This is a genomic window from Chitinophaga sp., from assembly GCF_035538455.1.
GTDB lineage: Bacteria > Bacteroidota > Bacteroidia > Chitinophagales > Chitinophagaceae > Chitinophaga.
The window spans coordinates 1-57,671 of sequence record NZ_DATLKJ010000037.1 but is presented as its reverse complement, the minus strand read 5'-3'; the positions used below and the strand labels follow the sequence as shown (position 1 = coordinate 57,671).

The 57,671-nt window shown below is 47.8% G+C and carries 48 protein-coding genes (1 of these 48 running past the window's edge); 32 read left to right on the top strand and 16 right to left on the bottom strand.

What is annotated here, in order from left to right; translation table 11 throughout:
* The 8 genes in view from VM802_RS03950 to VM802_RS03915 are tightly spaced (at most 47 nt apart) and all read right to left on the bottom strand, a layout consistent with a single transcriptional unit that may run on beyond the window.
* Positions 1-662 carry the beginning of a M15 family metallopeptidase gene (locus VM802_RS03950; RefSeq protein WP_325528197.1) on the bottom strand. 1,018 nt of this gene lie to the left of the window's left edge, so 662 of the gene's 1,680 nt are visible here — the first part of the coding sequence; its start codon is at positions 660-662; its stop codon lies beyond the left edge, outside the window.
* A gap of 14 nt (positions 663-676) precedes the next feature.
* On the bottom strand, positions 677-1,414 hold the full coding sequence (locus tag VM802_RS03945) for a hypothetical protein (RefSeq protein WP_325528195.1): 738 nt from the start codon (positions 1,412-1,414) through the stop codon (positions 677-679).
* Entirely contained in the window at positions 1,404-1,682 is a 279-nt protein-coding gene (locus VM802_RS03940; RefSeq protein WP_325528193.1) for a hypothetical protein, read from the bottom strand. The genes VM802_RS03945 and VM802_RS03940 overlap by 11 nt, the downstream gene beginning before the upstream one ends.
* Entirely contained in the window at positions 1,679-1,843 is a 165-nt protein-coding gene (locus VM802_RS03935; protein ID WP_325528191.1) for a hypothetical protein, read from the bottom strand. Before VM802_RS03935 ends, VM802_RS03940 begins: the two co-directional genes overlap by 4 nt.
* A gap of 4 nt (positions 1,844-1,847) precedes the next feature.
* A complete protein-coding gene (locus VM802_RS03930) occupies positions 1,848-3,911 on the bottom strand; it encodes a hypothetical protein (RefSeq protein ID WP_325528189.1) in 2,064 nt (687 codons plus the stop codon).
* 11 nt (positions 3,912-3,922) lie between these two features.
* Positions 3,923-4,969, bottom strand: coding sequence for a hypothetical protein (locus VM802_RS03925; RefSeq protein WP_325528187.1), 1,047 nt, complete (start codon positions 4,967-4,969; stop codon positions 3,923-3,925).
* A 47-nt stretch (positions 4,970-5,016) separates the two neighbouring features.
* Entirely contained in the window at positions 5,017-6,960 is a 1,944-nt protein-coding gene (locus VM802_RS03920) for a hypothetical protein (RefSeq protein WP_325528185.1), read from the bottom strand.
* A gap of 20 nt (positions 6,961-6,980) precedes the next feature.
* Positions 6,981-8,282, bottom strand: a complete 1,302-nt coding sequence (locus tag VM802_RS03915; protein ID WP_325528183.1) for a S8 family peptidase — start codon at positions 8,280-8,282, stop codon at positions 6,981-6,983.
* 523 nt (positions 8,283-8,805) lie between these two features.
* Between VM802_RS03915 and VM802_RS03910 the strand changes: the two genes are divergently transcribed.
* The 3 genes from VM802_RS03910 to VM802_RS03900 all read left to right on the top strand — a co-directional run bounded on the left by VM802_RS03910 (position 8,806) and on the right by VM802_RS03900 (position 12,977).
* The gene (locus tag VM802_RS03910; protein WP_325528181.1) at positions 8,806-10,800 is read left to right on the top strand and encodes an amidohydrolase family protein; all 1,995 of its coding nucleotides are present in this window, start codon (positions 8,806-8,808) and stop codon (positions 10,798-10,800) included.
* A gap of 238 nt (positions 10,801-11,038) precedes the next feature.
* A complete protein-coding gene (locus VM802_RS03905; protein WP_325528179.1) occupies positions 11,039-12,037 on the top strand; it encodes a c-type cytochrome in 999 nt (332 codons plus the stop codon).
* A gap of 31 nt (positions 12,038-12,068) precedes the next feature.
* Positions 12,069-12,977, top strand: coding sequence for a molybdate ABC transporter substrate-binding protein (locus tag VM802_RS03900; RefSeq protein ID WP_325528178.1), 909 nt, complete (start codon positions 12,069-12,071; stop codon positions 12,975-12,977).
* 9 nt (positions 12,978-12,986) lie between these two features.
* On the opposite strand, the gene VM802_RS03895 is transcribed toward VM802_RS03900, so the two are convergent.
* The 3 genes from VM802_RS03895 to VM802_RS03885 form a co-directional block, all read right to left on the bottom strand.
* The gene (locus VM802_RS03895; RefSeq protein WP_325528176.1) at positions 12,987-13,358 is read right to left on the bottom strand and encodes a hypothetical protein; all 372 of its coding nucleotides are present in this window, start codon (positions 13,356-13,358) and stop codon (positions 12,987-12,989) included.
* Positions 13,358-13,585: a hypothetical protein gene (locus VM802_RS03890; protein ID WP_325528174.1), complete on the bottom strand. Its 228-nt coding sequence runs from the start codon at positions 13,583-13,585 to the stop codon at positions 13,358-13,360. Before VM802_RS03890 ends, VM802_RS03895 begins: the two co-directional genes overlap by 1 nt.
* A gap of 87 nt (positions 13,586-13,672) precedes the next feature.
* Positions 13,673-14,410 (bottom strand): CPBP family glutamic-type intramembrane protease, encoded by a 738-nt coding sequence (locus tag VM802_RS03885; RefSeq protein ID WP_325528172.1) that lies wholly within the window; start codon positions 14,408-14,410, stop codon positions 13,673-13,675.
* Between the two features lie 97 nt (positions 14,411-14,507).
* On the opposite strand from VM802_RS03885, the gene VM802_RS03880 reads away from it, so the two are divergent.
* Positions 14,508-15,452, top strand: a complete 945-nt coding sequence (locus VM802_RS03880) for a hypothetical protein (protein WP_325528170.1) — start codon at positions 14,508-14,510, stop codon at positions 15,450-15,452.
* Between the two features lie 60 nt (positions 15,453-15,512).
* Here the strand turns inward: VM802_RS03880 and VM802_RS03875 are convergent, their stop codons facing one another.
* From VM802_RS03875 to VM802_RS03865, 3 genes are read right to left on the bottom strand one after another with little or no spacing between them, the layout of a single operon-like run.
* Positions 15,513-15,857: a DUF488 domain-containing protein gene (locus VM802_RS03875; RefSeq protein WP_325528168.1), complete on the bottom strand. Its 345-nt coding sequence runs from the start codon at positions 15,855-15,857 to the stop codon at positions 15,513-15,515.
* A 39-nt stretch (positions 15,858-15,896) separates the two neighbouring features.
* Complete coding sequence (locus VM802_RS03870) at positions 15,897-16,280, bottom strand: DUF3037 domain-containing protein (RefSeq protein WP_325528166.1); 384 nt, start codon at positions 16,278-16,280, stop codon at positions 15,897-15,899.
* Entirely contained in the window at positions 16,258-17,055 is a 798-nt protein-coding gene (locus VM802_RS03865; protein ID WP_325528164.1) for a HipA family kinase, read from the bottom strand. Before VM802_RS03865 ends, VM802_RS03870 begins: the two co-directional genes overlap by 23 nt.
* 461 nt (positions 17,056-17,516) lie before the next feature.
* Between VM802_RS03865 and VM802_RS03860 the strand changes: the two genes are divergently transcribed.
* From VM802_RS03860 to VM802_RS03810, 11 genes are all read left to right on the top strand, one after another.
* The gene (locus VM802_RS03860; protein ID WP_325528162.1) at positions 17,517-20,675 is read left to right on the top strand and encodes a SusC/RagA family TonB-linked outer membrane protein; all 3,159 of its coding nucleotides are present in this window, start codon (positions 17,517-17,519) and stop codon (positions 20,673-20,675) included.
* 26 nt (positions 20,676-20,701) lie between these two features.
* Positions 20,702-22,186 (top strand): RagB/SusD family nutrient uptake outer membrane protein, encoded by a 1,485-nt coding sequence (locus VM802_RS03855; RefSeq protein ID WP_325528160.1) that lies wholly within the window; start codon positions 20,702-20,704, stop codon positions 22,184-22,186.
* 25 nt (positions 22,187-22,211) lie between these two features.
* Positions 22,212-22,895 (top strand): hypothetical protein, encoded by a 684-nt coding sequence (locus VM802_RS03850; protein WP_325528158.1) that lies wholly within the window; start codon positions 22,212-22,214, stop codon positions 22,893-22,895.
* Positions 22,896-22,926: 31 nt separating this feature from the next.
* A complete protein-coding gene (locus VM802_RS03845) occupies positions 22,927-23,982 on the top strand; it encodes a DUF5007 domain-containing protein (protein WP_325528156.1) in 1,056 nt (351 codons plus the stop codon).
* A 95-nt stretch (positions 23,983-24,077) separates the two neighbouring features.
* On the top strand, positions 24,078-24,671 hold the full coding sequence (locus tag VM802_RS03840) for an RNA polymerase sigma factor (RefSeq protein WP_325528154.1): 594 nt from the start codon (positions 24,078-24,080) through the stop codon (positions 24,669-24,671).
* A 94-nt stretch (positions 24,672-24,765) separates the two neighbouring features.
* Positions 24,766-25,977, top strand: coding sequence for a FecR family protein (locus VM802_RS03835; protein ID WP_325528152.1), 1,212 nt, complete (start codon positions 24,766-24,768; stop codon positions 25,975-25,977).
* A gap of 291 nt (positions 25,978-26,268) precedes the next feature.
* Positions 26,269-29,565 carry a SusC/RagA family TonB-linked outer membrane protein gene (locus VM802_RS03830; protein ID WP_325528150.1) on the top strand — a complete coding sequence of 1,099 codons (3,297 nt, stop codon included), beginning with the start codon at positions 26,269-26,271 and terminating at the stop codon, positions 29,563-29,565.
* Between the two features lie 23 nt (positions 29,566-29,588).
* A complete protein-coding gene (locus VM802_RS03825) occupies positions 29,589-31,247 on the top strand; it encodes a RagB/SusD family nutrient uptake outer membrane protein (RefSeq protein WP_325528148.1) in 1,659 nt (552 codons plus the stop codon).
* 170 nt (positions 31,248-31,417) lie between these two features.
* On the top strand, positions 31,418-32,365 hold the full coding sequence (locus VM802_RS03820; protein WP_325528146.1) for an endo-beta-N-acetylglucosaminidase H: 948 nt from the start codon (positions 31,418-31,420) through the stop codon (positions 32,363-32,365).
* Between the two features lie 803 nt (positions 32,366-33,168).
* Positions 33,169-36,474 (top strand): SusC/RagA family TonB-linked outer membrane protein, encoded by a 3,306-nt coding sequence (locus VM802_RS03815; RefSeq protein WP_325528144.1) that lies wholly within the window; start codon positions 33,169-33,171, stop codon positions 36,472-36,474.
* Positions 36,475-36,499: 25 nt separating this feature from the next.
* Positions 36,500-38,110, top strand: coding sequence for a SusD/RagB family nutrient-binding outer membrane lipoprotein (locus VM802_RS03810; protein WP_325528142.1), 1,611 nt, complete (start codon positions 36,500-36,502; stop codon positions 38,108-38,110).
* 249 nt (positions 38,111-38,359) lie between these two features.
* Here VM802_RS03810 and VM802_RS03805 read toward each other — a convergent pair whose 3' ends face one another.
* Complete coding sequence (locus tag VM802_RS03805) at positions 38,360-39,427, bottom strand: pyridoxal phosphate-dependent aminotransferase (protein WP_325528140.1); 1,068 nt, start codon at positions 39,425-39,427, stop codon at positions 38,360-38,362.
* Between the two features lie 204 nt (positions 39,428-39,631).
* Here VM802_RS03805 and VM802_RS03800 point away from each other — a divergent pair, with 204 nt between their 5' ends.
* From VM802_RS03800 to VM802_RS03720, 17 genes are all read left to right on the top strand, one after another.
* Positions 39,632-40,018, top strand: coding sequence for a hypothetical protein (locus VM802_RS03800; protein ID WP_325528138.1), 387 nt, complete (start codon positions 39,632-39,634; stop codon positions 40,016-40,018).
* Positions 40,019-40,162: 144 nt separating this feature from the next.
* A complete protein-coding gene (locus tag VM802_RS03795; protein ID WP_325528136.1) occupies positions 40,163-40,978 on the top strand; it encodes an MbnP family protein in 816 nt (271 codons plus the stop codon).
* 5 nt (positions 40,979-40,983) lie between these two features.
* A complete protein-coding gene (locus VM802_RS03790) occupies positions 40,984-42,024 on the top strand; it encodes a cytochrome-c peroxidase (RefSeq protein WP_325528134.1) in 1,041 nt (346 codons plus the stop codon).
* A 14-nt stretch (positions 42,025-42,038) separates the two neighbouring features.
* A complete protein-coding gene (locus tag VM802_RS03785; RefSeq protein ID WP_325528132.1) occupies positions 42,039-42,968 on the top strand; it encodes a transporter family protein in 930 nt (309 codons plus the stop codon).
* Positions 42,969-42,977: 9 nt separating this feature from the next.
* Positions 42,978-43,283 (top strand): hypothetical protein, encoded by a 306-nt coding sequence (locus VM802_RS03780; RefSeq protein WP_325528130.1) that lies wholly within the window; start codon positions 42,978-42,980, stop codon positions 43,281-43,283.
* 4 nt (positions 43,284-43,287) lie between these two features.
* Complete coding sequence (locus VM802_RS03775) at positions 43,288-43,929, top strand: SCO family protein (RefSeq protein WP_325528128.1); 642 nt, start codon at positions 43,288-43,290, stop codon at positions 43,927-43,929.
* On the top strand, positions 43,926-44,300 hold the full coding sequence (locus VM802_RS03770; RefSeq protein ID WP_325528126.1) for a hypothetical protein: 375 nt from the start codon (positions 43,926-43,928) through the stop codon (positions 44,298-44,300). Before VM802_RS03775 ends, VM802_RS03770 begins: the two co-directional genes overlap by 4 nt.
* A gap of 49 nt (positions 44,301-44,349) precedes the next feature.
* The gene (locus tag VM802_RS03765) at positions 44,350-45,213 is read left to right on the top strand and encodes an AraC family transcriptional regulator (RefSeq protein ID WP_325528124.1); all 864 of its coding nucleotides are present in this window, start codon (positions 44,350-44,352) and stop codon (positions 45,211-45,213) included.
* A gap of 12 nt (positions 45,214-45,225) precedes the next feature.
* Complete coding sequence (locus VM802_RS03760) at positions 45,226-45,369, top strand: hypothetical protein (protein ID WP_325528122.1); 144 nt, start codon at positions 45,226-45,228, stop codon at positions 45,367-45,369.
* Positions 45,370-45,663: 294 nt separating this feature from the next.
* Positions 45,664-47,130, top strand: coding sequence for a c-type cytochrome (locus VM802_RS03755; RefSeq protein ID WP_325528120.1), 1,467 nt, complete (start codon positions 45,664-45,666; stop codon positions 47,128-47,130).
* Complete coding sequence (locus VM802_RS03750; RefSeq protein ID WP_325528118.1) at positions 47,127-48,467, top strand: c-type cytochrome; 1,341 nt, start codon at positions 47,127-47,129, stop codon at positions 48,465-48,467. The genes VM802_RS03755 and VM802_RS03750 overlap by 4 nt, the downstream gene beginning before the upstream one ends.
* A gap of 7 nt (positions 48,468-48,474) precedes the next feature.
* Entirely contained in the window at positions 48,475-48,618 is a 144-nt protein-coding gene (locus VM802_RS03745; protein WP_325528116.1) for a hypothetical protein, read from the top strand.
* 182 nt (positions 48,619-48,800) lie between these two features.
* Entirely contained in the window at positions 48,801-49,988 is a 1,188-nt protein-coding gene (locus VM802_RS03740; RefSeq protein ID WP_325528114.1) for an efflux RND transporter periplasmic adaptor subunit, read from the top strand.
* Between the two features lie 36 nt (positions 49,989-50,024).
* Positions 50,025-53,231, top strand: coding sequence for an efflux RND transporter permease subunit (locus VM802_RS03735; protein WP_325528112.1), 3,207 nt, complete (start codon positions 50,025-50,027; stop codon positions 53,229-53,231).
* A gap of 30 nt (positions 53,232-53,261) precedes the next feature.
* Positions 53,262-54,680 carry an efflux transporter outer membrane subunit gene (locus tag VM802_RS03730; protein WP_325528110.1) on the top strand — a complete coding sequence of 473 codons (1,419 nt, stop codon included), beginning with the start codon at positions 53,262-53,264 and terminating at the stop codon, positions 54,678-54,680.
* Positions 54,681-54,825: 145 nt separating this feature from the next.
* Positions 54,826-55,929 (top strand): sensor histidine kinase, encoded by a 1,104-nt coding sequence (locus VM802_RS03725; protein WP_325528108.1) that lies wholly within the window; start codon positions 54,826-54,828, stop codon positions 55,927-55,929.
* Between the two features lie 9 nt (positions 55,930-55,938).
* Positions 55,939-56,697 carry a LytR/AlgR family response regulator transcription factor gene (locus VM802_RS03720; RefSeq protein WP_325528106.1) on the top strand — a complete coding sequence of 253 codons (759 nt, stop codon included), beginning with the start codon at positions 55,939-55,941 and terminating at the stop codon, positions 56,695-56,697.
* Positions 56,698-56,700: 3 nt separating this feature from the next.
* Here the strand turns inward: VM802_RS03720 and VM802_RS03715 are convergent.
* Positions 56,701-57,671 (bottom strand): tetratricopeptide repeat protein (locus tag VM802_RS03715; RefSeq protein WP_325528104.1); only part of this gene is annotated, 971 nt, incomplete at its 5' end.

The following is a 57,671-nucleotide window of genomic DNA, read 5'->3' as shown; positions in this document are numbered from 1 at the left end:
CCGGAGAGTATAGCTTGCAGGTCGCTTACGATTTCTTCTTCTCTTGACGATAATGAACCGCTGCCGGCTTCCTGTGCGGTGGATGGAGGTTGCTGCATTTGTTTCAGGTCACTCAGCAGGGAGTCCGTATCCGGATGCGCAGCATCGGGTGCAGGCACGCCGGTATCTGCTGCGGGCGCTGCGGGTTTTGCAGGAGCCGGTGGCTTTCCGTATACAGGTGCAGGCGCAGGCGCTGATGTATCCGTTGTTGCCGCCGGATCAGCTTCGGCGGCGCCGGCAAATTGGTTCAGCACATCTGTCTGTAAATCCTGGTTGGCGCTTACGGTTGAAGCGGTGGCTATATAACCAGGGTCAGTTGATGCGGGATCATAATTGTCACCATTATACGAGAATGATGCTACCACATATTCTTCTTCACCAGTTTCGTCTGCCGTGGAAGAAGACATCACAATATATTCTTCAAAAACATCCCCATCTTTATCCATGGACGCTGCCACGATATATTCCTGGAAAGGCTCACTGTCTTTGCCCGGAATCACTTCACCGTTGTCAAAGCTCTGCGTCAGCGGACGATGCTTCTTTTTCTTTCTGGGCGGGCGGTGACAGCCGTAATAATCGCTCAGCATGTCGTCGTAGCAGGTGTAAGGAGTATGCTTCTTCATATGCTGTTACTTTTTTAAAGCCGGATATTCATTTTTACGAGGGTATAGGGGTCGAAGGTCATGATCAGTTCTGAGTCACCTTTGGCAATATGCTGCCTGTCCAGCAACACTTTTATCTCATTGGGGCTGAAGTCCATTACTTCTGCCAGGCTGTTGTTAATCACTGTCACCGGCGGATATTGCGGGTCCAGTGTAAAGTTTTCTCCTTTGATATGGAGATAGGGGCGTTTGTTGTCATCCAGGGAAAGACTTACTGCGCTTACCTTCGGCGGTGTCATGCTCCTCCTTGATTTTTGTATCTGGTTGGCCAGTGTCTTATAATCTATTTCGTTGTCGGATGCGCGCTGGATGTCTACTTGTTTCTTTTCTATTTCTTTGAGATCATCAACAGAACTTACGCCCATTTTGCGCAATGTTTTTTTGGTTTTCGGATCTACTTCTATCTCATCTATTTTGGTATCATTCTTCAGTCCTGATATTTTGGTGGTGGCTCTTACCTGCTGGTCTGTGATTGAGCCCAGCTGTATGTTCACCTTCGAAGCGCCCTGCTGGCCTGGTTGTGCGGTGATGAACCTGATCTGATCTCCATCGTAAGTAGGAAAGATGTTGAGATCAATAGCGAGGTCTTTCACTGTGTAGGTCAGCGGTTTGTTGATGGCTTTGATGGCCAGTGTTTCGCGGGTTTTGTCCAGCTCCACCACCAGCGAGTCTACAAAGTCTTCGAGGTTCCAGTATTTGTTATCATTCGCCATTTTCGGGAGGGGTATATTTTTCTGCCTTAACAGTAATACTGTGATAGGAAGGACGGAAGGAAGTGTTTACCCTGTACAAGGGGGGGACAGATCCTATTGTCACTTTGCCGTTATCGTCCACGCTGATGTCCAGTTCTACGGGCGTAGCTATTTCTATTTCATCGATATAGAAATGCATGCCACTGTTTTCATCCCTGATGCTGTTTCCGGGTATGTCCAGTAGTTTGTCGAGAATATTGCGGAAGGAGAGGAATGATTCGTCTATCATGATGCCTTGATTTTATTGACAGCGTTGAGTGTTACTTTTACATTGGTTTCTATTTCAAATCCTTCAAACTTGTATTCTTCCGCTTCATTATCCTGCTTGTTACTGTCTTCGCTTTCATCGTCAGACAGGCTGCGGACGTATGTATAATAAGGGTAGTCCATATGCTTACTGATTGTTTGATTTAATGCTTATGATCCTGGCGCTTACGGGCAGCGGGAACTTCACTTTGGAGCTGTTCAGCTGATCTACATAGCCTTCCTGTGTAAGGGATTCTACTTTGCCCAGCGTTATTTCGAACTGCCTGAACACCGGTACTATCCAGACCATTCCCTGTTCGTAGGTTCTGCCTCTCATTTTGATGTTGTAGATCATCTCAGATGCATTTGAACGTGCGAAGTCCGCTGTTTTGATTGCGGCAAGCTGTTCGTCATTGAGCGGGGCTGCGCCTTCCCAGCCTCCGAGCAGTTTGTTGAGTTCCGTGATGCTCAGCTCAATACCGGCTTTCATTTTTCCTGAGGTGGTATCGGTGAGGCTTTCCTTATCTTTTTCGTCGACAGATAATTTCGTAGGGGTGATACCGTTAGCGGTATGATCTGCAGATAATGTTACGGTGTATTTTGCGTCAACATTCAGTTCCCACAGCGATTTTGATTTGCCCAGGGAGGGGGATTGCCATACTTTGTTCCAGAAGCTGCGGTATACTTTCATGTCGGTCAGTTCTTTTTCGCCTGATACTGCGGCGCCCTGATCCTGTGCAAAGTACTGTTGTACAAATACGGCGGGCGTATTGCCAACGGCTTTGTATTCCTTACCACTGGCAGTTCTCCATCGCATCTCTGCGAATATTTCTATGTTTTTGTTCAGCGGGATACCGGAAATTTCATTCTTCATAAATTCGAAGTCCAGTACGCTGTTGGCCATAACGTCTTTACGGCGGAAAGTTTTTTCGAGCAACAGCTGCCTGGTGGCAGGATCTTTAATGTAGAACGTATAGATGGCTCTGGGTAAGGGTTTGGAAGGAGCTGTGCTAACGTTCAGTTTTATTTTGAAGACAATCTTATCTGTCTGTTGCAGCAGTAAAACTTTCTGGCCGTTGTAAGGCGATAGTTTCAGCGATTCGAATGTGAGCAATACTGTACTGCTGAGGGCATAGCTGCCATTGGATACTGACAGCGATTGTGCGGCGGCGGGAGCCGGTGCAGCTGCAGGTGGTGCGGCGGGCGCATTTTGCAGTTGTGCGATCAGCTGGGCCAGTACGGCGGGGTCCACGGCGGGTGCGCCTGCGGCGGGCTGGTGTTGTAACAGTTGCTGTAGCATTAATCTGCGTTGTACGTCACCGGCGAGTGTGGTCATCAGTTGGTTGTTGGCCTGCAACGTTTGCAGCTTGTGCTGGTTTGCAGCGTTGATGAGTTGAGGCAGCAGCTGCATGCCTTGTTGTATGATAGGCCCTGCAAGTGAAGCCAGCAGCGCATCATCGATACCGAAAACGAATGGTTTGGAGAACTGGTTGTTATCGGCGCCATTGACGTCGAAACGATTGTTATCGTTTACCATCGGTGTATCAACAGACTGGGGTGCGCTGAAGCCGGGAATGGAAGGCGCCACCACGCGGAGCACAGCTCCCAGCAGGTTGGCCAGCATACCGGTGGCACCACCGGCAGTACCGCTACCGGAAGATCCGCTACCACTGCCGGTTGCAGGGGGGCTCAGCACATTGATAGCTGCCGGCAGCACCGCTCTTACCAGGCTGCCGAGAATATCTTCGATAGAAGCCTGCTGTGCCAGCTGCTGCGCATCGTGTGAAATATTCCTGACAGGATTGAAATCTGTGGTATACATGTTGGTATTTGCTGATGATGAAAGGGATGATGATAGTGTGAAATGCGTTGTGTTGATCTGTTGCAGTCCGATGGGAACCCGTACTACCTTTGATACCGCGGGGGCCCTGCCACTGGGGTCTTTGGCACTGAGCAACTGAACATAGCAGTTCTCACGATCGAAATAATTTTTGGGCAGCGCTACTTCCTCTTCACTATCGCCCAGGAAGGTGAGCTTCTTTTTTTGCCGGAAGGGTGTCTGCCGTGATACGTCATCCACCCATCTGATGCCGGCCCTGTCTATGATGCGTTTGCCTATTTTGAAACGATAACAGGTATTGGTGCCGATATCTATCTTAAAGAGATAGTTACGGGCGTCCGCTGATTCCCAATGTAAAATAGCCAGGCTCATAGCTCAAGGAATTAACGTGGCGCTGCTGCTCCTGGCGCCGCGATAGCGGGAACGCCGCCTGCCTGACCAGCGGGCTTAAGTGCAGCGACGCCGCCGTCTGCGTACATATTGGCGAAGTTGTCCAGTTTGAAGTAGTCTGTTTTGAATTTGATGTTTACATGTCCTTTCAATGTGGCCGTGAGGTCGTCGGTGGCTTTTTTATCGGAGGTGTTTACCTGGATGTTGGTGTTGGTAATATCGGTGGTCATCGATGGTCCTCCGAAGATGGCGCCGAGGATACCACCATCCGCTTCCACGTGGGTGTTGACGGTATTGATATTCTGGTCGTCGTGGTGGGCGGTGCTGGCGCGGGTGGCTTTGATACTGAATTCCACGGCTGCGTCGATTTCACCTTTTTCCACTACGAGGCGGGTAACGCCCATCAGCAGTACTTCACGGAGTGCGGCGCGGTGTTCTTTCGCCATGTTGATCTTGGCTTCGAGGATATGTTTTTTCACCTCGGCGTCTTCAAGGTCATGTTTTTCTCCTTCGGGGTTGGTGAGCGCCAGTTTGCTGCTGCCGTCTGCCTGCTTTTCGGTGGTGACGTTGTATTTGTCGCTTCTTGATTCTGCCAGGCGTGCGAAGGTATCGTCGTCTTTTACTTTCTTGATGAAGTCGGCTGTAGACTTGGTGGCTTCTTTCATCAGTTTGATGTAGCTGTCAGTCTGTTGCTTCATCACCTTGAGGTTGGCGTCGAATACGGCTTTCAGGAGATCGGCCACAAACTTGGGGAAGTCTACGGAGTCTACCAGTTCCTTGAATGACTTGGTATCTCCCTGGAATCCCGGATCATAGCCTTTGTAGCCCATGTCCTTACCGCTATCGGTGGCCATGCTTTCAGCGATGCCATGCTTCTTCATCTCTTTGGAAGTATAGTCATCTATCAGCGAGAGGTAAATGCTCTTCTGGTCGTCCAGTGGCATGTTCCTGAACACGTCGCTGCTGCCGAGCACTTCCCTGGCCTGTGCCCTGGCAAATTCTTTTATCTGGCTTTTGGAAGGTATTACGTTGATATCCATAGCTGGTTATGCTTTTTGAATTGAATGATGGTTCAGCAGACATGCTATCAGAAATCCCATTCGTCTTTACCATTGGCAGACGGGGTTTTTGCCGGTGCTTTTTCTTCTTCGTCGTCGTCATGATCTTTGTGCTGCATTCTCATGCGTTTGCGATCTGCGTCTTCGGGGCTTTCGTCGTCATCATCTTTGCTTTGCAGTTGTGCCTGGCTGATGATAAAGGCATCCACATTGCTGATGAAGGTGGAGTACCTGGTATCATCTTCAAAGGTGGCAGGATTGTAATCTGCTATGGAGCTCAGGATTGCGTATCCGAGTTTGGCTTTGTTGTACAGGATGGTTGTTTTCGGACGCTGGTGTTTCATGCCTTCATACAGCATTTCCACTACTTTCCACCAGTTGCCGCCGGCGGGTACCAGTTGTTTCACAATTTCCGGATGGCTCAGTATGCGTTTGATTACGAAGTACAGTTCATCATATATGATGGGGGATATTACATTCGCCATGCCAGAGCAGTGTGTGGACAGATTGTATTGCAGATCTTCCACGGACTGCATTACGGTCTGACGGGATACATAGCTGTCGGGGTTGGGGCTTTCCTGCGCTTTCTGGATATACTTAGCCACTTCCATGATCAGTGTACGCCAGAACTTCGGGAATTCCTTATTTACCACTACATCATCAGTTACCGGAGAGTTGCCATAGTTGAACACCTGTTTGTAGAACATCTTCCTTTCGGAAGGACGGGTACGGTCAATGATCTTACCTGTTTTCGGATTCGTGAATTTATTGGAGAATACATACAGTTGCAGGTCTTCGCGGAGCGTTGTATCTGAGATCTGTACGTTGCCTCTTACCATATATTTGTGTGTGAAGAAATTCACTACGCTGAAAATATCGAGGTCTTCGCCCAGCGTCATAGAATAGAACATTTGTGCGGCGCAGCGGATATTGTCTGCCTGTACCTGTACAACAGCGCTGTCGTCGTCCAGGAAGGTTACGCTGAAATCGGGCGCGCTCTGGTCTGTTTCGGTTTCGGTATAATCCTCCCAGCCGGGTGTGTTTTCTGTTTCATTCATGAATATCGGCAGGCGGGAGTCGATGTTGGTTTTGGTCACCGGCAGGATAGAGGTCCGGATCATTTTTATCAGCCGGGGGATCATTGCGACAGGGATACTGTTGAAGTACTGGGAGCTTTTCAACAGCGCCAGTTCAGTATTGTTGTCGACGATATTATTGATGATCTTCTGGATGAAGACGTGAAATGACTGTGAGGAGAAAGAAGGGTTACCTTTCAAGACATCTTCCATGATGTGGTCGTTGTCATCGTTGTAATCCATATCCAGTTTTTCCGCATGTATATACTCGCGAGCGGCGCTCATCTGTGTATATACGACCACGTTACGGTTGCCATACCGGTTGCCGAATATGAAGTTGGTAAGACCATTTATTTCCTGGTAGCCTGAGTTGTAGCCCATTGCCAGCAGGTAATCCACGATGGCGGGATAGCTGAGTATGCTGCGGACATTGTAATCGAGGTTGTTCCAGTTGTTGGCAAGCCTGTCGGAGAAATCAAATTTGAGAAGCGACAGTTTATCTTCAGCATCGATATATTCTTCGAGGGAATAGAGATGTGGCGCGCCGCTGCCATTAAAAGTACCGGAAGCAGTGGTACTGTTGGTATTGATGTTGTTGATGGCGCTGTAGATCTTATATAGCAGGCTGTCTTCTTCCCACTGATGCTCTGCTCTGTGTTTGGAGCCATAGCGTCTGGATTTCAGCGGGGAGGTAATGAAGTCGGCTATGAGTGAATCATCCGGGCCTATCCACCCGCCTTGATCATCTCTTTGGTAAATAGATTTGGACAAGAGGTCATTGAGGTAGGTCAGCTGTTCTTTCACATTGGCGTCGATATCTGCAGTGACGCCATTGGTTGTGACATTTGTTCTGCGTATTCTAACGCCGTTTGTTGGAAAAAAGTTGAGCGTTGCCATTGACTTGTTGTTTAGAAAAATTATGATAAAATAGCGTTTAACAGTTTGAATGAATCTGCCAGGTTAAGTAAGCCATATCCGGCCCTCTGATCCCTTACCCTGCTGGTGAGCCTGTCGGATGTATTTCTCAGGATATAGTTAATGTCTGTATTGGAGAGTTTGCGACCTTTTTCGGCGGCATATGATTTCATCAGTGCAATAGCGCCGCTCACGAAGGGAGATGCCTGTGAGGTGCCGGAGGAAAGGGCATAGCCGTTGTTGAGATAGGAACTGTAGATGTTGGAGCCTGGCGCTACTACGGTGATATTTGCGCCATAGGAAGTAAAGCCGGTTACCTCGCCGCTGTTGTCCACGGCACCTACGGCAAATACGCCGTCGAGTGCGCCGGGATAGTATTTTTCATCAGTGCCGTCGTTGCCGCTGGCTGCTACGATGGTCACATTTTTGCTGAGTGCGTATTTCACGATGTCTTCGTGTGGAAGGCCCCCACCGGAGTGTTTGATACCGAGGCTCATGTTGATCACATCTGCACCATGATCTACTGCCCATTTAATACCGTTGTTGATATTGTCTACGATGCCGGCACCTACGACGCGGTTGCCGCTGCGCATGGCGGCTAGTACGCGTACCACCATGAGGCTGCAGGAAGGGCAAACGCCTTCATTCATCTTCAATCCTTTTGCGGCGATGATGCCTGAAACGTGTGTACCGTGGCCAACCTGATCTTCAGGCATGGCATTTATATTCAGTACGTCGCCGATGAATGAGGAAGTATCGAGGCCCTGAAGGTCGACGAAATTCTTCCTGAGCACAATTTTGTCTTCCAGTTCGGGATGGTTGAAATTGGCGCCGGTATCCAATACGGCCACACGTATATCGCGTGTGCCCTTTGTCCATTCTTTGGCATAGGGGAGATAGATCATCTCCCCTGGGTCACTTACAGCCATCGTCATTGCTCCGGATACTTCGCCCGGAAACTCGGTGGTGCCCAGCAACAGCATCCGCACTTCCGATATGAAAGGAAGGTGTTCTATCTGCTGTATGGCTGTATCGGGCAGCCTTCCGTCCTGCTGAAGGATAATACGGAAGGTGAGATGAAGGTTAGCATTCCTTTCATCTGCGCTCCATTCGCCTGCATGAGGTTTATATTCCCTGGTCACCCAAAACCGGAAGTTAACGGCGTCAAAGATGCGGTCTACATCCGGCAGGAACCGTTCCACCACCGTTGTTTTATCATTGATAAAATCAAGCCAGTAAGGGATACGGGCAGGCAGCTGACTTTGTACGTCAGGTACAACTTTAATGACGATGTGCTCTTTCATACGTATAACTGCAATCGAATAGGCAAATATTCAATTGTTGACAAGAAGTATATTCTATTGTATTGTTGGAGGCAACGGCAAGCCATACTGCATCTATGCAGCTTTTGGGGTGTATCATTAAATACTAATGTATTGCTTAATACTTGTGCAATATGACCTGATTTGCTATTTAGCTTTTTATAAGTTGGAAGTTTAAAGTGTAAACAGATTCAAGCAAAAAATGTGAACAGATTCTACACAATTCTGAAAAGTATACGCTGACAATTCACCGAAAGTTGAAAGTTTTAATTGAGGATATAGCCTGATAGTTGTAGCATTTGGGGCCATGAACGTATACTTCAGCGTTCGGACCATGAAGCTAGGAAATATTACGGAATATGACAAAAAAATTTCTCGCGAAGGAGTTTTTCCCACAAAGGTGCAAGGAGAGCAAAGATGGCAGCGGATATTTTTTGCGAGAAAACTTTTTGTAAATTCCTCTATCATTCATCAAGCGTATCCGCTAATTTTTAAACAATCACCTATGTCACTCCTGAAAACCTTATTCCAATTACTGATCTTTATATGTCTTCTGCCGGTATATGCTTTCTCCCTGGCAAAAGATACCGTGGCTTTTTCGGTACTGCTGTCAGGTAACAGTACGCCAAAAGGCTATCTGAAAGAACTGGTACAGCCAGACGGCAACCATGAGCAATGGTTCTGGTACAACGACCGGGGCAGGGGCGACAGCCTGCATACTATTTTCCGGGAAGATGAAAACGGTTTTCCTACCTATATCCATACCCGTGGGACAGATTATTTTAAGAAGCCGGTATATGAAGATTTTTCACTGACGGATGGTAATGCACAGTGGAAAAACGATGCGGAGAATGAAAGCCGCAAACTGAATGGCAAAGCCTTTTACATGGGATTGCATGCTACCAGCGGCGACTTTGTGAAAGCGCTGAAGTCTGGTGGTGAAAAGATGGAGCTACTGCCCTACGGTGAAGTTTCTATGGAAATATTAGAGCAGCACCAGGTGGGAAGGCTGCGGGTATCACTATGCAGCATCAAGGGATTGGGTATTGTACCCGATTATCGCTGGGTAGATGATCAGAACCACTTCTTTGCCAGTTTGTCTGACTGGTTTTCCATTATCCGGAAGGATTACGAATCCTACTGGCGGGAATTGCTCACCATTCAGAAGAGATACGAGCAGACGTTTCAGCGGGATCTGGCAAAGCGGCTGCCGGAGAAGGTGGCAGGAAACATTCTTATCCGCGATGTTACCCTCTTTGACGCAGAGGAGGCCATACTGCGCCAGCATGTGGATGTGCTGATAAAAGGCAACATGGTAAGCGAGGTGGCGCCTACACCACTGCATGTACCCGCTGCCAGGATCATCGATGGCCGGGGCAAAACACTTATACCAGGATTGTGGGATATGCATGTACATTTTGCCAGTGATGTGGACGGTATTCTTCATATGGCTGCCGGTGTTACACATGTACGTGATATGGGCATGGACTCCTCATTGCTGATGCGCATAGATCAGATCGGTAAAGGCGCCCTGATAGGGCCACGTGTAGAGATCAAAAGCGGCTTCATTGACGGGGCAGGACCATTTGCCGCACCCACAGGTGCATTGGTGAGCACACAGGAAGATGCCATCCGGTATATCAGGAAATACGCTGCACAGGGATATGAGCAGATTAAACTTTACAGCTCCATCAAACCGGAATGGGTGAAATCCCTGGCCGCAGAAGCCCACAAACTACATTTGCATGTATGCGGTCATATACCAGCCTTCATGACAGCTGCCAGGGCCATCGATGCTGGCTACGATGAGGTAACGCACATGAATATGCTCTTCCTGAATTTCTTCAGTGACACGGTCGATACACGCAGTCCGCAACGTTTTATCATCCCGGCAAGATATGCTGCCGGATTGGATCTCAACAGTGCTCCGGTACAACAGTTCCTGGACACCATGAAGGCACGGCATATTGCTTCAGATCCTACCCTGGGTGCATTTGAGCCGTTGTTTACAAGTCGTGACGGCGTTATGGAAGAAAAGAATGTGGGTATCGTCAACCACTTTCCCATGCAGCTGCAACGCCATATGCGTGCCGGCGGCGAAGGACTGCCTGTACCGCCGGGTATGGACAGCACCTATCGCGCTGCCTTTGATGCATTCCTGCGCCTCACAAAGATCATGTACGATAAAGGTATCCGCATCTTAGCAGGAACAGACGGGTGGCCCGGATTTGATCTGCACCATGAACTGGAGCTCTATGTAAAAGCCGGTATTCCCCCCGCTAAAGTATTACAACTGGCTACTTATACAGCCGCTGTTCACACAGGCAAGAACAAACAACTCGGCAGTATCCGTACTGGTAAAAAAGCAGACATGGTGCTCGTCAATGGTGACCCCACAAAAAATATCAGCGATATACGCCACCTCAGTATGGTTATCAAAGACGGCGTACTGTATGATCCTGCAAAACTGTACCAGGCAATAGCGATAAAACCGTTTTGAACTGTGATTTATTTGATTAATCTGATTTTTCTGATGTGCGAAGATTAAAGCGAATAATCAACATATTACGCTCGCTCTAATCTTCGCACATCAGAAAAATCAGATTAATCAAATAAATCATAGTTCAGACAATTACCGGCACTTATTAAAATAACTAAAAGTTATCGTCCATAATAATTACTCATTTCTCTTTATCAGCGCGGTTTTTAATTTTGTGCTTACTAACTGTAATGCACATATGAAAATTGATTGGTTACCCGTGTCATTATTCCTGGTATCAGGGGTAGTGGTGCTGAAGGAGTATGTATCATGGCGCTCAGAAAAGAAAAAGAACGATGAAACCTTTGCAGCTTATCTCGCAACAGAACCCAGCGACAGCCTATGGTATGGCTGCGGCAGTGTACAGATCCCTACTGCTGACGAAAAGGGAAAACTTATCTACTATGGTTATGAGCTTATTTCCAATACCGCACATTATCTGGGGCCCTCGGGCAAGGTGGCGCAGATCAGTAATGGTATGAATTGCCAGAACTGTCATTTGCAAGGTGGTACCATTCCTTTTGGGAATAACTTCGGGAAAGTGTTTGCTACTTATCCACAATTCAGGCCGCGCTGCAACCAGGTGCAGCAGATATGTGACCGTGTTACGGATTGCTTTGAACGCAGTTTAAATGGAAAGGCTCCTGCGCGTGACAGCCGTGAGATGAAGGCGATCTGCGCTTACATCAAATGGCTGGGAAATGACGTACCTGCTGGAACAAAGCCCAGAGGCACCAGCATTATGAAGTTGTCTTACCTTGACCGCGCGGCCCTCCCGGATGCAGGAAGAGAGGTGTATATGAACAAGTGTTCAAGTTGTCATGGGAATGACGGACGTGGGGTAGTAGCTGTTAACGGTAACGGTTATACGTATCCGCCACTGTGGGGGGAGCATAGTTATAACGATGGCGCCGGGTTACACCGGCTGTCGAACTTTGCCGGCTTTGTGATGAACAACATGCCGTTAGGTACCACCTGGCACAAACCTGTGCTCACTGTAGAAGAGGCATGGGATGTAGCGGCCTTCGTCAACACGCAGCCACGGCCGCATAGAGACCAGGGAAGCGACTGGAAGGATATTGCGAAAAAACCTGTAGATTTCCCTTACGGGCCATACGCAGATACATTCAGCGAACGGCAGCACAAATACGGACCTTTCACCGCTATCAAAGCAGCGCGGCAGCAACAAGTTAAATAATGGCTCCTTACTCTCTCAAAAACCAATCACGATGAAAAGAATACTTTTATCCGCATCGCTGATCATTTCAGCCATCGCCACGGCTTCCGCACAGGAACTGCGTTTTGATCCTCCCTGGAATAAGCCGCCTGAAAGCAGTGTGATGTTCACTGTTCCGGGGGTAGACAATGTACCGGATCTTTTCGGCGATATCAATGATCCGCAGCTGGTCGTGTTTTTTGCCGGCAACCAGTTCATGTGCATCGATGATTTGCTCACGGCATTCAAGCAGGCTTACCCCCAGTATACACGCATATTTGCGGAAACGTTGCCACCAGGGATTCTTGCGAAACAGATTGAAGGAGGTTCCATTACCATCGGTAATATGCGTATCACGTTGAAGCCGGATGTATATACCGCGGGTAAAAGCCGTATCGATCAGATGATGCCGCTCTTCAGCCGTACCGCTGTGTATGCCTATAACAAACTGGCTATTATGGTACCGAAGGGAAATCCAAAGCAGGTGCATGACCTGCGCGACCTGGGCTGTAATGGCCTGAGAGTAGCTATGCCCAACCCTGCATGGGAGGGGATAGGCCGCCGCATTGAAGAAGCTTACGTGAAAGCCGGTGGTGAACCGCTCCGCAGCAAGATCATGAACGATAAAGTAAAAGACAGCTCCACCTACCTCACTTACATCCATCACCGGCAGACGGCCATGCGTATCCTGTATGGTCAGAGTGATGCAGGGCCTGTGTGGTATTCCGAAGCATATTATCAGCAGATGATCGGACATCCTATTGAACTGGTGAGCATCCCGGATAAGGAGAATATCGCGGCTACTTATATTGCCGGGGAGCTAAAGGCGGCGCCGCATCCCCAGGCGGCAAAGGATTTCATGGATTTTCTTTCCAGCGATGCCGCGAAGAAGATCTATCGTAAGTATGGATTCAGTATATAATTGTTAGCATCAGAAGCTGGCGGCTGGCTGTGGCGCTTTGTTCATAAAGGCGTTGAAACAGCCGGCCCCGGCAATATAAGCCAGCACGTCGGCCCAGTCGCCGGTATACCTGGCTGAATATAACGGTAATGCATATTCGAAAACAACAGCGAGATAAAGCGCAATAAAGAGGGAATACCACATGGGGAATGAGTAGGAGGGGCCGAAAAAGAAGTTCCGGAATATCATCAGGCACATATAGCCTATAACCGGTACGGCCAGGAAGTCGGTGAGATGCCCGTTGACAAAGGACAACAGCGGATGGTGCAGTTCCCGGGACAACCGGACGACAAGCCATAACAGGCAACCCACCGCAAATAAAGGATGAACTCCCATTTTCATCACAATGCCATTGTAACCGCCGCCACCACTGCGAGGCTCACTAACCCGAATAATACGCAGAATCCAGCGAAACCAGTGTTTTTCATCCATCTGACAGCTGCCCCGTCATCCGGTTTTATCGGAAGTACACTGCTTCTCAGTCGCTGAATGAGCGGGACCCGGTCCTCCTCTTCTTCCATGACAGGATCTACGTTCCCGGTGGTGTCTGTAGTATTTACGTCACTCATAACCTTTGATTAAATGTGAGTAATTGATTTAGTGCAAATGTACTAAATCTTTTTGAAATTAGTACATTTGTACTAGATTAATGAAGGCTACAGGCTGGCGGCAATCAATATTCCTACATTGACCAGGTTATGCACTACCATAGGTATGATCAGCGAGCGGCTGCTGCGCAGCAAGGCCATATAAAAGCAGGCGCTGATAAAGGTGCTTGCAAAATACAGGGGATTGAAATGTACGGCTGACAGATCCGGAAAGGAGAGCGAATGCGATAGGGAGAAAAGCAGGGAGATGAACAGCATATCAGGTGTGAAGCTGAATGGCCTGGTTGGATCGGAGGGACAGAACTGAAGAATGAGAAACAGGTACACACCTCTGAAGGCCAGTTCTTCCACGATGCCGGGAAGGGTAGCCTGATAAAGATAATTTTCCAACGAGTTGTATTCACTTCCTTCTGTAAACAGATTAGGAACCACTTTTATCAGCAGTAACCCACCAATGAGTAGCAATACTGTTTTCAGCTGAGAGGGCTGCAACCGCGGCGGCACTATTTTCAGATCTGCCAGCTGCCGGTGGCGGAAGATGAGTATATATATCAATAGAAAGAGAAGACTGAGCAACTTTCCGCTCCAGTTCATATGCAATGTCGGGAAGAGCCACAGCTGTAGCTGGCTTCCAATTGATTGCAACAGCTCATTGATGAGATATACAATAATCAGCCCGGGGAGCGTCTTCGTGTGTTTCGGCGTTTTGTAAAGAAAGACAGGGAGGAGTGCCAGGAAAAATATAACAACGTTGGTACAGAGACTGGTTGATAACGATATGAACATAGTACAGGGATTAATACTGAAAGTTAATCAAATGATGGCTTCTTTGCAATCGCATATTTCCTCCTACATTTGCGTCTTCAAAAATTATTATCAAGTAATGAAACAGCTCCTCCTTTGTCTGTTAATGAGCGCCGGCTTTTCACTGGCCGCTTCCGCCCAGGACGCAGATCTTGAGAAAAAGAACGTCAGTGATACTATTCTGCAAAACCGTACCCTTACCCTTCCCGATCCCTTTGATGCGCAACTTGCCTTGCAGCAACTTTTCCCTGGCAAGGTTTATAACATGGCTAAAAAGAAGCCTGTTGATTTCCTGATCAACTGGGAATGCAAGACCTGCAAGCGACAGCCTTACCCGGATGCTAATGAAGATGCGAACGGAGATTTTCCTTTCAGTGACGGCGTGGCTACACGTCTGATTAATGTAATGGACTACACGGATTCAGCGGGTACAAAATACAAGGTGATAAGTTTTAACCACTCAACGTATGATCCGGATGGATTACAGGTATCCCGCTTCACCGGCGGATTGCTGGGACTGGCCAAATTTGTACTTACAGGCGGGAGCTGGAAGCTGCGGCATTTTCAGCCGGCCATTGGCGCCTATGGCGCTTTTTCGCAGTGTCCTGCACCTAAGCCAGTGCTGATTGGTAAAGATCAGTATGCATATCTGATCCGGCATTCCAATGGTCCCGCAGGTGGTCCTTATTATGGGGAGTATTACCTGATTGCCGGTACAGGCGGTGCTTATAAGCCTGTGTTGTTTGTGGGTGGTGCGGAGTTATCAGCGTTACCACTATCAGAAGGGTTTTCGTTCTGGACCGGAGATTTTCGTATACCCGTTAGCGATAAGAAATATTTCAGGGATGTTATTGTTACGCTGAAAGGCACTTACCGCTCTACTGATGGGGAGAATCTGCCGGAGGAAGTGAAGCCGCTGGTGAAAGGTAAGAAAACCTGCCGGTTCACGGTGGTGCGCCGTTATGTGTACAAAGGCAGTAAGGGATATGAATTGCAGGAGCCTGGGAAAGTGGAGATCCAATAGGTTACAGGAGTCAGGAATCAGGTTTTAGTAATGTAAGTGCTAAAACCTGATTCCTAATTCCTAACTAAGTATTTCCAGCAGCACTTGTGCATTGTTATGTGTTTCATCGCGGGCGCCGAACAGCAATGTTACCACAGGATGTTCTTTGATGACAGCCTTCAGTTCGGCTAAGGCGTCAGTGTCTTTCAGCTCTGCTTTATATTTTTTGCGGAACTCGTTCCACTTCTCCGGGTCATGCCCAAACCATTTGCGCAATGCTGTTGATGGCGCGATTGTTTTCAGCCAGGTATCTACGTGAAGGTCTTCTTTCTTTATACCCCGTGGCCAGAGCCCGTCTACCAGGACTCTGTAACCATCTTTTTTTTCAGGTGCTTCATAAGCCCGCTTAATAAGAATACGAGACATAATAACAGGATTTAGGTTATTAGCTGCTAACAGCTAATATTATTCCACTAGTTCACGGTGCAGTTTCTCCAGTGTTTCCTTCGCGTCCCTACAAAGGCCCTGGTGTACTTTGGAGGTCTGTACAATCGTGCTGCGCGTGGCAGTGAGCCACCGGAAGCGGGAGGCGATATCGAGCCGGGCGATGGGACTGTTGATAGCGGCGCCTTTGCATATCTGTTCAAATGCGCAGAGGTAGGCCTGTACTTCGGTTATATCTGTCAAAGGTGCGAGTATTCGCAGTTTTTCCATGTTGAGCGTAAACAGGGCGTCAAGGAATTTCTGTTGTTTGCAATAGAGGATCACACCCACATTGAGAAACTCTTCCCGTTCTACCCTGGGGACTACGCGGATAACGGCATACTCAAATAAGTGATTTTCCTGCATGTTGTGCTTCTTTTACAAAAATTGCTGACGCTTGTACGCGTGTAGTTAAAAACTGATAATATACTTCCCTGCGGTCTGTTGCCAGTTCGTCGGGATTGTCTTTGGTGAGCCATTCGTCCGGGATCAAAGATACAACGGCACGGATACGTTCCGGTGTGAGAATACTGCGGAAGGCGCTGTCTGTTTCTTCCAGCATGGTGGCCTGTGGCAGCAGCACATGGTCTTTGACCTGTACGAACGGGCGTACCGCCTGTTCCTGCCAGTTGTTCCACGAATGGTGGAAATACAGTGATGCGCCGTGGTCTATCAACCACAGTTCTTTGCGCCACATGAGCATATTGGTATTGCGGGCGGTGCGGTCTACATTGGTGAGCAGGCAATCGAGCCATACTATCCTGGAGGCCAGCAAGGGATCAACGGTGGTAACAGCGGGGTCATAAGTGATGGCGCCGGAAAGGTAATGTAACCCAAGGTTAAGGCCTGTACTGGCTTTGAGCAGATCCTGAATTTCTTCATCGGGTTCAGACCGTCCGAAGGCGGAATCGAGTTGTGCAAATACAATCTCAGGTATTTTCAGGCCGAGCAGGCGGGCAATTTCTCCTCCGATCAGCTCAGCGATCAACGCTTTTATTCCCTGGCCTGCGCCGCGGAATTTTATAGCATACAGGAAGCCGTCGTCGGCTTCTGCAATGGCGGGCAGTGAGCCGCCTTCCCGCAATGGTGTTACATAGCGGGTTACGTTCACGGTCCTTAGTGAATGATGGTTGTCAGACATGGATTCGATCAGGATTTTTTTGATATGCTACAACAGTGCACAGGCAACTGTTTTAACTGGCGGTAAAAGTAGGTAAATTTTTTCTGGGTGATTCATGACGTGCTCAACTGGTATTTTATCATGTAATTGTCTGAATGGATGATTATGCTCACGGTTTGACGAAGTGTGTGGTCATGATAATGTCATTCTGAGAGGAGGTGATTTTTAAGATAAGATTAACATTTATACTTTTCGGATAACGAGATATAGAGATCAAAGATCACACTTATCAATTACTAAAGTGAATAATGACTGTAGACGCTGATGCCGGAACAATGAAAATACAAAGGGCATCAGTATATCAACCAGAAGAAACAAATATTTATCAGCCGAAAAATCAGTATTAAAGCCAGGATTAACAGTGAACACACGCTCATTGAGCATACCTGTACTTAATTCCAGAATTTCCTAAACCAGAATTTATGTGTAAAAAGTTGCTATTGCTGGCGCTTATGGGTTTCCTATGCCTGTATGCGTTAGCCCAGGAGCGAAAGATCTCAGGCACCGTACTCGACGACAAAGGTAATCCGCTGCCGGGAGTATCTATTAAAGAAGCCGGCACCAACAACGGAACGGCCACCACACCTGACGGTAAATTTGCTTTGGCCCTGAAAGGTAGTTCCAATGTCTATATTGTTTCATTCATTGGTTATGAGACGCAGACTGTGAAAGTGGGTAACATTTATTCATTTAAAGTAACGCTGAAGCCGGACTCCAAAAGTCTGAAAGATGTAGTGGTGATCGGCTACCAGGAAGTAAAACGCACTAAGAGCACAGCTGCAGTAACCAGCATAACGGGCAAGGATATTGAAAACCTGCCTGCGGCCAGCATCGATGTATTATTACAGGGCAAATTATCGGGAGTGAATGTGCAGAATTTCACCGGGCAACCTGGTGTGAAAACTTCACTGATGGTAAGAGGTAACACCAGGCTGATGTCGTCTTCCAACTTTAATGGTGACGAAGCGTTCAGTAATCCTCTTTATGTAATTGATGGTATTCCTATTTCTGATGATGAGGTGAAAGCATTTGATGGCACCGGTACTAATTTCCTCGCCAGTCTGAATCCCAACGATGTGGAATCCATCGACATCCTGAAAGACGCTTCTGCAGCGGCTATCTACGGGTCCAGAGGCGCCAACGGTGTGATCATTGTGAAAACAAAACGAGGCCAGAACGGCAAGCCGCGTTTCAGTCTTAACGGCTACTACGGCTACGTGGAGAAACCGCAGAAGGTGAGTACCGTGATCGGCGCTGAAGAACGCCGCCGGAAAATGGATCTGATCCAGCTGTACGGCGACAGATCACTCTTCGAAACCAAACTGCCTCAAATGCTTACTGACAGCCTTAATCCGGCTTTCAATAACAGCAACGACTGGCAGGGGATGTTCTATCGCCCCGGCGCCATCCAGAACTATGATATGGGTGTATCCGGTGGAACAGATGCGATCAACTACCGTGTGAGCCTTGGCTATTATGATGAAAAGGGAGTGGTAATCAACACAGGATTCAAGCGTTATTCACTCAACTCCAATCTCGGTATACAGCTCAGCAAGAAACTGGAAGTGCAAACCAACCTGCGTCTTTCCAAAGGTGAGCGCCAGGTAGGTAAGGGAGCAGGCCTTGACGATAACAATGGCCTCCGCAATGTGTTCTCCGTGAGTCCTATTAGTATGCCTTCTTCGCTGCTGTATCTTTCAGACCTTGACAGAGATGCACTGATGAATCCATACAGTTATCAGCGTAATGACAATGTGAACAATGATGTGAACATTAATGTACAGCTGGTATACCGCCCTGTAGAAGGTCTGCAATGGACCACCCGGGGAGCAGTTACCTATTCTAATAACAAGTATGATTTCGCCTCACCGGCAGCGTTGAACAAGTCGAAGCTCGGTGAATCATCTTCTTACTACAGTCAATATACTAAATACCTCGTTACCAACCACCTGATGTGGTTCAAAAATATCAACGGTCAGCATAACATCAACCTGTTTGCCGGCCAGGAGTTTGAGCGCCGCCAAAACCAGGACCTGCGTGCATTTGGACGTGGCATTCCTAATGATAATGTCCAGGTAGTATCCGGTAACTCAAAGATGAATGGCGGTGGTACATCCGATTATGTTACCTATGCGAAGCTTTCTTATATGGCAAGTGCGCATTACGATTACCGCGACAAATACCTGCTGGATGTTTTCTGGCGCGCAGATGCATCTTCCCGTTTCGGGGCCGCCAACAAATGGGGTTTCTTCCCATCTGTATCAGTGGGCTGGCTGGTGCATGAAGAGCCGTTCATGAAGAATTTTGCCTTCATCAATTTCCTCAAGCTCAGGGCCAGTTATGGTGTGAATGGCGATGAAAGCAGTATCGGCGATATATCCCGCTATAACGCTTACAAGATAGGTGATGGTAACTACTACGGCAGTAAAGATGTGAACACTTACAACGGTTCCGTGATCATCAACCCGGACTATGGTCACATTACCAGGAATGACGTTACCTGGGAACAATCCAAACAGTTTAATATTGGCGCGGACATCGAGTTCCTGAAAGGCCGTATCCGTATTGAAACAGACGGTTATATCCGTAATACAAGGGGGCAGCTGCTGAACGTATGGGTGCCTGAAACTTCCGGCTATAATGAATCACTGACCAATGCAGCAGGCGTCAGGAACGCCGGTGTGGAAATAAGTGTGACGAGCCGTAATCTTGCGCCTTATCATAAAGTACAGTGGACAACACAGTTTAATATCTCCTACAACAAAAATATTATTACAGAGTTACCCGATGGCAACCGTGATATGTATATCAACAGCGGCTATGGAAGCACTGTGTATGTGGTAGGAAAGCCTGTAAATATGTACCAGATGTATATCACAGATGGTATCATCAACAGCAGGAGCGACCTGATTGTGAACCCTTATACCGGTGAAGTGGGCCGCACCAAATGGGGGAAACTTACACTGGGTTATCCCAAATGGAGAGACATCAATGGCGACTTCATGATCTCCGATGCCACCGGTGCTAACGACATCACTTTCTATGGTGATCCCAATCCGAAATTCACCGGAGGTCTTACCAATACCATTACCTGGAAGAACTTCACCCTGCAGTTCCTCACCACGTATACACTGGGCAGGACCATCGTGAACAAAACATTGGCAGATAAGTTATCGAACGGGCTTTTCTATGGTGACCCGAATGCCTTTGCCAAAGCTTCTATCACTGATTTTGAAAAGTATAACTACTGGAAGCACGAGGGCGACAACGCTACTTTCCCGGCTATCAATCCTTTCATGGGGTTATATGCCTACAGGTCAGGTCAGTCGCTGTTTGTGGAGCCGGGATGGTATATCCGCATCAAAAACATTAACCTGGGTTACAACTTCGACAAGCATTTCAGCTTTATCCGTAATCTGAATATCTCGAGCCTGAGACTGTATACGATGATGGATAACGTAGTGATATTCCAGAAATTCTCTGGCGTGGATGCAGAGCGTGTAAATGCGCAGGGATATGATTTTGGCGATGGCTATCCTATTCCGAGGAAATATACGCTGGGTGCGCGTGTAGAGTTCTGATTCATTAACCTGTAAAAGAAAGTGACATGAAAAAACGAGCATATGGCCTGCTGGCCATTACTATCATAGGCAGCCTGCTGACGATGAGCAGCTGCAAAAAATACCTGGACAATAATCTCAGTAATGGTACTTACGATAATGTGTTCTGGAATTCGCAACAAGATGCAGAAGCAGCCGTGAATGGGGCCTATGCACTCTACCGCAGGGCTGATCAGAATAGGGGCGCATTTTTCATCTGGGGGGATTGCCCGGTGGGCATGATCTTTCCTGACAACTCTTATCTGAAACCTGTATACGAAAGCGGCAACTTTGTGGTGCCCTATTACGAGGGGATGTGTCACGACTGGACCAACTGGTTCCGCATCGTGAATCAGTGCAACATGATTATAGACAAGGTAGCGAAGATACCGGAGAATAAATTCAAGAGCAGCAGTGGTACGGCGTTGTCTGCCAGGAACAACCTTGTAGGTGAAGCGTATTTCATGCGCGCGCTGGCTTACTTCACGATGGTCAGAGTTTGGGGAGATGTGCCGGTGCAAAACGAACCGATATATGCAGCAGAGCAGATCAAGCTGAAAGCCAGAAGTCCGCAGGACTCTGTGTTGGGGCTGATCATGGGCGACGCACAGCAGGCCAGTAATCTCATGACCTGGGATGTCAGCGACAAATACCTGCGCGCACGTGCTGGTAAAGGCGCTGCCATTGCGCTGCTGGCGCATGTTACAGCGTGGCAGCATAAATACGATAGAACCGTTACTTATGTAGATTCATTACTGAACAGCGGCTATTACACCCTGGAGAGTCCTGCCAACCTGCCTGATCTGTACAGGGCCAATAAGTTTTCCAAAGAAAACATTTTCCTCATCACCAACAGTAACGCCTATAATGAGGGCAGTTACAACGCAGATGATAATCACTCCCTCGGTTACCTGACGCTCATGGAGCCGTATCTGATAGGCCGTACGGAAGTTCCGCTGTTTACCGTGCTGCCGGAAGCGTTGTCTAAATATTATACAGAAAGCGACAAGGATGCCAGGTATAATGCATTCTTCGGGCTTACCAATACTGCAAAGCCCCTTATTCTCAAGTATTCTGATGTGATATATAAGAATACCGCCGAGAATACAGATCCGGTTATACAAAGTAATGTGGTGATCTACCGTCTCGCAGACTTGTTGCTGCTGAAGGCGGAAGCCCTCGCCAACTTAGGCCAGGAGCAGGCTGCGATGCAGACCGCCAACATTGTAAGAGCCCGCGCAGGCATCAGCAATATGGAAGGCATGACCAGCGACGTACTAAAGAGAGCGCTGCTGGATGAGCGTATCCGTGAGTTGGTGGGAGAAGGGCATAACTATTTTGATATGATCCGCACCGGCTACTACCCCAACTGGATGACTGCCAGCGGCGGCGACAGGATGGCGAAGAAAGGCTGGCTGTGGCCCGTAGCCAAGAAGGTTTTTGATAACAACCCGCTCATGGTCCAGAATGAATACTGGAAAGGCAGGTATTGATTGCTTCATTGTACAACTGATAAAGATGAAAAATATAATAATAAAGATGATGATCCTTGCGCTGGCGATATATGTGCTGGCCGGTTGCAAGAAAGATGAGGTGATTGGCGGGGGTACTGCCAATCCGAGGGTGAACATGACTACGTACGATTTCCTGAAGAACCACTCCTGGCATTTTTTTGACACCACTATCCTGGTGATTGATAAGGCAGGCATGAAGGATATCATCAACGGCGATGTTACGTTCTTTGCACCCACAGACTTCAGCATCAACCGTTTTATCGCCAACAAGCGTGATGAGGCGAGGAAGAAAGACGAGCGACTGAACTTCACACTTGACAGCCTTTTTAAATATTACACACCACAGATGCTGCGCGATTCGCTGGGCATGTATGTGATCAAAGGAAAGGTGAACAGGGAGCAGATGACGCTGGATGGAAAGCTCTATGAGACGCTGACACCGGGGCAACCCATGCTTGTATCCCTGCTGGAGACTACCGACTACCTGGTGGATAACATCATCACTTCTAAAGCTCAGTATGTTACCTATACCAAGATCATCGGGGAACGGGATGTAAACGGAAAAGACCCTAGCGGCAGTGACAAACTGCAGGATATTCGTGTGAAGTGCCAGACTTCCGGCATCCTCACCACCAATGGAGTGCTGCATGTATTGGAGAATACACATATCTGGACATTCCGTCGCTGATCATTTTCAAAACCTTTACAACTGAACAATCATGATGAAACTACATATATATGCAACCGGCCTGCTGATGCTCATGGCTGGGCTTAATGCCTGCAAAAAGGTGCCGGTAGGGTATCTCAGCGACTATCCCCGCTATGCAGATAACCCATATACCGTTAAGCAGGGGGTGTTTAAGATGTCGCCCGGTATTATCCCTGATAACTCCACGCCGCCGCTGAAGGTAACGATCCTGGATATACGTGATAAAGCCACCGGCAAACATGCCGACGTTTTTTTCCAGGAGTTCGAGACTTATGTATGGAAGCAGCCTTATGATCCCGTTACGGACACTACTTTTGATAAGATCAACGCTAAGCGCGAGGTACTGAAAAAGCGGCCGATAGAGGTACTGCCTGGCAGTGGCCAGTTCATTTTCACGGATGTGACCACACATGTGCCACCGGGTACTTATTCCGTAGACCTGCAGATAGAGAACCCGAAAGGAGTGAAGCAGTACCGGAACATTATAGACATAAATCTGCAGGAACAGAGCGCCTACGAGTACCTGAATGCACCTTATGCGCTGGCTGGCCGTACTGACAAGGAAGAGGGTATCCGTTTTGCGTATGATGCGGACTGGCTTGATCCGCTTACGGGCCGCTCTACAACCGCGTGGCTTCGTATCAGAAAGGTGGCTGAATCGCCCAACCAGGTGATCTTTGTGGTAAAAGATAAATACGGAAAGATATTTCCGCCGGAGGCGTTGTCAAAAAGACCATCAGGTAACAGCTTCCTGAAGACGATGGAAACATTCTCCGTGAAAACGTTCACTAACGATACCGCTACTATTCATCAGTTTGCTACTGTGCCTTTCCCGCATACCTACTGGGATAATCAACAGAATGGCACCAACTGTTATTACCGTATTTATAGTAAGTATATACAATCAATCGATACGGCTAATACCAGAAACTGGTTCCCGCCGGGTCAGATCAACTATGGAGAGTGGAGCAAGTTGCCGGTGAACATCAACTTCAGGATGAACACGAAGGTTTATCTGCCAGGTACATATGTATATGAGCTAACGCTTCAGCTCACTAAAAAGTAATTTTCACGCAAAGTGTTAGAGACCGGTAGGCTCGGTCTCTAACACTTTGCGTGAAAATTTCCTACATTTAGCACAATATTTAAACCACTTGAATATTGTCTAATTTGTTATCAGGGGAGCGGGAGTTGCTTGTACGGGTCGCCGAAGGAGATGAGGCCGCCTACACGCTTGTTTTTAATGCGTACAGCAGGCAGGTGTTTGATGTGGCCATGTTGTATCTTAAAGATCATGCGGCCTCCCGGGAGATTGTGCAGGAAGTATTCCTGAAAGTATGGCTGAAAAGAGTCTCCATGGCTAATGTAACAGACTTTACCAACTATTTATTTATACTCACCCGTAATCATATCTACGACAGCTTTAAAAAACAGCTCGTAAAACAGAAGGCCCTGGATTATCTCATCAGTCAGGAGCCACGTCACGCCAACGATACCGACCATGTAGTGCAAGACCACCAATATGAGCAATTGCTGCATACTGCTATATCATCCTTACCGCCTGCGAGAAGAAAAATATATATGGCCCGCAAAGCGGGTATGAGCAATGAAGAGATCTCCAGGGAGATGAATATCACCGTGAATACTGTTAAAAAGCAGATGCAGCTGGCACTTCAGTATCTGCGCACTTTTATTAAGCAGCAACTCCACACCTGGCTGCTTATCCTTCTCTTGTTTTTGTATTTAATCGATTGATTCTCAATGTGGGAAATTTTTTTTCCTGTCGGATACTCCTTTTGTATCTGATGGTCGTCTTTATCATTATCAGCCAACTTTTAATATCGTATTCATGACCGCTTCAGAAATCAGACAACTACTGGAAAAATACAAACGCAACGCGCTTAGCGATGCGGAGTTGCTGCAATTACAGGAACTCGTGGGGGGAGGGGAGTTTGAAGCGGCCATCAAAGAGGATATACTGGAGGCGCTTTATGCCGATGTGGCGGACGGTGGCTGGGAGCAACAGGACAAAGCAGCTATATTACGCCGTATCCTGGGAAAGGAGGTGGCAGATATGGCAGGTAACGTTGGCGGGTACACGAAACCGCTGACGGGTATCCGGCGTAGCTGGATGGCAGCGGCCGCAGTACTGGCATTGGCTGCAGTGGCGGGGGGCAGCTATATTGCGCTTCGCTCACGCCCGGAAACCCAACAGGTGGCTGTAAGAAAAGCCCCGTTGGCTCCAGGCACCAATAAGGCTATGCTGATACTGGCAGACAACAGCACCGTAGCACTGGACAGCAGCAGCAACGGGACAGTGGCTATGCAGGGCAATACGCAGGTAACGAACGCCAATGGCGCATTATCATATGAAGCCGGGGGCAACAGCGACAAAGTAGTATACAATACCATGGTTACGCCTCGCGGCGGACAGTACCAGCTTACGTTAGCTGATGGCAGCAAGGTATGGCTGAATGCTGCCAGCAGTATACGTTTTCCGACCGTCTTCAGGGGTAAAGAGCGACTGGTGGAAGTTACGGGAGAAGCATATTTCGAAATACAGCAGGATGCATCCCGGCCTTTCCGCGTAAAGGTGAATGCAGCCGGCGGTAATGATATGACCATCAACGTGCTAGGTACCAGCTTCAATGTGATGGCCTACCCCGATGAACAGAGCATCCGTACTACACTGGTGGATGGCACCGTACAGCTGGAGAAAGGAGATGTGCGCAGCATGCTGAAGCCCGGATTTCAGGCTGTATTGCCGGCGCAGGGCAGCAACTTTGATATAGCTCCCGCAGATATAGAACAGGATCTGGCATGGAAAGAGGGCAAGTTCCGTTTTGTGAATACCAACATCCGCGTGATCATGCGGCAACTGGCGCGTTGGTACGACATCGATGTTCAGTATGATGGAAATGTATCCGATATAGATTTCACAGGAGTAATATCCCGCAGGGCTGACGCCGGGGCATTACTGAAAGCGCTGGAAACCACCCAAAGGGTAAAGTTCAGCGTAAGCGGCAGCAGCATTACTGTTACGCCCGCAGGGCAACACTAAACACGATTATGAACAGAACTTAAGATGGGCACGCGTTTGCTTGTTATTCATTGTCACAAAAAATGCATGTTATGAAAAAGACGTAGGCATTCCACATCAACCATTTTACAAGGCAGTAAATAAAAACCGGACCCGATGGCAGTCGAAGTCCGGCGTAATGGCTGCTAATTCCCTTTTCAAGCAATTAGAAAACTGAAACTAAAAAGCCAAGAATACAAAAGTATGGAACTACTTACTATCGGCAAAGTAAGCCGGAGTCGCCGGCGTTTGCCAGGAAAATTACTGTTGATTATGAAATTGACCGCAATTTTGATATTGGCTATCTCCCTACACCTGAGTGCCAAAACATATTCTCAAACGGTTACACTGACGGGCAAGCGCCTCAAGCTGTATGATGTGTTCAACAACATCAGCCGTCAGACCGGTTATGAGTTCGTATATGATGATAAGCTACTGCGTGGCGCAGGTCTTGTGAATATCAACGTAAATAACGCAGCTCTCACGGAGGTGCTGGACAAATGCCTGAAAGATAAGCCATTCACTTATTCTATCGTGGACAAGATTATTGTGATCAATCCGCGTAATAAGGTTACAGTTACCACAGCGGCGGTAAGCCCGCTGGCAGTGATCAAGGGTAAGGTGACAGGCTCCAAAGGCGAACCGCTGGCCAATGTAAGCGTTCAGGTGAAAGGTACCACCCGTGGTACACTTACCGGCGCGGACGGTAACTTCACCATCAATGCGGAAAGCAAAGACATACTGGTGTTCAGCTACCTGGGCTATGAAACCAAAGAAGTGACGGTGGGAGATAACACCACATTAAATATAGCACTCACTGAATCTAATACACAGCTTGGTCCGATCGTAGTGACGGCGCTGGGTATCAAAAGAACTGAGAAGTCTGTAACCTATGCTACTCAACAGGTAAGCGGCGTTGAGCTGACCAAAGCCAAAGACCCCAACCTGATGAACACGCTGAACGGTAAGGTAGCTGGTCTGACCATCCAGTCCAGCTCCTCCGGCGTAGGTGGTTCTACTAAGGTGATACTGCGTGGTAACAAATCAGGGTTAGGTAACAACCAGGCCCTGTATGTGATTGACGGTGTGCCGATGAACAACAGCACCACCAACCAGCCGACTACTGCGTACGGCGGTACCGCTGCATACGATGGCGGAGACCCGATCTCCAACATGAACCCGGATGATATTGAAAGCATCTCTGTATTGAAAGGCGCCTCTGCCTCTGCGTTGTATGGCAGCCAGGGTGCAAATGGTGTTATCCTGATCACTACAAAGAGCGGAAAGGCCGGTAAAACAGTCATTAATTTCTCTTCCGGTCTTACCATCAATCAAACGGCTTACCGTCCTGATTTTCAGAACACCTATGGTGCAACAGAAGCGGGCAAGACACAGAGCTGGGGCCCGAAACTCTCCTCCGGTGCAGCAGATAACCTGTCGTCTTTCTTCCGCACAGGTAACACCTGGACTAACTCTATCAGTCTTTCCGGCGGATCTGAGCACGCTCAGACTTATTTCTCTTATGCCAACACATCTGCAAAAGGTATTGAGCCGGGTAATAAACTGGGCCGTCATAACCTGAGCTTCAAAGAAACAGGTCATTTACTGAACAATAAACTCACTGCAGAAGCTGATGTGAACTACATGACCCAGAAAATTGACAATACGCCATTATCTGGCCTGTACTTTAACCCGTTGACCGGCTTGTATCTTTATCCGCGCGGCAGCAACCTGCAACAATATAAAGACAACTACGAGATAGCGAATCCTTCCCGTAACTTCCTGATGGTGCAGAACTGGCCTTTTAATGAGGACGTACAGCAGAACCCCTGGTGGATTGTGAACCGCAATCCCAATTCACTCAACAGGAACAGGATATTGCTGAACGCCAGCCTGAAATATGAGCTGACACCCTGGTTGAACATACAGGGAAGAGGAAGCATAGACCGTATCAACGATGTGTATGAACAGAAGATATATGCCGGTACTATTCCGGTGCTGGCGCACAGGAACGGCGGATATGTTTACCAGAACTCTACTACCACACAACAATATGGCGACCTGCTGCTCAATTTCAATATTCCGGTGAACAAAGATATTCGTTTAACCGGCGTAGTGGGTGGTAGCATCCGTGATGTAGTAACGAAAGGAGAGAAGTTCAATGCAGGTCAGGATAGTCTGAAGTTCCCGAATATCTTCAACATACAGAACTTCAGCACACTGAATCCTAACAACAGTGGTACATTACCTGAAAACCACGGCCAGTGGCAGTCTGTATTCGGTAGTGTGAATATATCTTTCAAAGACTGGGCATACCTGGATCTGACAGGCCGTAACGACTGGGCTTCCAATTTATCTTTCACCCCCAATGCTTCCTACTTCTACCCTTCCGCGGGTCTGAACTTTATTCTCAGTTCCATGATGAAGATGCCGGAAGCGATCAGCTTTGCCAAGATCCGTGGTTCTTATGCCGTAGTAGGTAATTCCCCGTTGGTATACCAGACCAATCCAGCGGAAAATACGATGGGGCCCAATGGCGCCACAGTGAAGATCAATACTTTCGCACCATTCAGGGAACTGAAGCCTGAGAAGACCAGATCACTCGAATTAGGTACGGAGTGGCGCTTCTTCGACAACAGGCTGAGTGCAGATGTTACTTACTATAAAACCAATACCCGCAATCAGACTTTACAGATAGCAGCCAGCCAGGCAACTTTGTATGAAGGTTATTACATCAACGCCGGTAACATCCAGAACCAGGGTGTGGAAGCGGTGGTGCGTTATGATGTGCTGCGCAACGGCAACCTGAAATGGAACACCAGCCTGAACTACTCTGTAAATGATAACAAGATCCTGGAGCTGGCTCCCGGTGTGGACAACTTCACCATCAGCGGGGCGTCAGGCGCCAACTATGTTTCCAAGTTTAAAGTGGGCGGTTCTTTCGGTGATATTTACGGAACAGTATTACAGCGAGACGAGCAAGGCAGGATCAAGATTGATGATAAAGGCAATCCGATCAAACAGGGTGGCGACCAGGTATATATTGGCAACCCTAACCCGAAATGGCAGATGGGCTGGAACAATAACTTCTCCTTTAAAGACTTCACCCTTTCCTTCCTGATCGACGGTAAGTTTGGAGGACAGGTGATGTCAGTAACACAATCCATGATGGATCAATATGGCGTGTCTGCAGCTTCCGGTGCAGCACGTGATGCCGGTGGCGTAAAGATCAACGGCGTAGATCCTTCCGGTAATGCTGTAGCAACAGTGGATGCACAGAAATGGTACAGCACCATTGGCGGACGTGAAGCGGTATCCGGAGAATATATGTACAGTGCCACCACCGTACGTCTGCGTGAAGTAGCATTAGGCTATACTATACCGGTGAAGAGCAATGCTGTGAAACTCCTGAAGGTATCGCTCACCGGCCGTAATCTCTTCTACTTCTCCAAAAAAGCGCCGTTTGATCCTGAGCTGACGATGTCTACCGGCAACGGTATGTCTGGCGTGGATATATTCATGCCGCCTGCACAACGCAGCTATGGCCTGTCTCTGAATGCAACATTCTAAAGAATTACCGTAAAACTGAAAAGATGAACCGTTATAATATAAAGAAGATGTTTTTCCGCAAAGGTAACCTGGCGATAGCTGCAGGGTTGATGCTGGCAGCATCTGCATGTACCAAAAATTATGATCTGTATAACACGGATAACACTGGTGTTTCAAACGGCCAGCTGAAACCTGATTTCAACGATCTGGGTGCTTATCTTAAAACAGCCCAGATGTCTATTTATAATTTCTCGGGTGGCGGCGACCCTAACTCTTTCCAGGTACAACAAAATCTAAATGCCGACTGCTTCTCAGGTTATATGATGTCGGCCACCCCATTCAATGGTGGCCGCAATAACCTGAACTATTTCATGATGACAGGCTGGAACGGGGAAGCGTTTAAAGTGGGCTATCTGAATGTGATGTCTGCTGTGAATAAACTGCGTTCCAACAGCCTGGATAAGAACTTTCCGGCAGTATGGGGGGTAGCGCAGATTGTGCAGGTGGCTGCTATGAGCAGGGTGACAGATATCTACGGCCCTATTCCTTATAGTAAGGTTGGTTCCAGTAAGGTTAGTATTCCTTATGATAGTCAGGAAGATGTTTACAAACGTTTCTTCCTGGAGCTGGACAGTGCCACCAATAACATCCGCACCTTTATGAGTGGTGGTCAGCAGCTGCCTTTCAACTTCGCTAATTTTGACCTGGTGTACAACGGTAACTTTCAGAAGTGGCTGCAGTTTGCCAACTCATTGCGTCTGCGCCTGGCTATGCATATCGTGAAAGCGGATCTTACTACCTCCCGGGCACAGGCAGAGAAAGCGATGGACCCGGCTAACGGTGGCCTGATAACAGATAATAGTGGCAATATGATGGTCAAAGTAGCCGGCAACGGGTTCACCAATCCGCTGGCATTTATCACGATCAACTGGAATGATATTCTCATCAATGCATCCCTGCAGTGTTACCTGACAGGTCTGAAAGATCCGCGTGTAACAAAGTACCTGGACTCTTCCACTGAAAAGAGTTTTTCCCGCAGGTATATAGGTATCCGTATCGGCAGTATCAGCGGCTCCAATTCGAAGGATGATTACGGCGGTTATTCTACTATCAACTATAAAGAGGGTGCGAATCCCAGTTTTTCCCTTACATCTCCTGTACAGCTGATGACTGCTGCTGAAGTGTATTTCCTGCGCGCTGAAGCCGCCGTACGCGGATGGGGTAACACAGGAGGAACTGCACAGCAGCTGTATGAACAGGGTATCAATACTTCCTTTGCACAATGGCAGGTAACAGACGCCGGGTATATTAATAACAGTACCAATGTACCGGCTGCTTATGTAGATCCCAAGAACGCTGCCAACAACCTGTCTTCTCCTTCCACCATTACGGTTAAATGGGATGAGAGCGCGGATATTCCGGTAAAGATGGAACGCATTCTTACACAGAAATGGCTGGCTATGTTCCCTGAAGGACAGGAAGCCTGGACAGAGTTCCGCCGCACCGGTTTCCCTAAATTGTTCCCGGTTGCCGTTGCTAATAATAACAGTGGCGGAACAATTTTCAGCGATGTACAAATCAGGCGTCTGCCCTTCCCGCAGAATGAATATAATACCAATGCAGCCGAAGTAGCCAACGCCATCAAATTACTGAATGGCCCTGATAATGGAGGTACCCGCGTATGGTGGGATAAGCAACAGTAAGCAACAAACGAAGCAACATACTAAACTTAGAATAGCGAGCAAGGAGCACTTTTGACAATCGAGAGAAAAAAACGAAGTTCCCTGACAAGGGAGCTTCGTTTTCCCCAGACAAATCCAGAGAGCATTTTTATTCATCAACCGATAGTCTTTTAACAATTAAAATTCCAGACATGAAAAAACAATTCCACATCCTTCGGCAGTCAGCGTTACTACTGGCTGGCGCCGCCCTGACCTTTGCCTCGTGTAAGAAAGACAATAGCGTCCTTAAATCTGAGGATGGAGCTTCCTCAGGAGCCAAAACTGAATCTGTAACAAAAACCGGTGGTAAGTCTGTCTGCTATGTAGAAGTGAACAGCAACGCGCTGATCAATACCGGCAAATACACACTTACTACCGGTGGTCAGCAACTGTTTGATATTGCTATCATCTTTGCAGCCAATATCAACTACAACACTACTACACAACAGGCTTATCTCTTTAACAATCCCCAGGTGACCAGCACTCTGGTGAACAAAGCCACCCAGATCGTACCGCTGCAGAACAAAGGCATGAAAGTACTGCTGTCTATCCTTGGTAACCACCAGGGTGCGGGCTTCTGTAATTTCACCAGCAGAACTTCTGCACGCGCTTTCGCAAAACAGCTGAGCGATACAGTTGCTTATTATGGTCTGGATGGTATCGATTTCGATGATGAATATGCTGAATACGGAAACAATGGTACAGGTCAGCCTAACGACAGTTCCTTTGTAATACTGGTAGATGAGCTGCGTAAGCTGATGCCCAGCAAAATCATCTCTTTCTATTACTATGGTCCCGCTGCCTCCCGTCAATCATGGGGAGGAAAAACCGTTGGCAGTATGGTTGATTACAGCTGGAATGCCATGTATGGAACCTATTCAGTACCAAATGTTGCCGGCCTTTCCAAAAGTAAGTTAGCCCCCGCTGCCGTTGATATCCAGAGCACCAGTGTTACTACTGCCAAGTCACTGGCTACACAAACCAAGAACAATGGTTACGGTGTTTATCTCTGGTATAATCTCACCAGCACCAATAAAGCAAGTTATTTCTCTCCTGTTGCCCAAATTCTATACGGTAGCAACGTAACTTACACTCCCTGATATTTTTAACGACAGGAGTGATAATAATGATTTTTGATAACAGAGATTAATTACTGCGACAGAATAGAATGATTTTACGGACTATTCTGAAAAGCGTTGTTGCATAAATAAAGGTATTTCCGGTATTTATGCGACAACGCCATTATTTTAATCGGAAGGATTCAAGCAAAGTCCCCCAGGTCATTGTCTAAATATTTATACAATAACGCCATTCTGAAATAAGGTGAATCAGCTATTCTATCATTATAATCCGTCGGGAGTTCTTCCGGGCGGGTTATTCTTTCTTATTAAACCAGGTAGCTTCCTGGTCTCAATACGCCCCCGGGAGGGAGAATTGAGCTGATCTGGTGGTGTTCCGTGGGAAATATGGCCACCTAATCCATATTGTCTCTGTTTCTGCCTGTCATAGGGTGGTATGCGAGGAAAGTATAGCTGCATTGTGAAGAAATTATTAACAATTGATAATCTGCTATCATTAGGATGTTAAGAAAAATGCCACATTTACAATAACTATAAAATGCACGCAAAAGAGAGGAGAGCTAATTGACGCAGTGTGTAAATTATTTGAGCCAGTAGTAGTAATTCCATTTTATTATTTATTAATTATCTGTCAGCCAGAAAAAAATCAACAGCCAAAGCAGTTTGTCTATATCGGTGAACTGATGAAGGATTCCTGACGTTTATGGTAAAACTATTCATACCTGCAGCATGCAGGTGATGTTTTATCCCCTAACTAAAACGATTTATCAAACATTGACCGGGCCACCGGTTGCGGGGTATTTATATCTTTTAAATCAGCTGTTATGTTAAAACGTTTCCAATTATTATTCCTCTGCTGTATGCTGTGCAGTGCTATGCTATGGGCACAAGGCAGAAAGATTACGGGCAGGGTTACTGCCAGGACCGACGGGTCACCTATACCTATGGCTACGATCAAAGTGGCCGGCACCAAAACGGGCGTTACAGCCGATGCCAACGGCGCCTTCTCCATCACAGCGACGGGCAGCGATGTGCTGGAGGTAACCAGTGTAGGTTTCAATACTGTCAAAATAAAGGTGGGCGAACAGGAGTCCATTAATGTGACGTTGGAAGAGAATACTACTGCGCTGAAAGAAACTGTGGTGACAGCGCTGAACATCAGACGTGAAAAGAGACAGATTGGCTATGCGATGGAGAGTATCACGGGAGATAAGATTGCACAATCATCTGCCCCCAACATCGTAAATGCCTTATCAGGCAAGATGGCTGGCGTAGTGGTAACGCAACCCAACGGTGTGGAAGGCGGAACTACACGCCTCGTACTGCGCGCCAATTCCAGCTTCACCGGCAACAACCAGCCACTCTTCATCGTGGATGGTGTAGAATTCCAGAATCCTCCCGGCATGACCTCCATGAACCGTGGTAAAGATTGGGGCTCTTACATCAACAATCTCAATCCTAATGACATCGAAGATATTACGGTGTTGAAAGGCCCTGCTGCTTCCGCACTATATGGTGCTCAGGGTGGTAATGGCGTTGTCATCATCACTACTAAAAAAGGTGGTAAGAAACCCGGCCTCGGTGTTGAATATGCCTTTGATTACCGCACTACTAAACCGTTCATGTATATGGATATGCAGAATGAGTATGGCAGCGGTGGTCCGATCAGCGATCTGGAGCCCACACTGGACAAGGATGCGAGCGGAAACTATATTTTGCCTAAAACATGGAACAAGCAACATGGGCCCACTACGTTGCCAAAACAGAGTGGATACAATACCTACGATATCTTTAGCTGGTATGCCTCTTCTGTATCATGGGGGCCTAAAATGCAGGGTCAGCAGGTGAAATGGTGGGATGGACAGATGCGCCCCTATTCACCACAACCTGATAATATGAAAGGCTACTTCAGGCCCGGTCATACTGCTACACACAACGTATCTTTCTCCGGTGAAGGATCGCTCGGAAGTGTGCGCCTGTCACTCACCCGCACAGACAACAATGCTGTAGTGCCTAATAGTGATTACAACCAAACCACTGTAAACCTGGGAAGCAATCTGAATATTTCCAAGAAATTAAAGGCAACGATCGCCATGTCCTATATGGACTACTACCGTAAGAATTCTCCTTCACTCGGTGATGATGCTAATAGCTGGGGAAAGGCGACAATCTACTACTATCCCCGCGATTACAGGGATTTGGGCAAAGGCAATTACGAGCTGCCTGACGGTACCCGCAATCTGCTGACCGGATATGCAGACTCCTACTGGGGCGACAACCAGTACATCTGGTGGAATACATATAACAACAACACGTATCTGCGCCGCAAAACATTACTGGGATCTGTGGCACTGACTTATGATATTACTGACTGGCTCAATATCATGGGCCGCAGCGGCCTGGATTTTTCCAACAATAATACTGAAGAAAGGAAGAAACCGACTGACCTGACGGGCCTGACCGGCGGCTACTATGGCCGTTCTACAGGTACGGACAGATCCAACTCCAGCGATCTGATCATCACTTTCCACAAGGAGAAGCTCGCCAGAGATCTGGGTCTTACTGCCAGACTCGGCGCCACACGCAGGGTAATATCCAATTACACTATGAGCAACTATACGGATAATTTCGCACTGCCTTTCTTCTACAGTCTTTCTAACGTGAAAGGTACTGCCAAGCTGCCTTCTGAAGGCTTCTATGATAAGAAGACTAACTCCGTATACGGCTTGCTGGACTTCTCTTTCAGAAACTATCTGTTCTTGGAACTGACTGGCCGTAAAGACTGGTTTTCCACACTGCCGCTGGATAATAACAACGGTAAGTTCTTCCCTTCAGCTACCCTCAGCTTTGTGTTCACAGACGCCTTCAAGCTACAATCCGAATGGCTTAGCTTCGGTAAGCTGAGAGCGGCTGCGGCAAAGGCAGCGAGCGATCGTGAGCCTTACCTCATGAATCGCGTATACAAGAACGATATGTTTGGTGGCAACGTTACGTTATCGCTGCCGGATTCCATTCCGCCGAAATCACTGCAGCCACAGACTTCGCGCACCGTGGAACTGGGTCTCAATCTCGGGTTGCTGAAAAACAGGATCAATGTGGATGTTACCTATTATAACACCCGTTCCTACAATCAGATCCTGAATGCTCCCGTAGCTACCAGCACTGGCGCCAGGGCCATCTGGTTCAACTCCGGCGAAATGCAAAACAGCGGTGTGGAAGTTCAGATTGATGCAAAAGCGATTGCTAATAAAGATTTCCGTTGGGATATTGGCCTGAGGCTTGCGAAGAACAAAGGAAAAATCCTTTCACTGGATAACACACATCCTGAAGTGGAATTCTTTGACCTGGATAACCTCTGGGATAACTACGGCCCATCTATCCGCCTGAAGAAAGGCGACGACTATGGTACTATCTACGGTTATGACTATACGTACCTGAATGGTCAGAAGATAGTAAGTAACGATGGTACCCGCTACATTCCCACCAAAGAGAAAGTGCCTATTGGTAATGCTACACCTAAGCTCACCGGTGGTATCACCAATACCTTTACTTATAAGAATTTCTCGCTGGGTATGCTGATAGATGGAAAGCTGGGTGGAGACATCTACTCCGGCAGCTATGCTATCGCCACAATGAGCGGCCTCACACCGGAAACGCTGAAAGAACGCGATGGTGGCGGACTCCCATATACAGATGCTTCCGGCGCTACCCGCAACGTGGGCGTATTGCTGGATGGCGTATATGCTGATGGTAAAACCAATGATAAAGTAGTACACTATATCTGGAAATACATGGGTAACCTTGGCGCGGGCTGGGGCGACTGGATTGATCCCAACACCAAGGAGCGTCACAACTTCCTGAATAAGCCGCAGGTATTTGATAATACCTACCTGAAGATGCGTGAGTTATCGCTTACTTACAACGTACCGGAGTCTTTCCTGAAACGTCAGCATGTGATCCAGCATCTCAACCTTTCACTGGTAGGCCGTGATCTTTTCTACATCTACAAAAATCTTCCTGCTAATATCAATCCTGAAGGTATCAATGGAGCAGGTAATGCACAGGGACTGGAATGGGGCGCGCTTCCCGCGATGCGTTCCTATAGCGTACAAGTGAGGGTAGGATTCTAATATTAACAGTAAAAAAACATCCGCAATGAAAAAATCAATAATCATAAAATGGGTTGTGCCGGCGGTCTTCGCTGTAATGGCCGCAGGATGCACCAAAGGTTTTGAGCAACTGAACGTAGACCCGTCGAAACCTACGGAGTCTTCTATGGATGCGACTATCAACGGTATCACTGCCAAGTTGCAGGACAACCAGGCTGAATTTACATTCCTGTACAACGAATTATATTATCCGCTGTCGGAGCTGAATGCCCAGAGCCGCAAACTCGGTGTGGACCCTATAAGCCGTACCAACGATGCCTTATGGACCAGCTACTATTCCATGATGAAGAATGTGCGCGACCTGGAAGACCGCTTCAGCAAGTATACCGGTGATAAGGAAAGTCTTGATAACCTGAAGGCGGCAGTGAAAACCACTGTGGCCTATGTTACTTACCGCATGGTAGACAGGTTTGGGGATATTCCGTTTTCACAGAGCGGCTACAGCTTTATCCCTGATAAGCAGATCCTGCAGCCGGTATATGATAAGCAGACCGATATTTACAGGTCATTGCTGGATGATCTGAAATGGAGCAGTGAACATTTTGTAACCGACAACCGAAAGACCCCATCAGGCAACAGTTACCTGAACATCAACGGAACAGCTGATGCCTACTTCAGCGGGGTTACTACAACCTGGCAGGCTTTCGCCAACTCGCTGCGCCTGCGTTATGCTGTGCGTATAGCTGATAAAGATGCACAGAAAGCAGCTGAAGTGATCGCTGACGTAGTGGGCAAAAACCTACCATTGCTAGATGGCGCCACCAATGACCGCAAAGACGCCATCACCGATTATCTGAAGCTCGACAAAACCGGTATCGACCTCACGCAGAACTACAACGCCGCCGGCAGCTCCGGTAACCGCCTCGGCACCACCATGTGGCAGTATCTTTCCACCAATGACAATGTGGATGGCAGCGGTATCATTGACCCGCGTACCTACGTATGGTACATGAAAAACAAAGATGACAAATGGCTCGCTTTCCCGCAACAGGCGCCGGAAACAGCCCTCACTGATGTGGATGCTGTATATGATAAGAGTAACAGATCGAAGGTAATTTCCACGTACAGCCCTGTGAATCTAAATATGCTGAATGAAGGCAACTATGTACCACGTCCTGTGTTTACCATTTCAGAAGTGAACTTCCTTCTGGCAGAAATATATCTACGTGGTATTGGTGTAGCTAAAGATGCAGCAAAGGCTGAAACCTACTACTATAAAGGCATCCGTAGCTCTATCACTTACTGGTATGACTGCGTGGATAAATCAGGTAGCTGGAGCAGTCGTCCTACAAGGCCTTCAGATGCAGCAGTAGCGACCTTCCTGGCAAATCCCAAAATTGCATTTGCCGGAGACGATGTCGCCAAACTGAAGCTACTCTACGCACAGGAATGGCTGTCTTTCATCTGGCAACCGGATCAGGGTTTCTTCCTGATGCGCCGCACCACACAGACGCCTCATCTTGGCGCTGCTGATAATTCGTTCTACCGTTTGCGTTATCCTCCTTCTGAGATCACTTACAACCAGGCTAACTATAATGAGGCAGTAGGCAGGATGGGAGGGGATGAAACGAATAAGAAGATATTCTGGATGAAGTAATGATGATGAGTGGATATTGTCCGAACTGTGATTTATGTGATTAGTTTGATTTTTCTGATGAGCGAAGATAGAAGGGAGGAATTAGTTAGATGATTGGGAATATGCGGATACCCTGTCTGGATTTATTTCCGGGCAGGGTATTCGCATTTATGGATATTTTGAGAATATTATAATTTTCGCTCATCGGAAAAATCAAACTAATCACATAAATCATAGTTTGGGCGATGTTCGCTGGGATCGTTGATTCAGTTACAATCTTTTAACCACGGCCTGTGCTTTCTCATTCTCTTGCGGTGTACCAATCGTGATCCTTATCCAGGTATTGTATGGTGCAAACATACGTCCGATAAGAATTTTGGATGACCGGAAGGCGGCTTCCACCTGTGTGTAATCTTTTTTAGTGTTGAAGAAAATGTAATTGGCGTTGGAGGCGGTATGTTCGAGGTGTAGTGAATCGAGGAGGTGATGCCATTTATTTCTTTCTGCAGCGATAGTTTGCTGAAGGGAGGTGATAGCAGTGGTATCTTTGAGTGCTGCGGTAGCCGCGGCAACGGAGAGCCGGTTGAGGCTGAGCGGGCTGCCGAGTCCTTTTGACTTAAGCCAGGCGGCAAGAGGAGCCTGCATAACAGCATAGCCAATGCTGAGTCCTGCGAGGCCGTAGGCTTTGGCGAGGGTGCGGAACACCAATATATTATCACCTCTTTTGAGATCGTTGACGGCGGTGCGTTGTGTAAAATTACCGGCGTATTCGAGGTAAGCTTCATCTATAATCACCAGCGCCTTCTGTGAGGCTTCGTGCAGGAAGCGGTGAAAGGCAGCATTGTCGCTGACGGTACCAGAAGGATTGTGAGGATTGATAATGTAGATGACTTTTGTTTTATGATTGATCTTTTGGAGGATGGCATTGAGGTCATTCTCTTTGGTGCTGGTGAGTGGCACAGGGATCACCTGACCGCCGGTAGCGGCTGCTGCGTCCACCAGCAGGGGGTAGCCGGGTACTGAGTAGATGAACTCTCCACCACGGCCCGCTTTGATGCCAAGATAAAGCCCCAGTTGGTCAAGTATTTCACCTATCACAATCTGATCAGGAGACACGCCTTCCCGTGCTGCTATTGCCGCTGTAAGTGCGCCGGTTTCAACAGCAGTATTATAGCGCGGTACATTGGGAAATGCCTGTTGTATAACTGTTAGTACCTGTACTGAAGGCGGAAAAGGATTTTCATTCAGTGATAAACGTATTGTATCAGAAGGCTGTTGTGCCGTAACTGTCATGGTAGCCATGATGCCTATCATCAGGGTCAGTAAATAATGTCTCATATCTGAACGGGTTTTCTGTTTATAATAAAGATAACGGTCATATGCTTTATGTCATCGCAGTATACGTCCATCATCGTCATTAAAAATAATAACAATTCTTCTCCTTCATAATCACCATAATTGTAACAACAATCACGAAAATCAAAGTCGGGAGTTAGCAATTTATTAATACCTTTGCCCGAAATTTAATACCTGGTCAACGGAATGCGGAAACTATCAATAGCGGTTTTTTTAATGCTGATCTGGCTTTGCCAGCTCTCAGGCCGTTATTTTGTGATGCTGGATTTCTATATCAACCAGGACTATATTGCCCGTAATCTTTGCGTAAACAGGGATAAACCGCAGATGCACTGTAATGGTAAATGTCATCTTCGCTCCAGGCTGAACGAGGAAGACAGGAAGAACCAGGAAAATCCCGAGCGCAAAACTGATAACCGCAGCGAAATATTCTATGCGGCATGGCTGGAAAGAACATTGCCCAAGCCTGCCTGCATAGCAGTAAGTAAGGACTATCCACTAACTTATACCATCGGCAATCCCATAGATCAGCCTTCTACTGTATTCCATCCTCCCGCTGCCTTGCAGGCATAAGGATTACTATTCTCCATCTTTTTATTTACATCATCGCATCATGAGCAGATCATGATGAAGGCTATACTATTTCCATGTGGGACGACGGACCGTTGTACCCACAAATGAGATTGTATGCCCGGAAAAACTACCTAAAGAATTGTCATGAATCATTTCTATAAAGCCATTACAGCGATTGCCATCCTCACAGGTTCGCTGGCAGCCTGCAAAAAAGACGATACGAAGCCCTCCACAGACAGCGGGGCCAAAGCTACTTTATCTGTGCAGTTTGATAATATCTGTGGGGATAAGAACCTGCAACTCAATACTGGAATGTATTCCAACGCTGCGGGCGAGCAGTTTCGTGTATCCATGCTTAAATACTATATCAGCAACATACGGGTGAAAAACACAGCTGGCGTGGAGTTCGTAGTTCCGCAGGACAGCAGCTACTTCCTGGTGTCTGAAAGCGAGGCCGCATCACAATTTGTAAAGGTGCGCGTACCCGAAGGCGAATACAGCACCCTGAGCTTCGTGCTGGGAGTAGATAGCTTGCGCAGCACTATGGACATCAGCAAGAGGGTCGGTGCACTGGATCCTTCCGGCGGTATGGACGGCATGTACTGGACCTGGAATAGCGGTTATATCTTCTTCAAAATGGAAGGCACTTCTGATGCTGCGCCAGTAGATCCAAGCGGGCAGCGTAAGTTCAGATACCATATCGGAGGCTTTGGCGGATATAATACCCGCACCTTCAACAATGTGAAAACCATTACCGTGGACCTCACAGAGGCGGGTACCGCTAAAGTGCGCCAGGGCCGTGAAGCCAATATTCACCTGATGGTTGACGTACTGAAGATGTTCAAGGGCAGCACTAATGTAAGCATTGCTTCCAATCCTACTGTGATGTTTAGTGAGTTCAGTACGAAGGTGGCTGATAATTACCAATATATGTTCAGTCATGACCACACCGAAAACTAAGTAGTATGAACAGGCTACAATGGTGTATCATAGCGGTTTTTTCCCTGTTTGTCTTCGGATGCAGCAAGGACGAAGTGCGTAAGATGGTTGATGAGTTTATAGGATTCAGAAATCCGGCGGGCTTCCCGGAGCCGGTGTATAAGTTCGCCAATAATGAGGTAACCCGTGATGGGTTTGAGTTGGGGAGGAAATTGTTTTACGATGCACAGTTATCCCGCAATAATACAATCTCCTGTGGACTGTGTCACCTGCAGGCGTCTGCCTTTACGCATCATGGGCATGATGTAAGCCACGGTATTGACGACCGCCTTGGCAGCCGTAATGCCCCGCCTATCATGAACCTGGCCTGGAGCCCTACGTTTATGCTGGATGGCGGTGTATTTGATCTGGATCTGCAGCCCATTGCACCGATTACCAATCCTGTGGAGATGGATGAAAGCATAGATAATATGCTGATAAAACTAAGAAAGACGCCATCTTATCCAGCGCTCTTCAAAAAAGCCTTTGGTACGGAGGATATCACCACAGCGAGGGTAATGAAGGCGCTGTCGCAGTTTATGGTAATGGTCGTGAGCGATCAGTCGAAGTACGACAGCGTAATGCGTAAGCAGGGTGTGGCTTTCACAGCGGACGAAGCACGTGGTTACGAGATCTTTCAGCAAAAGTGCAACAGCTGCCATAAAGAGCCGCTGTTTACGGATCATTCTTTCCGCAATAACGGCATTGGTATTGGTCCTAACAACGATGAAGGGCGCTACCTCGTTACGCTGAAGGGAGAAGATAAATACAAGTTCAGGGTACCGAGTCTGCGCAATCTCGCCTATACAGCGCCATATATGCACGATGGCCGCTTCTATAAGCTGGAAGGCGTGCTGAATCACTACTCAGATGAAGTGCAGGATATGCCCACGCTGGATCCGTTACTGAGACAGAATAGCAAAACCGGCATTGGATTAACGGGAGAGGATAAACGCTATTTGCTGACATTCCTGAATACCCTGAACGACAGGAATTTTATAAAAGACAAAAGATTCGCTGAACAATAGAGAAATTTTTACTGATGAGAAATCTGAAAAAGATATTGATATTACTGGTATTGCTGACAATGGGGATATATGAAGCGCGCGCCTGTGACATCTGCGGATGCGGTGTTGGCAGTTACTACCTGGGCCTGCTGCCTGATTTCAAGAAGCGCTTTGTTGGCCTGCGCTATCAGTATAAAACGCTGCGTTCCCACCTGGGACCGGGCGGTACTACATCTTATCTCACCACCGATGAGACTTACCAGACCGCAGAACTGTGGGGTGGTTGGAACATTGGCCACCGCTTCCGCGTGCTGGGCTTTGTACCGCTTAACTTCAATGCGCGTGAAAACCAGGGTCTTACTAAAAGTAAATCCGGCCTGGGTGACATTGCTGTGATCGGCTACTATCAGCTACTGGACAAGCAACAAACCGAAGGTAACAAGTTACTGGTGCAGTCGCTGTGGATAGGCGGAGGCGTGAAACTGGCTACAGGTAAGTATGAGCCAGCAGAGCATAAAGAGAATGAAGATGCACCGAACAACTTCCAGCTTGGTACCGGGAGCACTGATTTTACGCTTAATGCTATGTATGATGTGCGATTGATGGATTTTGGCGTCAATGCCAATGTCAGCTACAAGATCAACACCAATAATAAGTACGAATACCAATACGGAAATAAATTCACTGCCAACCTGCTGGCATATTATAAAATAAGGCTGGCTGAGAAGATAAGCCTGGCGCCCAATGCAGGCGTACTGTATGAAACCGCTGCAAAGGATAAGGATACCAAATACAGCGTGGATATTTCAGGCGGATATTCTCTGATGGCAACTGCCGGATTGGAGGCAACTTTTGGTACCTTTGCTGTCGGCGGCAATTTCCAGCCGGTTATTTCGCAGCAGCTTGCTGATATGCGTGTAAAAGCCGGTAACAGGGCAATGGTACATGTTACTTATTTATTTTAAAGAGACAGTATGAAAATTATCACAGGACTTTTTGCATGTGCTGCATTTCTTGCCGCATGCTCGCAACCCGCAAAGCAGGCTAGTCATGAAGCGACGCATGACTCTGCACAGGCTATGACGCCGGAAGGAGAAGAAAAACAGTACGATGTAGCGTTGGTCGCCAACAAGCGTGATCCTTTCTGCCGTATGCCGGTGAAGGCTGGTATCTATGATACGGCGCATTACAACAACATGGTGCTGGGCTTTTGCTCTTCGGCCTGCAAGGACTCATTCCTGCTGCATCCCGACAACTTTCCGCTGGAACTGAAACAATAAGGGTATGCAGAACAGATGGTATATAGCGATAGCGGCGCTGATCTTTGCTGCCTGCACCGGGCCGGAGAGTAAGCTGCCGGTGCTGGGGGAGCCCACAGTGTCGCGGCATTTCAGCGGAGGCAAAGAAATAGCAGTCACCACCTGGCCAAAGATCCCGCCATTTTCGTTTACCGGGCAGGATGGCCGGCTGGTTACGGAGAAGACTTTCGCAGGTCATATCTATGTGGCTGATTTTATTTTTCTTTCTTGTCCTTCCATCTGCCCGAAGATGACCGCCGAGATGAAGAAAGTGTATGACGCCTTTACGAAAGAAGACCGTGTGCTGTTCCTCTCGCATACTATTGATCCGGAGCGGGACACCGTACCACGATTGTACGCCTATGCTGAAGCAATGCACATTGATCATCAGAAGTGGCGCTTTGTTACTGGTGATATTGACTCGATTTATAAGATCGCGGAAAAGTCTTATTTTTCAACCGCAACCAAAGACAGCGCAGCACCGGGTGGTTATATTCACGGCGGCGGCCTGTTACTGGTGGATACAGACAGGCATATACGAGGCGTGTATAACGGTACCAACGATAAAGAGGCCGAACGCCTCATTGCCGATATTAAAAAACTATTGAAAGAAACAACAACCCGTTGAAACGGATATTGTCCATATGGTTATTATGCATCACACTGATCCAGGGTACTGGTCAGTGCTGGATTGTGGCTTCGTTCTATCTGAATCGTAGCTACATTGCTGAAAACCTGTGTGTCAACCGTTTTGACCTGATCCCTGTGTGCCGTGGTATCTGCTTCCTGGAGCAGCAAATGACGGAACATGAAAAGCAACAGGACCGTATGCCTGATGTCAAATACAGGGAGATCATGCTCTTCTGTCAGCATGAAACCTGTACTGTCAGTGGTACGCCTGTAGCAGAACACGACATTGTCTTCAACAACTATCAATCTCCCTATAAACCCTATATGCCGGTTCAGCATATCTTCAAACCCCCCGCACGCCTCAGCTGACCGTATTCGATATTTTTTGAGTTAAACGTTATTAAGCTATTACATAAGTATGAAAACCGATGGAATAGCTGTAATACCTGTTGCCGCATTCCATGCGGGGAACCAGTTATTCTGGACGGGCAGCCTTGATGGCATCCTGGAAAAATATCCCTGGCTTGAGAAGCCACACAGGCCTTCGTTCTATATGCTGTTGTGCATCGAAAGGGCACAGGGGACCGCTGCTGTGGACAATGAAACCATACGGCTGGATCAGGGGAAGGTGATCTGTGTGAAACCTAACAGTGTATTCAGTCTTGACATTAACAGGATGGCGGCAGGCAGTATCATCTGTTTTGCGGAGGATTTCTTTTCGTTGCGCTATAACAGTAATGTGCTGTACCAGTTTTCTTTCCTGAAGCAATATTCGGCCAGTTTCATCCGGCTGAGCCAGCAGCAGGTGGAAAAGTGGCAATTGCTAACCTCTCTGATGTACCAGGAATTTAAAATACAGCAGAAAGGAGCGGAGAAAGTACTTCGTTCCTACCTTAACATACTGCTGTGTGAACTGGACCGCCGCTTCGGCCCGGAGGGGCCGCCGGAACGTATTTCCAATAAGATGGAAAAAATCAGGCAGTTTGAAGTGCTTATGGAACAAAGCTATGTGCAGCATAAGATTCCTTCTTTCTATGCTTCGCAGCTGCATATCACTACCAATTATCTGAACCGCCTGTGCCGTCAGTATAAGGGCGTTTCCAGTGGTGAGCTGATCCGGAAGCGCGTGGTGATAGAAGCACAGCGACTGCTGCATTACACTGCATTGTCCGTGAGTGAAGTTGCCAATGTGCTGGGCTTCGACAGCACTTCGTATTTCGTTACTTTTTTCCGGAAGAATACCGGCGCTACGCCGGAAAGTTTTCGGAGAACCTTTCATTAAAATACAGGTAGTATGGAAACAAATGAATTACTGAAACATCATGAAAGAAAATTCGGGCGTACGCGCCTGCTTGTGAAAGTATTGCTGGTAGTGCTATTACTGTTGATCATAGGATTGCAGTATGATCATATCCTGCAATTATTCAACCACCTCTAAATAGTATCATCATGAAAATTCCTGATAACAAAACGATCAGTACCTTGTTTTTCATCAACAAGGTGGCAGTGGGCATACTGTTGTGCTGCCTGTTGCTGCTGTTGGTCAAACACCTGTAGCGGCACTGATTTCAAACTGATGGATTTGATTTTTAAAATGGGTATTCCTTTTTTTCAACATCATATCCTGCAATAGTATAGAAGGCCGGCATGTTTATGTAAACAGCCGGCTTTGTCGTTTCTTCGCTTTGGCGGCTGAGTTGCAGAGCTTTGCCATTCGTAAAAGTTATAGCGAATGGACTTCCCTTTATTTCACCTCGACTGGCTCAACAACCGCCTGCTGATAGCGATGATAGCTATTATCCATGTTTTTATCAACCATGGGCTGGCGGTGGGTTTTATGCCCTATATCACCTGGCTGGAACAGAAAGGTGTGAAGATGTCGGCCCCTGACCAGATTACGGACCCGGTATGGGATGATCTCATCTACAGAAAGATGACGGTGGCATTTATCATTACCACCACTATCGGCGCAATGACCGGCGTTGGCATCTGGTTTTCCGCAGCATTGATCAGTCCTGCTTCTATCGGTAGTCTGATCAGGGTATTCTACTTTGCATGGTTTGCGGAGTGGACGGTTTTTGTTACCGAAGTAGTACTGATATTAATCTACTTCCTGACGTGGAAATCTGCTAACCGGACACTTCGTTCCAAGCTGCGGCATATCCGCTTCGGCTGGTTCCTGTCGCTCTTTTCATGGATTACTATGGCCATCATTGTGTCCATACTTGGTTTCATGATGGACCCCGGCAACTGGAAAACGCATCACAGCCTGCTGAACGGCTTCACTAATCCTATTTACTTACCGCAGTTGTTTTTCCGTACGCCTGCAGCGATGGTAACAGGCGGCATCTTCGGGATGTTGCTTACCACGATCTTCACCAGGCGGGGGATGCCCGCGAGGGAGGTGGCGTTACGCAGTGCCGCCAAATGGATTCTGTACTGGGCGCCGGTATGTTTGCTGGCAGCCTGTATCTACTACAAAGCTATGCCGGAAGCGATGCGGGAGAATATGAGTACCGCAGTAGGTACGATGGAGTTTGCACAGTATTATGATCTGTTGCGCTATATCATTGGCGGCGCGTTGTCGATGCTGGTATTGATCAGTGCGTGGGCATGGTGGAAACCACGCAGCGTGCGCTTTGCGTTCGTATTAGTACCCTGTATAGCGGCTTTTGGCTTCCTGGGTATCTTTGAGCGTGTGCGTGAATTTATCCGCAAGCCTTATGTGATTGGCGGTTATATGTATTCTAATCTGTTGCGGGAGGAAGATTATCCTTTGTATAAGCAGGATGGTATTTTGAAGCATGCCACGTATACCAGCATTAGTGAGGTGACAGCAGATAACAAACTGGAAGCAGGCAGGAATGTATTCCTGTTGTCGTGCAGCCGTTGTCATACGACGAATGGGGTGAATTCTATTGTAGAAGTATTTGAGCGGATGTATGGCAAAGACAAGCCGCTGGACGAAGCCTCTATGACCGGCTATATTCCCAACATGCATATGGGCAGAACGTATATGCCTCCGTTTCCCGGCAACAGGAAGGAGCTGGAGGCGCTGGCTGCCTATATCCGTCACCTGCAGGTGAGCCGGCAGCCACTGGAAGGCGCACAGACAGAGGGCATTATAGTGAACAAACTGAATAATGTACAGGCCGTGGAAAACATGATCCTGGAAGAAGAAAAACAACAGACAAAATGATGAAGATATTATTGCAGGCCGGTGTACCTGTACCTAAAGACATACCACTGCCGCTTCCTCTACCGGAATGGGTATTGGTAGTATTGCTGATCGTTTCTTTCCTGATGCACCTGGTATTTGTGAACCTTATGCTGGGTGGCTCTGTGCTTACGCTGTGGGCACAGCTGAAAGGCAGGAAGGAGAAGGAGTATGATGTACTGGCTCATGAGATCGCGAAAACCATCACCGTGAACAAAAGCCTCGCGGTGGTGCTGGGGGTGGCACCACTATTAAGCATCAATGCATTATACACCATATACTTCTATTCCGCCAATGCGCTTACCGGTATGATGTGGATCGCCATCATTCCATTGGTGACGTTCGCTTTCCTGCTGACGTATCTCCATAAATTTATGTGGGAGAAACTGGAACACAACAAAGCACTGCATATTTCTATTCTGGCGCTGGCAGTGGCTACCTTCCTGTTTATTCCGCTGATTTTTCTCACGAACATCAACCTGATGTTATTCCCGGAGAAATGGGGAACGATACGCGGTTTTATGAGTGCGCTGACGTTACCAAATGTATTTCCGAGGTACCTGCATTTTTTATGTGCGTCGATGGCGGTTACCGGATTGTTTTTGTTCTGGTATTTCGGGAGAAGGAAGTATCCTTTTGAAGAGCGGTTTTCCCGGCTTACCCGTTACGATGTCCGGAAAAGCGTGTATACGCTGACGTTAGGAGCTTCTGTCTTCCAGTTTATGATAGGCCCGCTGGTATTGATCACTTTGCCTTCCAAGGGGATCGGATGGAACCTGCTGATCATGATCCTGGCAGGCGCTGCTATTGCTTTGCCGGCTATGTACCGTATCTGGAAAGCGATTACAGGGCCGCCGGAAGAGATGGACCGCCACTTCGGTAAGGTGGTACTGGCGATGACATTAACCGTTTTATTTATGGGCAGCGGACGCCAGGTATATCGAGCGAATGCACTGGGGCCTCACCAGAAGCTGGTAGCGGTCAAAACAGCTGCCTTTGAAAAGTTGTCTGTTGCAGCACGTAATAACCTGGCGTCTGAGGAAGAGCCGCCAGCAGCGGACTCTTCGCAGGGGCCTTATACAAAAGGTGCGAGGATATTTCAAACCAATTGCAGCACCTGTCACAAGCCTAATGAAAAGCTGGTTGGTCCGCCTGTTACCGAAATGGCGAGTATTTACCGGGGCCAGGCGCCTGGTCTGAAAAGCTGGATTAAAGCGCCTGGCAAAAAGCGGGAAGGCTATCCGCAGATGCCTGGTTTCCCGCAGCTAACCGATGACCAGTTGAATGAACTGGCAGCATATATTCTTTCAATCAAATAACAACATCATGTGGACATCTATCTTTATCATTGCTATCCTCCTGCTTATTTTCAATATCATTCGCCTGCTGATACACATACATACCACCATTGACCTGTTGGGCAAAGATACCGCCCTTTCCAGCAGAGACTGCGATTACTTTGATCTATAATTTATTATGATTTTCCTGATATGTGATATAGCATCATCTCCCTGGTTATTTCCCATATCGGGAAAATCAAAAAAGATCAGATAAATCACCGTCTGTTTCGGTCCCCAATTTTTCCGCTTCGGTCAATTCCTCTCCTCCGACACGTGCTTCAGTTTGCACATTTGCGTACCAAAACTGAAGACATGAAGTACATTAAAAATAAGGGAAGAGGCAAGTATGCATTTCACGGGCTGTTCATTGCAGCGCTGGCGCTGACCGTAGTATACGGTTGCGGTTCCGGGGCGGGCGCTGAAACCGCCGGGGCAATGCCTCCTCCTGAAGTTCCCGTAATGACGGTGGACACCACTACAGCTGTTACTACCCGCGATTATTCTGCCCAGCTGGAAGGTCGGGTAAATGTGGACATCAGACCACAGGTAGATGGTTACCTGGATAAAATATTTGTTGACGAAGGCAGCTTCGTAAAAGCCGGACAATCTTTATTCCTCATTCACGACAGACCTTACAAAGAACAACTGAATAAAGACATTGCCAGCCTGCATGCCATGCAATCGGCCCTGGCAGCAGCACAGCTGGAAGTCGATAAAGTGAGACCACTTGTGGAGAACAAGGTAGTAGCCGACATGCAGCTGAAAACAGCACAGGCAACCCTACAGACCGCACAGGCCAATGTTGAACAGGCACAGGCAGCTGTAGCGGCTTCCCGCATCAACGTGGACTTCACGGTGGTAAAAGCACCGGTAAGCGGCTATATTGGCCGTATACCGAAAAGAGTAGGTAACCTGATCAGCAGAACTGACGCAGCGCCGCTCACCACCTTGTCAGACATCAGCGAGATATATGCTTACTTCTCCATGAGTGAGAACGATTTCATGAACTTCAGCCAGGGCGCTGATGGTAATACGCTGGATCAGCAGCTGAAGCACATGCCTCCGGTGGGGCTCGTGCTCTCTAATGGCAGCACCTATAAACACAACGGCCGCATCGAAATGGTAGATGGTCAGTTTAATAAAAGCACCGCGGCTATCAGTCTGCGCGCGGCCTTCCCCAACCCCGGCAATATCCTGCGTTCCGGCAATACCGGCAAAGTAAGGGCTGAACAAACGTATAGCGGTGCTATTGCAGTACCGCAGGCCGCTACGCTGGAAATGCAGGACAAAACATTTGTATACCTCGTGGGTGACAGCAATATTGTTAAACGCCAGATTATACAGGTGGCCGGTAACAGCCACAATCAGTTTATCGTGAGCGAAGGACTGAAGAAGGGTGATAAAATCGTTACCGCCGGCATCGAAACACTGATGGAAGGCACGCCCATAGCACCTCAACAGGCACATGCCCAGGATACTGTACATGCAAAAGGAAAATAAACACAGCCACCAGCTGTGAGGAAAAATGGATAATTTATGCTGAATAAAATCATACAACGACCGGTACTGGCAACAGTGATCTCAGTTATTCTTGTGATACTGGGTGTGGTAGGGCTGACACGCCTGCCGGTGACACAGTTCCCCGATATTGCGCCTCCCAGCGTAATGGTGAGCGCCTCCTTCCCCGGCGGTAACGCGGCCACTGTATTGCGTTCCGTGGTAACTCCGCTGGAAGAGTCTATCAACGGTGTGGAGAATATGACCTACATACAATCCAGCGCCAACAATGACGGCAGCGCCTCCGTGACCGTATTTTTCAAACTGGGTACAGACCCAGACCAGGCCGCTGTGAATGTACAGAACCGCGTGGCGCAGGTGACCAGCCAGCTGCCCCCTGAAGTAGTACAGGCTGGCGTAACAACTACCAAACAACAGAGCGGTATGATCATGATCCTCGACATTTTCAGCGAGGACAACAAAAAATATGATGAAGCCTTTCTGCAGAACTATGCGAAGATCAACGTGATCCCTGAGATCAAACGTATCCCTGGCGTAGGGCAGGCACAGATCTTCGGCGCCAAGGATTATTCCATGCGCGTGTGGCTGAAGCCGGAAAAGCTGGCATCCTATAACGTAACACCTAACGAGGTACTGGCCGCCATCCGTGACCAGAGCCTGGAAGCGGCGCCCGGAAGATTTGGTGAAGGTTCCAAGGAAGCATTGTCTTATGTGATCAACTACAAAGGAAAGTTCAATACGCCGGAACAATTTGAAAATATAGTGGTGCGCGCCGACAAAGACGGTTCCGTATTGTTCCTGAGAGATCTGGCCCGTATAGAGCTTGGATCTGCCAGTTACAGTACAGATAACCGTGTGGACGGAAAGGATGCCGTTACACTGGCTGTATTCCAGACCAACGGCTCCAACGCTAATCAGATACAGACGACCGTGAAGGAAGTAATGGATCATGCATCCAAAACCTTTCCCAAGGGGATTAAGTATCACGTGACTATGAGTACCAAAGAACAGCTGGATGAATCTATCGACCAGGTGAAACATACGCTGGTGGAAGCTTTTATCCTCGTGTTCGTGATCGTCTTTCTCTTTTTACAGGACTTCAGGTCAACCCTGATACCGGCGATTGCGGTACCGGTATCACTGGTGGGTACCTTCTTCTTCCTGCAGATGCTGGGCTTCTCTATCAACATGCTCACACTGTTCGCACTGGTACTGGCTATCGGTATTGTGGTGGATGATGCCATCGTGGTGGTAGAGGCAGTACATAGTAAAATGGAGCGATCGCACCTGCCCGCAAAAGCGGCTACTATCTCAGCAATGAGCGAGATCACAGGAGCCATTGTATCCATCACGCTGGTAATGGCGGCCGTGTTTCTGCCGGTAGGTTTCATGGAAGGGCCAACAGGGATGTTTTACAGACAGTTTGCCTTCACGCTGGCCATTGCGATCCTGATCTCTGCATTGAATGCGCTGACCCTGAGCCCTGCGCTTTGCGCACTGTTCCTCAAGAATACGCATGCGGGCGAAGGTAAAGAAGCAAATGGACACCAGGTACAAAGTAACCGTAAAGAGCCTGTACAGCAAGGTTTTGGCAAGCGTTTCTTTGTGGTCTTCAATACCGCTTTCACCGCTATGACTAATAAATACACCCGTGGTGTGAAGTGGCTGATAGCCCACAAATGGGTAAGCCTGAGCGGTCTTGCACTGATCATTGGCGCTACGGTAGTGTTGATGAGAATGACGCCGAAAGGTTTTATTCCCAATGAAGACGGCAACTTCGTAGCGATGTCGGTATCATTGCCGCCAGGCGCGGGTCTTGACCGTACTACAGCGGTGTTGCACAGTGCTGACAGTATCATGAAAACGCTGCCGATGATAGAATCATCTACTACCATTTCAGGGTTTAACATCCTGAGTAATGGCGCCAGTCCGGCCTATGCGATGGGTTTTATGAAACTGAAGCCGATCAAACAGCGTGGTGAAGTCCAGCAGATAGATGCAGTGGTAGCACTGTTGAATGAGAAGTTGTCTGCCATCAAGGAAGGTACATTCAGTGTGTTTACCTTTCCAACTGTACCGGGTTTCGGTACGTTCAACGGTCTGGAGCTGGTTATGCAGGACCGAACCGGAGGCAGCATTGATAAATTCAGTGACGTGACCAACCTGTTTATCGGTGAGCTGATGCAGCGTAAAGAAATAGGTATGGCCTTCACTGTGTTTAAGGCTGACTTCCCGCAATATGAGATAGTTGTTGATGCTATAAAAGCAAAACAGCTCGGTGTGAGTGTGAGTGAGCTGATGTCCACCTTACAAACATACTACGGCAGCAACCAGGCAACAGACTTCAACAGGTTTGGCAAATACTACCGCGTGATGGTGCAGGCTGACCAGGCTGCACGTACTACGCCGGAAAGCATGGATGGAATTTTTGTGAAGAATGATCAGGGACAGATGGTGCCGGCAAACAGTATCATCAGCCTGAAAAGAATATACGGGCCTGAAACCATCAGTCGCTACAACCTGTTCAACTCCATCAGCATCAATGCTGTGCCCAAGCCTGGTTTCAGTACAGGTGAGGCAATGAAGGCCGTGGAAGAAGTGGCTGCCAACAAACTACCTGCCGGCTTTAGTTACGAGTGGACCGGCCTTAGCAAGGAAGAAAAAGCATCCGGCAGCCAGATGATATTAATATTCGCGCTGGCCCTGGTGTTTGTGTACTTCCTGCTGGCTGCGCAATATGAAAGCTATATCCTGCCCCTGGCGGTACTGCTTTCTATCCCGACCGGTCTGATAGGCGTGTTCCTGGCAATTACGCTGGCCGGCATCGACAACAACATTTACGTGCAGGTGGGATTGATCATGTTGATTGGTCTGCTGGCGAAGAATGCCATTCTGATCGTAGAGTTTGCCGTACAACGCCGCCGCGCCGGTAAAACCTTGCTGGCTGCTGCTTTAGAAGCTGCTAAACTGCGGTTGCGCCCCATCATTATGACTTCGCTGGCCTTTGTGGCCGGGTTGATACCGCTGATGGTTGTACAGGGAGCGTCCGCTATGGGTAACCACTCCATCAGTATAGGCACTGCCGGTGGTATGTTGTCAGGTGTTATTCTCGGGGTGTTTATTATACCAGTATTGTTTGTGGTATTCCAGTATTTACAGGAAAAAGTATCCGGCAGGAAAGTGCAGGTATCTCCGGAACCAACACTGGCAGCAGAACACGTGTAAGCGCAAAATTTTTTAAAACAGCAAATGATCATGAACAAACATACATCACTCCTGCTGGCTCTAGCCGTATTTCTCAGTACGGCCACGGCCTGCAGGGTAGGCAAAGATTTTACACGGCCAACAACGGCATTGCCGGAAAAATATCGCAATGCCCCGGAACCGGCTGACAGCATCAACATCGGAGGATTGTCCTGGAAGGTGTTCTTTAAAGATCCGGTGTTACAAACGTTGATAGACAGCGCGATTACAAAGAATTATGATTTGCAGGTGGCGCTCAGGAATGTGGCTTCAGCGGAATTGGCGGTGAAACAGGCGCGTTTGGCGCGCCTGCCGGAGCTCAATATTCAGGTGCAGGCGAACCGTAACTGGCCTTCCAAAAATAGTCTGAATGGCTCATTGTCAGAGCAGTTTATGGGCACAAAGTATATGGATGATTACAACGTCAATGCGGGTCTTTCCTGGGAAGTAATTGCCTGGGGAAAGATCAGCCGGATGAAAGAAGTGGCACTGGCTAATTACCTGCAAAGCGCCGAGGCCTCAAAGGCGGTGCAGACAAAGATTGTAAGTGAAGTAGCCACCGGTTACTACAATCTCCTGATGTTGGATAACCAGCGAGAGGTGGCGGTGAAGAACCTTGCTCTGAACGACAGTACACTGCGTATCATGCGGCTGCAATACGCTTCCGGGCAGATCAACAACCTGGCGATAGAACAGGCGGAAGCTCAGCGCCAGGTAGCTGCGGCGCTGATCCCTAAAGCAGAGCAGCTGATTGCCATGCAGGAAAATGCTTTGCGTATACTGGCCGGAGAGCTGCCTTCCGCCATTGAGCGGACGGCGAAGCTCACCGATGTACGGCTAGACGGGGAGCTGTCAGCGGGCGTTCCTGCTGCCTTGCTCACACAACGTCCTGATGTACATGCCGCAGAAATGGCTGTGAAAGTAGCCAATGCACGTGTGGGGATTGCGCGGGCAAGCATGTATCCTGCGCTGAATATTACTGCCACCGCAGGTTTGAACTCGTTTAAAACAAGCAATTGGTTCAATATACCAGGCAGCCTTTTTGAAACAGTAGGCGGCAGCATCACAGCGCCCATCTTCCAACGGGGAAAGCTAAAAACAGACTGGGAAACGGCGAAAATAGAATGGGAGAAATCAGTACTGGAGTTTAAGAAGTCCGTACTTAATGCAGTGGGAGAGGTGTCTGATGCACTTGTGCAGATCGATAAGCTGAAAGTGCAGCAGGATGTAACCCTTATAAGGGTCGACAAACTGCAACGCGCTACCAGGGATGCCGGCCTGCTGTTTCAAAATGGTATGGCTACCTATCTTGAAGTAATTACCGCGCAGGGGAATGTGCTGCAAAGTGAGCTGGATCTCGCTTCATTGCAGCGTGAACGTCTTGGCGCCATTGTAGCACTGTACCGCTCACTGGGAGGCGGCTGGAAATGAGTTTATTTGGTTATTTTGATATTTAGTTATTTTTTTATTTTAAAATGCAGCGGGATAAATAACATCAGCTTACTAAAATGATCACCGGCGCTGTATCGTTGATAAGAGCGTAACTAAATATCAAAATAAAAATCCCATGCGGGAAATGATGAAAAGTAAAACGTCACAGGAAAGATTATTCAACAGATACTACAGAATATTTATTATTCCGGTTATATTTCTTCTGTATTATCTGTTGTCTTATCTGGTAAATCCTTTCAGTAAGTATTGGGGAGAACTGCCCACGAGAGAGTGGTCAGACCTGTTGCTGGAAGGAGTGCTGGTAATGATTGGTTGCTGGTGGATCACAGAGCTGAGCCTTATCACCTCCAAATGGCTCGACAAAATTGTTCCCTGGGATCAGTGGCCGATAAAGAGGTTTATCATACAGTTGTGTTGTCAGGTGATTTCTGTGTTTATTCTGCTCAACCTGATGTATATTATACTGACATTGATCTTCGGGCCGGAGGAGAAACCTTCCACGCCTTCAGACCGGGCGGAAGAATGGCGATTTGTATTTGTTTGCGTGATCCTGTCTATTCTCATCAGTGCGGTACATACGGGCAACTTTTTTCTGCAACGTTGGAAGACCTCCATGCTGGAGGCGGCGGAGTTAAAGCTGAAGGCGGCGGAACTGAAACAGATCGCCATGCAGGCACAATTGCAATCGCTCAAGCTTCAGCTGGACCCACACTTCATGTTCAACAACTTCAGCACGTTATCGGCGCTGATCGCGGAGGACCCGAAAGTAGCGATGCTGTTCCTGGAAAATCTTTCAAGGGTTTACCGCTACATGATTATCAACCTCAACAACGATATTATTACTTTAAAAGAAGAGCTGCGGTTCATCCGGGCATATATCTACCTGATCAGCATCCGTCATGGAGAGAATGCCGATATTAACATTGACATCCCTGAAAGTGTTATTACGAAAGGGATTCCCCCGATTACCCTGCAACTGTTGATTGAAAACGCTATTAAACACAATGTAGCATCTTCAGCACAACCCCTGCACATCCGCATTTACCTGGACGCCGAAGAAAAACTAACTGTCAGCAACAATATTCAGCGTATCCTTAACAATATTCCGTCAACCAAACTGGGGCTGGAGAATATAAAAAACCGTTACCGCATTTTATCTGACCAACCATTGGATATCAGGGAAGAGAACGGTGAATTCAGTGTAACGCTGCCTTTACTTGACATTTAAACTTATTATATGAGAGTAGTGATTATAGAAGATGAAAAGCCCAACGCTACCCGGCTGAAACATATACTGGAAGAGATTATCCCAGATGTGAAAGTAGAAGGAATATTGGATACAGTAACTGGCAGTGTGGAATGGTTTAAGCAACATCCACATCCGGATGTAGTGCTGATGGATATTCGTTTGGCAGACGGATTGTCGTTTGATATTTTTCCCCGGGTGGAATTGAAATGCCCGGTTATTTTCACCACCGCTTATGATGAATATGCTATTCGTGCATTTAAGGTGAACAGCGTTGATTATTTACTGAAGCCGATAGAGAAAGATGACCTGAAACAGGCATTGGAGAAGATTAACAGCATACCGCAGTCGCAAGGACCTACGGAGATGGTGCAACAGTTGATGGATTTTTTTCGCCAGAAGGAGGTGAGTTACCGCACGCGCTTCCTGCTACCATACCGTGATGGCTACAAAACTGTGCTGGTAGAAGACATTGATTTCGTATACTCCGCATTCAAGATCACGCACCTGGTACTCAAAGATGGTACACAGGAGGCGGTATCCCAGACGATGGATGAGTTGGAAGAACAACTCAATCCTGCCCATTTTTTCCGCGCTAATCGTCAGCATCTCATTCATATACACAGCATCGAAAGTATTCACAACTATTTCAATGGCAAGCTGAAGATACGTCTCAGACGTGACCCTGAACGCGAAGTATTAATCAGCAAAGAGAAAGCGCCCGTGTTCAAACAATGGTTGGACAGTTAATAATCAGTTTGCAGCTACTCTCGCTTTCAGATAATGATAGATACTTTTTTCCTCTGCACTGCTGGAATCATATTGCTGCATATACCGTTTGTAATAACGTATAGCTGTGACTCCGTTCTGTAGTTTGGTGTCATAGATCCTGCCAATACTGTATTGGCGTAACGGTTTACGGAAAAGGTAATAGGCGGTGTCCAGGCAGGCGATGGCGGACTTATTTTGTCCCAGCAATTCGTAATTGGAGGCCATACCGGTATAGTAATCATCCATGGCGACTGTTTTGGCGAGCGTGATACATTGCTGTAACAGCTCATTACTTTCCTGGTACTTCTTTAGCTGCGTATTTGCAAGCGCTGCGTAGTACATAATATTGGGAGAGGCAGCATTCCGGTCCAGCAGATAGTTGTATATGTCCACGCACTGCTGGTATTTTTTCAGGTTATAACAGGCAGCGATTACAAAGCTGAAGGTATTGGGGGATATGACCTGCATAGACATCAGCTTGTCACCAAGGATGACACTGCGGGTATATGCTTTTTGATAATAGGCGGTTCTGACACCGGTCATAAGTACGGATGCCTGTGAAGAATCGGTGGCAAGAAATACATTAATGATAGAATCGGCGGTGGGATAATTTTTACGGTCCAGCCATTCTTCTGCCAGGCGGGCGGCCACTTTGGGATCAGCAGGATTCAGGTCATAGGCTTTACGCAACCATACGAAGCCAGAATCTTCCTGCCGGGCGGTAAGTGCGGCAAAGCTGAGCTGCTTCCAGGCGGCAGCGCTTTGCGGCTTCAATGAAACGATGTGCTGGTAGTGAGTTACGGCTAATGGTTGTAACAGGTCCTGCTGCATTTGAATGGAGGCGAGGTATTGATGCGCCGGGATGTAGTTGCTGTCCAGTTTCAGCACCTGCTCGTAGTAGTTGCTGGCATCCTGTAGTTTTCCGGCGGTATAGCAGGCGTAAGCCAATAGTG

Excerpts from the sequence above, each read along its gene's own strand:
- VM802_RS03755 (WP_325528120.1), top strand. The coding sequence starts at position 45,664 with ATGGACTTCCCTTTATTTCACCTCGACTGGCTCAACAACCGCCTGCTG.
- VM802_RS03775 (WP_325528128.1), top strand. The coding sequence starts at position 43,288 with ATGCAGAACAGATGGTATATAGCGATAGCGGCGCTGATCTTTGCTGCC.
- VM802_RS03870 (WP_325528166.1), bottom strand. The coding sequence starts at position 16,280 with ATGCAGGAAAATCACTTATTTGAGTATGCCGTTATCCGCGTAGTCCCC.
- VM802_RS03895 (WP_325528176.1), bottom strand. The coding sequence starts at position 13,358 with ATGAAAATGGGAGTTCATCCTTTATTTGCGGTGGGTTGCCTGTTATGG.
- VM802_RS03885 (WP_325528172.1), bottom strand. The coding sequence starts at position 14,410 with ATGTTCATATCGTTATCAACCAGTCTCTGTACCAACGTTGTTATATTT.
- VM802_RS03860 (WP_325528162.1), top strand. The coding sequence starts at position 17,517 with ATGTGTAAAAAGTTGCTATTGCTGGCGCTTATGGGTTTCCTATGCCTG.
- VM802_RS03780 (WP_325528130.1), top strand. The coding sequence starts at position 42,978 with ATGAAAATTATCACAGGACTTTTTGCATGTGCTGCATTTCTTGCCGCA.
- VM802_RS03920 (WP_325528185.1), bottom strand. The coding sequence starts at position 6,960 with ATGGCAACGCTCAACTTTTTTCCAACAAACGGCGTTAGAATACGCAGA.
- VM802_RS03735 (WP_325528112.1), top strand. The coding sequence starts at position 50,025 with ATGCTGAATAAAATCATACAACGACCGGTACTGGCAACAGTGATCTCA.
- VM802_RS03855 (WP_325528160.1), top strand. The coding sequence starts at position 20,702 with ATGAAAAAACGAGCATATGGCCTGCTGGCCATTACTATCATAGGCAGC.
- VM802_RS03760 (WP_325528122.1), top strand. The coding sequence starts at position 45,226 with ATGGAAACAAATGAATTACTGAAACATCATGAAAGAAAATTCGGGCGT.
- VM802_RS03850 (WP_325528158.1), top strand. The coding sequence starts at position 22,212 with ATGAAAAATATAATAATAAAGATGATGATCCTTGCGCTGGCGATATAT.
- VM802_RS03875 (WP_325528168.1), bottom strand. The coding sequence starts at position 15,857 with ATGTCTCGTATTCTTATTAAGCGGGCTTATGAAGCACCTGAAAAAAAA.
- VM802_RS03740 (WP_325528114.1), top strand. The coding sequence starts at position 48,801 with ATGAAGTACATTAAAAATAAGGGAAGAGGCAAGTATGCATTTCACGGG.
- VM802_RS03835 (WP_325528152.1), top strand. The coding sequence starts at position 24,766 with ATGACCGCTTCAGAAATCAGACAACTACTGGAAAAATACAAACGCAAC.
- VM802_RS03795 (WP_325528136.1), top strand. The coding sequence starts at position 40,163 with ATGAATCATTTCTATAAAGCCATTACAGCGATTGCCATCCTCACAGGT.
- VM802_RS03810 (WP_325528142.1), top strand. The coding sequence starts at position 36,500 with ATGAAAAAATCAATAATCATAAAATGGGTTGTGCCGGCGGTCTTCGCT.
- VM802_RS03765 (WP_325528124.1), top strand. The coding sequence starts at position 44,350 with ATGAAAACCGATGGAATAGCTGTAATACCTGTTGCCGCATTCCATGCG.
- VM802_RS03930 (WP_325528189.1), bottom strand. The coding sequence starts at position 3,911 with ATGAGCCTGGCTATTTTACATTGGGAATCAGCGGACGCCCGTAACTAT.
- VM802_RS03730 (WP_325528110.1), top strand. The coding sequence starts at position 53,262 with ATGAACAAACATACATCACTCCTGCTGGCTCTAGCCGTATTTCTCAGT.
- VM802_RS03805 (WP_325528140.1), bottom strand. The coding sequence starts at position 39,427 with ATGAGACATTATTTACTGACCCTGATGATAGGCATCATGGCTACCATG.
- VM802_RS03910 (WP_325528181.1), top strand. The coding sequence starts at position 8,806 with ATGTCACTCCTGAAAACCTTATTCCAATTACTGATCTTTATATGTCTT.
- VM802_RS03865 (WP_325528164.1), bottom strand. The coding sequence starts at position 17,055 with ATGTCTGACAACCATCATTCACTAAGGACCGTGAACGTAACCCGCTAT.
- VM802_RS03820 (WP_325528146.1), top strand. The coding sequence starts at position 31,418 with ATGAAAAAACAATTCCACATCCTTCGGCAGTCAGCGTTACTACTGGCT.
- VM802_RS03725 (WP_325528108.1), top strand. The coding sequence starts at position 54,826 with ATGATGAAAAGTAAAACGTCACAGGAAAGATTATTCAACAGATACTAC.
- VM802_RS03900 (WP_325528178.1), top strand. The coding sequence starts at position 12,069 with ATGAAAAGAATACTTTTATCCGCATCGCTGATCATTTCAGCCATCGCC.
- VM802_RS03825 (WP_325528148.1), top strand. The coding sequence starts at position 29,589 with ATGAACCGTTATAATATAAAGAAGATGTTTTTCCGCAAAGGTAACCTG.
- VM802_RS03745 (WP_325528116.1), top strand. The coding sequence starts at position 48,475 with ATGTGGACATCTATCTTTATCATTGCTATCCTCCTGCTTATTTTCAAT.
- VM802_RS03750 (WP_325528118.1), top strand. The coding sequence starts at position 47,127 with ATGATGAAGATATTATTGCAGGCCGGTGTACCTGTACCTAAAGACATA.
- VM802_RS03945 (WP_325528195.1), bottom strand. The coding sequence starts at position 1,414 with ATGGCGAATGATAACAAATACTGGAACCTCGAAGACTTTGTAGACTCG.
- VM802_RS03720 (WP_325528106.1), top strand. The coding sequence starts at position 55,939 with ATGAGAGTAGTGATTATAGAAGATGAAAAGCCCAACGCTACCCGGCTG.
- VM802_RS03800 (WP_325528138.1), top strand. The coding sequence starts at position 39,632 with ATGCGGAAACTATCAATAGCGGTTTTTTTAATGCTGATCTGGCTTTGC.
- VM802_RS03925 (WP_325528187.1), bottom strand. The coding sequence starts at position 4,969 with ATGGATATCAACGTAATACCTTCCAAAAGCCAGATAAAAGAATTTGCC.
- VM802_RS03905 (WP_325528179.1), top strand. The coding sequence starts at position 11,039 with ATGAAAATTGATTGGTTACCCGTGTCATTATTCCTGGTATCAGGGGTA.
- VM802_RS03915 (WP_325528183.1), bottom strand. The coding sequence starts at position 8,282 with ATGAAAGAGCACATCGTCATTAAAGTTGTACCTGACGTACAAAGTCAG.
- VM802_RS03935 (WP_325528191.1), bottom strand. The coding sequence starts at position 1,843 with ATGGACTACCCTTATTATACATACGTCCGCAGCCTGTCTGACGATGAA.
- VM802_RS03890 (WP_325528174.1), bottom strand. The coding sequence starts at position 13,585 with ATGAGTGACGTAAATACTACAGACACCACCGGGAACGTAGATCCTGTC.
- VM802_RS03790 (WP_325528134.1), top strand. The coding sequence starts at position 40,984 with ATGAACAGGCTACAATGGTGTATCATAGCGGTTTTTTCCCTGTTTGTC.
- VM802_RS03830 (WP_325528150.1), top strand. The coding sequence starts at position 26,269 with ATGAAATTGACCGCAATTTTGATATTGGCTATCTCCCTACACCTGAGT.
- VM802_RS03815 (WP_325528144.1), top strand. The coding sequence starts at position 33,169 with ATGTTAAAACGTTTCCAATTATTATTCCTCTGCTGTATGCTGTGCAGT.
- VM802_RS03785 (WP_325528132.1), top strand. The coding sequence starts at position 42,039 with ATGAGAAATCTGAAAAAGATATTGATATTACTGGTATTGCTGACAATG.
- VM802_RS03880 (WP_325528170.1), top strand. The coding sequence starts at position 14,508 with ATGAAACAGCTCCTCCTTTGTCTGTTAATGAGCGCCGGCTTTTCACTG.
- VM802_RS03845 (WP_325528156.1), top strand. The coding sequence starts at position 22,927 with ATGATGAAACTACATATATATGCAACCGGCCTGCTGATGCTCATGGCT.
- VM802_RS03940 (WP_325528193.1), bottom strand. The coding sequence starts at position 1,682 with ATGATAGACGAATCATTCCTCTCCTTCCGCAATATTCTCGACAAACTA.